The organism is Boudabousia marimammalium, from assembly GCF_001936115.1.
GTDB classification, from domain to species: domain Bacteria; phylum Actinomycetota; class Actinomycetes; order Actinomycetales; family Actinomycetaceae; genus Boudabousia; species Boudabousia marimammalium.
The window spans coordinates 1-57671 of sequence record NZ_MPDM01000007.1 but is presented as its reverse complement, the minus strand read 5'-3'; the positions used below and the strand labels follow the sequence as shown (position 1 = coordinate 57671).

Below are 57671 nucleotides of genomic sequence, written 5' to 3'. Positions count from 1 at the left end.
CGCTTTTGAAGGAGGCTATCAAACCGAACCTAGTGCAGTCCTTGGAGCATACTCCGGCGATTGTCCACGGCGGTCCTTTCGCCAATATTGCGCACGGGTGCAATTCTATTTTGGCGACGAAACTTTCCCGCAGCCTGAGTGAATACACGGTGACGGAAGCTGGTTTTGGGGCAGATTTGGGAGCCGAAAAATTCCTTGACATCATGTGCCGCATCACCGGGACCAGACCAAACTGTTCCGTGGTTGTCGGCACTGTGCGGGCGCTGAAAATGCATGGCGGGGTAGCCAAAACTGACCTGGATCAGGAAAACGTGGATGCGGTTAAGGCGGGCTTACCGAATCTGCTTAAGCATGTGGAAAATATGGTTGAGGTTTACCAGTTGCCGACCGTTGTTGCGCTCAACCTTTTCCCCACTGACACTGAAGCCGAGATTGCGCTGGTCATTGAGGAGTGCGCCCGTCGCGGCGTGCAATGTGTCCGCTCTGAGGTTTGGGCACGCGGTGGCGCTGGGGGAGTAGACTTGGCGCGCGAAGTGATTCGGTTATGTGAGTCGCCGGCAGAGGTCTCCTTTGCCTACCAGGATGATGATTCTGTGGAAGAGAAAATCAATCAGCTGGTGCAGCGCGTGTACGGCGGAAGTGCCGTGGAAATCGCGCCGAAAGCTCAGCGTGTTATCGCGATGATTGAAAAAATGGGCCTGTCGCATTTACCGATCTGTATGGCCAAAACACAGTACAGTTTTAGCGATGATCCGCGACTGTTGGGGAGTCCGCGCGACTTTACCTTGCATGTCAAGAATGTGAAGGTTAATGCCGGGGCGGGTTTCATTGTTGTCTATACTGGCGACATTTTGACGATGCCAGGTTTGCCGAGGGTGCCTGCGGCGGCCCGAATCGACGTTGATGAGCGTGGGACTATCAGCGGATTGTTCTAATCCGCTGATAGATCCGTAAGAAAGCTCAGTATGCGTCTGCGCTCATTCTGAGCGCAGACGCATACTCGCTATTTCTTCTTATGTTTTTTCTGCTTCTTATGTTTTTTCTGTGACTTCTGAGGCTTCTTCGATTCTTGCTGAGGATTCTCTGGAATCTCTTCTTCTGCGGGTTCTGAGACGTCCTCGGCGCCCTCGTCCATCTCGGTTATCTCAGTTTCCTCGGTTGCCTCTTCTTCTGTGGGGGCTGAGTTTTCCACAGACTCGTCGAGAACCTCCTCTTCTGCGAGTTCTGAGACATCCTCGGCGCCCTCGTCCATCTCGGTTGAACTGGTATCCGCGGCGGCTAGAGGCGACTCCTCCGGAACCAGAGCGGCCTCTGGCTGGTCAAGGTCGGTCATGGATGCGGCAAATGTGGCATTCTGGGTCTCTTCTTTCTTCCCCCTCTGCCTGTAGAGAAGGAAACTAGCAAGCGCGGCCAGTACAAGTACCAGTAGGCCAATACCAACTCCGAGAGGCCAGCGAGATGAGGTTTTCGGTTTACCATCCCAGGATGGATCTTGCAAAGTAATCTTGCCGGCGGTTTCGGACTTAAATACCTTCATAGCGTTCGCAAGGGCAGAGCTCCAGTCTCCATCAGAGAATCCTGCTCCTAATGGTTCTTGTACTGCATTCAACAACTTCTGCTCATCAATGCCGTCGGTCTTAATATTGGGGCCGACCTCCAGGCTCCAGTGCCCGTCGGTGGCAAGAACTAAGAGAATGTCGTTGCCACTGAAGGAATCTCGGTCCCAGAATTTCTTGGTGTCCTCAGATAGGTCGGTGGAAGTGGCTTTCGATACGACCACCACATAGCAGTTGTACTCTTCAGTGGAGCAGTCTTGGGTGGCTTGCTTAACCACTTCAATGTTCTTGAGGAGGTTTTCCTCATCGAATACTGCTCCGCCGCCGACCTCTGCGTGGGCGGTGGGGGACAGTGTTAGGGCAAATCCCACCGTAATGAAAAATAACAGGAGTGAAGTGAGAATAGATTTTCGTTTCTGAGTCTGCATCGTAGGTTTCTCGTTTCTGTTGCAACTTGCTTTCGGAAGTCTTACTTAACGGTAAAGCTCAATAATCGTTAATCAGGATTTCCGCTAATTTCGTACAGAGTATCACTCCATCAGAACAGGCGGGTGCAGTTACTGCTTGATATCTAGTTAACGCCCTACCTAGGCGGGAATGTGAGTGGGTTAGACAGTGTTGAACCCGCTAGACGATACAATCTGCTCTCAGCCTTGTATCATGTTGCATAGTATTCATTTATTTAAGGAGAAGCTCATGCCTGTAGGAAAAGTGAAATGGTTTGAGCCGACAAAAGGTTTCGGCTACATTACTGGTGAAGATCGCCAGGACGTGTTCGTGCACGCTTCGGTTCTCCCTGAGGGTGTAAAGACGTTGCGACCGGGCACTAAAGTCGATTACAGCTTTGCTGAAGGCCGACGTGGCCCGCAAGTACTTTCCTTAACTATTCTTTCTGAGCCGGCAGAGCACAAGTCCGCGCGCCGCAAGCCGGAAGAGATGGTGCCTCTGGTTGAGGACTTGATTAAGCTACTGGACGCTTCATCGGACCCGCTCCGTCGGGGCCGCTACCCGGAGAATGGGCGCAAGATCGCTAAACTGTTGCGTGCTTTGGCTCGCGAGTTTGACGCCTAAAACGCACTATATCTGAAGCAAGGTAAATAACTATGGCAGAAAAAGTAGAATCGGCTGAGGAACAGCCTAAGCGCAAGCCTGCGCGGAAGGTTACCGCCAAGGCTGAAACTAAGGCTGCCAAGACCAAGACAACGGCCGTTAAGACCAAGAAGTCAGCTTCGAAGCAGACGTCTCGTCAGCAGTCGCCCTCGGCAAAGAAAACTACGCAACCGAAGGTGACCCGCGGGAAGAAGCCGGCCCGGAAGTTAAAGCCGGATGCGGTGTTGGCGCGCGCGGTGGAGGCGGCCCTGAAGGGGCTGAAGGAAGTTGTCCGCCACGACTATATCGGCCAACACCTAGGTATGATCGGGGAAGCTGAACGTCTCTTGACGCACTATTTCGCTTGCCTGCACCCAGGCTATGCCGGTTGGGCGTGGGCGGTCACTATGACGCGGGTGCCGCGCTCGAAGACTCCCACGATCTGTGAGATTGAGCTACTGCCGCATGAGGGTGCTTTGCTGGCACCGAGGTGGTTGCCTTGGGAACAGCGGATGAATCCGGAAGACGGCTCGAATGATGATGACGATGATTATGAGGCCGCTGAGGATGTGCGTTTGACACCGGGGCGTCGTCGCGGCGACCATGATGATAAGTACTATTTGGATGTTGGCTCTGATCGGGGTGAATCACCCTGGGAGGTTGATGACCTCAGAGTCAACGATTTAACGCTAGAGGTATGGGATCCGGCTTTCTTGTGGGCTCCTGAACCTGACGCCGAGGATGAGGCGGAGTAGTTTCCTCTCACCCCCGCATATCAGCGGGCGACTGTCCGGCTGATTCTTTGCTAGATTTTCAGCTATTTGCGCAGAAGGGGCCGGCATGTCAAGAACATTTGCGTCGTTAAAGTACCCAAATTATCGTCTCTGGTTCGCCAGTACCGCGATTAACTCCACTGCGGTGTGGATGCAGCGCGTAGCCCAAGACTGGGTGGTGCTCACTGAGCTGACTGCCAATAATGCGACCGCTATCGGTATTGTGACTGCTTTGCAGTTTGCGCCCCAGCTGTTGTTCTCCGCCTACACTGGTGTTTTAGCTGACCGGGTGAATCAGCAGCGCCTGATTCAGCTGGCGCAGGTGCTGATGACTGTTTTGTCGATCTTCACTGCCATTCTTTTGTTTAGTGATTCGGCGCAGCTTTGGCATTTCTATTTGCTGGCTTTCGCTGGCGGTTGCGTGCAGACTTTGGATAATCCGGCCCGGCAAGTCTTCGTGAATCAGCTGGTGCCGGCCAAGTCGGTTCCTAATGCCGTGGCTTTGAACTCTGCGGCTTTTAATCTGGCGCGTTTGTTGGGTCCGGCGGTCGCGGGCTTCACCTTGGCCGCTTGGGGTTCTTGGATTGTTTTCGCCATCAATGCGGTTTTGTTGCTGGTGCCGGTGCTGCTTTTGGCGGTGATTAATCCAGATACCTTGATGGAGCGGACTGTGCAGCCGAAGCAGCGCGGCCAGTTCATAGAGGGGTTGCGCTACATTTCGGGCCGTCAGGACATCATTATTATCACCATCGTTTCTTCCGCGGTGGCGGGGCTGGGGATGAACTTCCAGCTCACTAGCGCGGTGATGGCGCACTCTGAGTTTGGTCGCGGCGCGGGAGAGTTCGGTTTGCTGGGCACTTTCATGGCGGTTGGTTCCGTAACGGGAGCGATTGTCGCGGCGGGACGTACTTTGCCGCGGGTACGCACCGTGGTGGGTGCCGCGATTGCTTTTGGCGTTGTCGAGGGTGTTTTGGCGTTATCCCCGTCGTATTATGCTTTCGCTTTTATCTCTATCCCGCTTGGTTTCGCTACTTTGACGGTGATCACTTCAGCTAATGCTGCTATCCAGATTTCTACTGCCCCGCATCTGCGTGGCCGGGTCATGTCTATCTACATTATGGTGTTCTTGGGTTCCACTCCGATTGGTGCGCCGCTGGTTGGCTGGATTACTAACCATTGGGGTGCTCGGTGGGGGATTGGTTTCGGTGCCATTAGCGTGCTGCTGGTTTCTTTCGGGGCGCTGATATGGATATGGCGGCATTGGGATATTCAGGTGGCATGGCATCGGCGGGTGCCTTTCGTTGAGGTGATCGGCCCGCAGGACCGGCCTAAGCCGGATACTTCCAGTGATGCGCAATAGTGGAACAAATTTCAGCTCCTTGCGTTTACCATAGATATAGGTGTAATCCTTAACGTAGGATAGTTTTTCCTAACTAAACCAATTGGAGGGCCTCATGGGCGGCGATCTCATCGATACCACGGAAATGTATCTGAAAACTATCTACGAGCTTGAAGAAGATAACGTAGAGCCAATGCGTGCTCGTATTGTGGAGCGCCTGGGTCACTCCGGCCCTACTGTTTCTCAGACGATCGCCCGGATGGAGCGTGACGGCCTAGTTGAGGTTGCCGATAACCGCCGTCTGGTGCTCAGCCCTGAAGGCTGGAAGCGGGCAACTGAAGTTATCCGCAAACATCGCCTAGCTGAATTGTTGCTGTTGCACGTGATTCGTATGCCTTTGCCGCTGATCCATTCGGAGGCTTGCCGCTGGGAACACGTCATGAGTGACACAGTCGACAAGTATTTATTTGATTTACTGGACTCAGTGGAGAAGGATCCTTTTGGGAATCTGATTCCGGAGGCTGGACAGGAGTCCATGAAGAACCTAGATCAGCCTGGCATCCAGTTTGAAGAGTTTGTAGCGACCGACCATCCTAAGGTTGGCAGGATTGCCAGAATCGGTGAGCCTTTGCAGGCTAATGCTGATGTTTTGCAGATTCTTCTGGATGCTAATATTCTGCCTGACGTGGAGGTTGAGATTTCTGGGGATGTCGGCACCTACGTGTTGCACAGTGACAAAGGGAGCTTGCCGGTCTCTGAGTTCTTGGCCCGCCATATCTTCATGTATGAGAACTAGAAGTCCTTTTTGCGGCTTAGCCTCTTGTCTTGTGTGTCTTCTCATAAGCCTTCCGTGTAATCAAAACGTGACAAAATGGAAATCATGTGGTTATGATTGTTCTCGTACTTAAGTAGGAGAGCGTGAAGCGGGTTCACGAATTTCGTTTCCGTATCTACTACTTGCGAAGGAGTTGGCGACTTAGTCGTTATCTCTGGAACCTATCGAGGAGACTCATTTAATGCAGAGGACAACGCATACCGCACGTCGTGCGACGCGTCGCCCAGCGACCCCACAACGTAATCGTCCGTTAGCTGCCACCTCGTTGGGTGTGGCTCTGGGTGTGGCTGTAGCAGCCCCCATGGTTACCCCAGCTGAAGCAGCCCCCACTGATGGTTCCGGCCCTGTTGTTGATGTTTCATCATTAGCTGACCAGGCTCGCACCGCGCTTTCGGTAAATGTTCCGATTGTGGTTCCAGTGGAAGCCGACTGGGGTAGCCCCAGTGTGGAGATTGAGGTTAAGAAGTTCGATGCCCGTGCGGCCCGCCGTGCGAAGGCTGAGGAAGAAGCCGCTAAGCGTCGTGAGGAAGCTCAGCGCCGTGCCGCAGAGCGTGCAGAGCGTCGGGCAGCTTCCCGTGACTCTTCCCGTGAGGCTGTAGATTCTGGTCCGATTGCTGCGCCGAATGGTTCTGTTGCCGCTATTGCTCAGCAGTACATCGGTGTTCCTTACCGTTGGGGTGGCACCACTCCTGGCGGCGGTTTCGACTGCTCTGGTTTTACTGCCTACGTGTACCGTCAGGTGGGTATTAACCTACCTCACCAGTCCACTGCGCAGATGCGTATGGGGCGTCGTGTTTCCGCTGCGGAGGCCCGTCCTGGTGATCTGATTTGGCATCCTGGTCACGTCGGCATTTACTTGGGCAATGGCCAGATGATTCACGCTCCGCGCCCGGGCAAGTCCGTCACCATTATTCCGGTTAGCTATAACGGTCGTAACCAGTACTACCGGATGGGCTGATTCTGGTTAACTGCTGTAGCTGGCCTTAACTGGTTTCGGCAGTTTCCTTAAGCTTTTACTCTCGCTCACACTTTTGTGTGGGCGAGAGTTTTTTGTTTTCTCTTAGCGGCAGGGGACCTTATAACTAAGCAGGGAGCATCTGTACCGCATATACTTGGTGTATCGAGACAAAGGAGACTCCGATGAGTGCAGATGATGTAATCGTTGTTGGTACGGATGGTTCTGATGGTTCAGGCTGTGTGGTTAACTGGGCGATTGGTCAAGCCGCCCGCATGGGGGCGCATCTTCGTGTTCTAGTGGCCTATGAGATTCCTTCCTACTCTGCTACTAATGTTGATGGCTCTTACGTGAATATTGATGACGGTTCTTTGCGTGAGCGTGCAATGGAGATTGCTCAAGGTGTTTGCGATAAGGCCTCTAAGCAGGGTGTCTCAGTTGATTCTCATGTTTCGCCCGGTGATCCTGCGTCTTTGCTTTTGGAGGCTTCTAAGACTGCTGCCATGCTGGTGATTGGCACTGCGGGTTCGCAGGGTTTCGCTGATCGTTTACTGGGTGCTGTTTCTGCTGTGGTGCCTTCCCGTTCGCACTGTCCGGTTGTGGTGGTTCCTCGCCATCAGGAGGGTTCTCCTTTCATGCCGGTTGAGCGCATTGTTGTTGGGGTTGATGGTTCCGATAACGCGTTGACTGCTTTGCGTCGTTCTATTGATGTGGCAGCCATGTGGGGTGCGCGTGTTTCCGCGGTTTCCACTGTGCCTTTCGCGACTGGCAACACGCTGTTGGCGTGGATGCCGCCGATTATTGATCGTGAGCGCGTCACCCAGGATATTCGGGTGGGTTTGAATGTGGCAGTTGAGCAGGCGCTGGATGGGCGTGAAGTTAAGGTTGCCCGTCATGTGCTGGATGGTAACCCGGCCGAGTTGTTGGCTGAGTTCTCCACCGCGGTGGATTTGATTGTGGTTGGTAACCGGGGCCGAGGGGGCTTCGCGGGCCTGCTGTTGGGTTCGACTTCTCGTGAGCTTTTGGCCCGCTCCACCTGCCCGGTCATGGTGGTGCCCAGTCATAAGCGGGATAAGAATAGTGACCCGGCTAAGGCATCTCCGGCGCGGACTCCGTGGGAGCGTGCCTGATCTCATCATTGAGCTGAGGCTATCGGCGTGAGTTAAGGCCCGGCAGATGGTAAACTGTTCGCCGATTGCCCCCGTAGCTCAGGGGATAGAGCACCGCTCTCCTAAAGCGGGTGTCGGACGTTCGAATCGTCTCGGGGGCACCAATCGTTCATGCGCCTATTTTGGTGTGTCTGTGGCGGGTTTTATTTCCGTGACTCCTGAGAGCGAACTCTGGTGACAAGCTGTCGTCCTGCCTTTAGACTCTAAGCCTGATATTACGTAGTTTGAAGATGGGGTAGCGATGAGCTGGGATGATGTTTTTAAAAGTCTGATTGCGGCCGGGCAGATGCGTTTTGGTCCGCACCCGTCAGAGTCCGTGCTGAACGCAGTTAAGACCCTATCTGAGTATGATCCTGCTGTTTTGAATGCTGGCCTGCATGCCGTGGATGTGGGTGCGGGTGAAGGCCGTCATTCCAAGTTGTTAGCGGATCTTGGTTTCAAGGTGACGGCTTTGGAGCTGAGTCAGGCCGCTGCAGAGCATTACAGTGAGGTTCATCGTCAGGAAGGCTACGACCAGATTGAATGGGTGAACTCCCCATATCAGGAGTGGACTCCGGATGAGCCACTGGATGTCCTATTGGCCGCATTCTTCCACCACACCGACGGTGGCATTAAGGTTGCCCTGTCGCGTTTCGATTCTTGGCTCCGCCCCGGCGGTTACATTCTGATGGCTGGGCATTCGCGCGCCCAGTCCGGCCCGAATGCGCGCGGCCCGAGGCGGTCCGACATGCTTTGGGACTACCAGGAGATTTCCTCCACCTTGCAGGAGATGGGCTATGAGGTTATCAAGGCCGAGGATGTGCCGCGTGACCTGCCGACCGCATCCGGCGCAGCCAACCATTTCCCGCCGGCCCTAGACACTATCGTGGTGGCCCGCAAGCCAGTGGCGTAGCGCAGCCTGTTAAACGGTGATTTCGATGCGGTTGCCGTCAGGGTCCAAGATGACACTCTCATAGTAGCCGTCGCCAGTCCAGCGGGGCTCTGAGTCAACCGTGACGCCGGCCTGCCGCAGTTGTTCGGTGAGCTGGCGAACCTCACCCTCGGACCCCACACTCATAGCAAAATGATGATACCCGAGGACGCCCTCGGGAAGCGGCGTGATGTGCGTGGCTTGACTCATGATTTCCAGCCGGGCACCATCATGGAACTTCAGAAAATAGGAAGAGAATCCCGTGTTAGGGTTCGTGTATTTTTCGCCGGTGGTGGCGTTGAAGAACCTAGTATAAAAGTTTTTTAGCGCCTCTAGGTCTGTTGTGTATAGTGCAATGTGCTCGACTCTCATAGTGTCCCCTTAAAGCTTGGTTTAGATAAGTGCCACCTGTTTACAATCTCCCGCTTTCCCTGCGGGGGTGAGCTGAACTAGAAGTCTAGCAGCATACGTCGCTTGGATACTGCCCGACTGGCACATCAAGGTGATAGTGGGGCAAAAGACGCTTACGCTTCTTCCTTAGTGGCACATGCAGACCATCTTCGCGCCAGATCTTCCGGAGATTTTCCCGGCACATGTTGAACTCCTTCGCCTTACGTATTTATCCAAGCATGCTGGTGTCCCTGCCGGCGGTGATCTTCGGCAAAGGGCTTAGTTGAGGTGATGGCCCCGTTGGCTGCAATGCTGCGAGAAGAAGTTATTGAATCCGTGAAAGCTGATCGCCGGTACGCTAAACAGCATGGGGTGGATGAGCGTACTCGTCCTTTTATTGCTTTGAAAAATGACTGGAGGGCTAGCCTATATCCAAGAGCTACTGACAGTCAGTTTGCAGATGGTTTTGCGCAGACTGTGATGTTTTCACTGATTATTGCACTCTCTGAGGGTATGGATCTAGACGGTAAGCGGGTACCAGAGATTGCGGAAGCCCTAGAAACTAAACATACAGTGTTGGGTCGTTCCTTGGCTTTACTCACTGAGCATTTGGAAGATTTCAATGTTGGAATTACCATTCAAACCATTGTGCGAGCCTTATCTGGGGCAGATTGGCAAAAGATTTCCGCAGGTAAGCAGGACGTGTATTTACATCTATATGAGAAGTTTCTTTCTGCTTATAATCCGGAGTTGCGGAAGAAATCTGGTTCCTGCTACACGCCGGTAGAAGTAGTAGATGCTATGACTCGGATAACTGATGAGGCGCTGAAACAGTATTTAAGGGTTCCTAAGGGCCTGTCCTCAGAGGAGATTGCTGTTATAGATCCGGCCATGGGCACGGGTACTTACCCTCTTTCGGTGCTTCGGAACGTTGCGGAAAGTGCGAGACCGTATGGTAAAGGGGCGGTAGCTGACGCGGTGACTGCAGCTGCGCAGCGTCTGTATGGTATTGAGATTCAATCTGGACCATTTTCGGTAGCGGAACTACGTCTTTCTCAAGCAATCCGTGAACTAGGCGGCACTGTGCCCGAAGGTGGATTGAACCTCTTCGTGGCAGACACTCTGGAGGACTCAGACTCTAGCTCTAGTGTGCAGCTTTCGTACAGTTTACAAAGGATTGCGGAACAAAGGCAGAGAGCGAATAAGCTGAAGAAAGAGACGCCTATTCGAGTTTGCATCGGGAATCCTCCCTATAAGGATAAGGCGCAGGGCATGGGAGGCTGGGTTGAGAGCGGTTCCAGTGTGAGCGGTTTAGTGCCTTTGGATGCTTTTAGAGAAGAAGGTAATGGGCGCCTGGAATACGTTCTGAAGAACCTGTACGTGTATTTCTGGCGCTGGGCTATGTGGAAGGTCTTTGAGAGCACAGAGAAATCCAAACCGGGCGTAGTTTGCTTTATTACTGCTACTGGATATTTGAATGGCCCTGGTTTTGCGGGCATGCGTAGGTGGATTAGAGAGAATACCTCCCGAGGCTGGATTATTAATCTCACTCCGGAGGGAAAGCAACCACCGGTTAAAACTGCAATTTTTGATATTGAGACCGAGGTTGCCATCGGTGTGTTCATTCGCAATGGTGAGAATGATATTTCGGTGCCTGCCCCAGTTTCTTATATTGAGCTGGAAGGTACCCGGGAAGAGAAGTTTGAGCAGCTTGCGGCGCTTTCTCTTGACGATGAGCGTTTCACTTTAGCGTCCTCTGAGTGGACGGCCGGTTTCGTTCCGGCTGCCTCAAAGGCTTGGGCTCAGATACCTGCCCTGGCTGATTTGTTCCCTTGGGTTGCTCCGGGTGTGAAGCCGAATAAGGCCTGGGTGTATGCTCCCACCGCGCCTTTGCTTGAACGGCGTTGGGATAGTCTTATTACTGAAGAAAATGAGCAGGAAAAGCGGAATATGTTTAAAGAAACAAGTAGCACAAAGTTTGAGCTTCCGCATAAGCCTTTAGCAGGTCGAGATGTCGAGCAGGAAACAAGTATTCCGTTTATGGAAGTAAAATGGCCTAAAAGACCAGCCATTGTGCGAGTTGGCTATAGGTCGTTTGACCGCCAATACCTGATTGCCGATAGTCGATTGTTGCATAGACCGAGCCCAGCCTTGTGGGCTGCGCGTATACCTGAACAGCTATTCGTAATTGAGCAACATGCGCACTTCCCTAAAGCCGGTCCAGGGTTGATGTTTTCGGCTCTTATCCCAGACATGCATTGTTTTAATAATCGGGGCGGTCGCTCGCTCCCTATCTATCATCCTGATGGTTCTCCCAATGTGTCGCCAAACCTGCTGGAGGCACTAGCTGGCATCCTTCACCGTAGCGTGAGTGTAGAAGAACTAGCCGCATATATTGCAGGAGTTTCTGCGCACCCGCACTATGTTGAGTTATTCAAACGTGAGCTGAAGAACTATCCCAATCATGTGCCGTTAACTACAGATCCAGGATTGTGGCAAACAGCCGTTGAACTGGGGGGAAGTAGTTATCTGGTTGCACACCTATGGGGAACGGGGACGGCCTATGGAGGGATTGTCTTCGGTGCTGGACGCAAAAGACATGAGGAGCATGCCGCAATATGACATTCCAGTTGGGGTCGAAATTCCTGAAACCGTCGAATATGACGAAACAACCCGGATAATCAAATTAGGTAAAGGGCAGTGGTCCAATGTTTCACCTGCGGTATGGGATTATACCGTCGGCGGGAGAAACGTTATTGACTCATGGGTGGGGTACCGACGAGCAAAGCCGAAGGGGCGGAAATCATCACCCTTGGATCAGATTAATGAAGTCAGTTGGACTCCAGAGTTATCGCAAGAGTTCAGCGAACTACTGGCGGTGTTAACGCATCTGGTCTCTATGGAGCCGCAGCAAGCTGAGCTCTTGGAGCAGATTATGCGTACGGAACTGATTACGAACGCAGATTTGCAGGCTCAGGGGGTAAGCTTCTCGGTCACGAATGCTGATCGAAAGCCCCGACTACAGGAAGAGGCTAAGACTATCTTCTGAGCGAGGGCAAGATTTGTTGGCAGAATCAACACTGTATGCTTTGGATTCGATTTGGAGGTGGAGGCAGTGTCTGACGGAACTGAAAGTGGGCTGGCGCGGATTCAAATTTTACATGAAGAATACTCGCAACTTCGTATAGAAGAAGCCGGTCGGATTCAATCACTAGAAGACAAAGCGAAGTCTCTGGTGACGATCGTATCAATCGCTCTATCCGCAGATTTCGCAATCATCGTGGCTAAGAACGAAATGCTAGATGCCAACGTGACGCGAACGCTCATTGCACTACATTTAGGATTAGCGATGGCAAGCTTGGTAGTCGCGATTGCGGTTCTCTTTCCGGTTAAGTCAGCCCATCTGGATGCGCTCAATATTGACAATGCCTACAAGGAATTAGATGAGTCAGCTGAACAGATGCAGATTCAGCTAAACCAATGGAAAGTGATGGAGATAAAGGCCTTGCGATCCTTTGGTAAGCGCAAGGGTAAACTGTTGCAAGCAGGGTACGCGTTGCTTGGCTTTGCCACAGTATTTATGTTTGCGACACTGGGAAGTATAGTCTGTAGGTAGAGGATATGACTGATAAGAATACTGAGAATGACAACTCTGAGAAGCAAGAGGGTAGTAAAGCAAAACCAAAACCGAAGCATCAGCCTGCGATTAGCTACACATTCAGCAAAGATAGTCGGTTGTCAAAACGCTAACCTTTTAACAGGTTCAGTTCTGTCGTGTAAAAAATTTGGCGAATTTTTACACGTTTTCGTGACGTGTAAAAATTCTTTACATATCTTTTCGCCCGTAGAATCCTAAGGGTAGTTGCGTGGTTTCCTCCGACCCTGATTTCAAGACCCAGCGTGAGTTAATCCACAGAAGTGCTGAAGACTAGCTGCAACAGGGATTGATTCAGGTAGATCGTATTTCGTCCCATTTTTTCCGAGGTTAGCACCCCGGCCGTAGCTAGAGACTTTAGCCGTTTCGTTGCGGTCGGGCGTGAAACACCGCAATAATCCATGACCGTACTGGCTCTTAGATAGGGTTGCGTGAAGGCCAGCTTGGTTAAGTCTGCGGCTGGTAGGCTACTATCATATTCACGGATCTTTTGCTCAAAGTTCTCCTGAAGCTCTAGTAGCTCTTCAATCAACTGCAAAGTCCATTTCGCCGTCTGCTCTACTGCTTTAAACATGTAAACGAGCCACTCTTCCCACTTCTGTTCAGCCGTTACCGCAGATAGCAGACGATAGTAGTCGTTCTTGTGTCGCACCAAATAGCCTGACAAATAAAGTACCGGCATGTCTAGGAGGGAAAGCTCCTTCAGCGCCAAGAGGTTGAGGATGCGTCCAGTGCGTCCATTTCCATCAGAGAACGGGTGGATTGCCTCAAACTGGTAGTGTGCTAGAGCCATCACAATCAACGGGTCAAGCTCTTCTGATTGATGAATAAACTTTTCCCAGTCAGAGAGCTTGCTCTCCAACACTCCTTTACCCTCCGGGGGAGTGTATATCCTCTTCTGCGTTCTGGCGTTGCCAATATAAGTACCTGTTCCCGACCGTACCTGCACCTCACGCCCAAGAATCTCAGAACAAACGTGCGCCGCTGTTCGTGCGGTTAAGGGACGATCAAGAATTGACTCAAACCCGGCGCGAAGGGCCGCTCTGTAGCGTAGAGCCTCACGAGCCGCTGGGGAGATCTGAGAGAGTTCTTCTAGGTTTGCGGCCCGGAACAACTCGTCGCGAGTCGTCACAATATTCTCAATCTCACTGGAAGACTGTGCCTCCAATAATGGGATCAGGTTAATCAGTAAAGCAGGATTTGGAAGCTGCTTACAGGCCTGGTTTAAAGCGGCTAAAGCGGCCCTAGGTTCAATCAGTGCCGAAAGTATGCGCGGGGTAGCTAAGTCCACGGCTGGAGGTAATCCGGGGAGCTCTTGATACGGAGATTCTGGTCCATTCCACATACATCAACTATAGGCGGTAAATCTGCATATGTAAAAAAATCGGCAAATTTTTTACACGTTTTCTTGACATGTAAAAATTCTTTACATATCCACCAGACCTGTAAAAATCCCGCCAGAATTGTTATAATAGATATTGATAGATCCCCGGTCAGGCCTCTGCTTCTAGGAGTTAAGCACAAATGGCCGGGGACTTTAATCTTTACGGTGAAAGACAAAGACGTGAAACAACAAGACAGCCAGGACATTTACCGGCGGCAGGCGCAGCAGCTGGACGCCCTCGGCTTGCATGTTGAAAACCTAGACGAATGCGCAAAGTTTCTCAGCCAGGTCAGCTACTATCGGCTCTCCGCCTACTACCGGTACTGGCTGAAGGATCCTGCCGACCAAAACAGTGGCTTCATGGCTGGCTCGACCTTTACTGAAATCAAAGACCTCTACCAGGCGGAAGAGCAACTCAAACACGTCTGCACGCAGGCTCTACGCCCCCTCGAAATCACGCTCCGAGCCCGCTTCGCGAACTCCTACGCGCAACTGGTCGGCCCGCGTGACACCTTCCTCCACGGTGAAGGCCTCACCCCGCCACCGGATGCTACCGGGCAACCCCAGTTCGCGGCCCTCAGAAACCTCAACCGGAGCAAAGAAGCCGCCATCCAGCACTTCCAAGACGGCGAAAAAGAAAACGGGGAATACCCCGCCGAAGCCTACGCTGAACTACCCATCTGGGTGGCCGTGGAGGCTTTCTCCTTCGGGACGCTCTCCAAACATATTGCCGCCTCCAAAGCCTCCGGCGTGCTAGACGACGTGGCGGGCAGCCTAAACACCAGCCCCCGCGCACTGCCCAGCCAGATCAAATCATTCGTCTACCTGCGTAACCGTATCTCCCACTGCGCCCGCATCTGGAACCATCCGGTCGCGGACATGCCGCGCATCTCCCGCAGTACCGCCCGCCGGGCTAGCCGCCAATTCCGGCCCTTCAGCGACCATTCCATTTACCGGATCCTCGTCGCCCTCGACGCCATCACCTACCATGCTGGGATTACAGAGAACTGGCTGGAAAAACAGGTTGAACCCATCCTGGAGCGCCAACCCATCCTCGCCGCTGGAATCAGCCAACCACAACGGGCCGGAGTGGGGAACCCTCGGCACCTCCTCGACTCTTGAACCAGGCGGGCAAGCCGGTTGCCGCGGTGTGGCACGCGTGCAAAATACGGCGAAATCGTTAGGATAAAGGGGTGAGTCCGATAAACTTTTTCACCGGCCGAGGCGAACGCAAAGGCGAGCCCCAACCCGAACAGCTCCCCCCGTGGGACACTGTCGGGTCAGAAAATGTCCCCGCAACCGGGGAAGAGGGTACCTCACCGGAACCGGACCACCAGGAGCTCTTGGATGCCGAGGGCGCCTTGAAGAACGCTGATGAAGGCGACGAAAACGCTCCCGAAAACGAAGCAGAATCCGCTCCCGCTGAGACTAAAATGGCGCCGGAACCATACAGTTTCAGTCGCAGCCTAGATGCCTGGGTGAAACAGCTGGACCTTGCTGAAATGCCGGCCCGCGGCACCATCGTGGAACTTACCCATTCGCATCCCGGTGGTCTAGTGCGCCTCTACTCCGGGGCGTCTGTCACCCTCTCCCATATGGTGCGTGAGCCTTCCGCTTTCCATCAGGGCATGAAGCAGGCTCGGGCGCTGCTACGCGCATCTGATCTGCAGGTGCAAGATTACGGCGTCTCCAGCGTGTACCTAGCGGTCGGTACTGCCCGCTGGCTGCACACCCCGAAGGATAAAGACCGCATCTTGACTGATGCTCAGGGGCTACCGGATACATCCTCGAAACGCCCTGAACCGTCCATGCTGAATCTGCCTATTTTCTTGCGCCCGGTGACGCTGGTGCCGCAGGGGGAGGACTACCTGATTCAGCAGGAAGGCTCCATGATGATTTCGCCGGTGCTGTTGCAGGCGCTACGTGAAGAGGGTGTCCGAGTTAATCCCACTGAGCTTTACAATGAGAGCATTGGCCGGCACGGTTTCACGCCCGGCCCGGCTCTGGACCTGCTGCGTGCAATGGTGGCGGACAAACTGGACCGCTTCAGCGTGCATGAAGACCTGTCCCTAGACCTTGCGATGCACCCCATGTATATGGCGTCCCGGGAGCTGGCTGACGGCGCGAAGTTGCAGCAGTCCCCGCTGGTGCGGGCGCTAGCTGGCGACCCGGAAGCGCAAAAGATTTTCCGTGAGCCGCTCCTGCCGGGCTCCCCGAAGGACCGTGACCCGGACTCAGAGCACGGCGTGGGTGACCTTGATCCGCTGGGCTCGCACGTGGTTGAGACTACCAGGCTGGGCCGCAGCTTCGTGGTTGATGCCGGGCCGGGCACTGACGCGAAAACCTTGGCGACCGCGATTTTGGTGGATGTGGCGCTCTCTGGCCGCAACGTGGTTTACGCCAGTGGCGACACCTCCACGGCCTACGCGATTAGCGATATGCTCCGCAGCTACGGGCTGCGCCATTTTACGGTGGACCTGACTGATGCGCAGCATTGGCGTCGGCATTTGCGTTCCGATATTCGCTCCGCCCTCAGCCACTTGAAAGATCCGCTGCCGGCTCCCAAACAGTACACCACTGAGGAGCATGCTTTCGGCTCCGATATGCACATTACGGGCCGGATTGAAGACCTTAACTACATGGCGGAAGATGAGACAGGTGAGGAAGCCGCGCGCGTTTCCAGCATTGAGGACGAGGGCGAGGGCGTTGCCGTTCAGCCCGTCACCGATGCCCTCCGATACGACACTCAGGGTTTAAGAGCTGAGCTGCGCAGTGTGCGTGACACCATGGAGCATTATGTTTCACAGCTTCATGAGCCGCGCAAACCGTGGAATATTTCCCCCTACCAGACGTTGCAGGTGCTGGCCGACCTGATTGGGATGCATCCGGCTCCGCGCACCAAGGTCCGTTTCAACGAGGCCGTCTGTCAAGGCATTTTTAACGACGGGGGAGCGCAAGCTCGCGCCGCCCTAGATGAGGCCGCTGCGGTTGGTTTCTTCGCCCCGGAGAACTCTGAGCAGGCCTGGTATAACGCCAAGATTTATGACTCCGAAACTGCGCATCAAGTAATTGACGCAATCCGTGCGGTGCAGGGTGAAGCTCTGGACACGGTTCGTTTCGCAATGTCCCGGACGGCCTCCGAGACGGGTCTGCGGAGTGCTTCTAGCCTCGCTGAATGGTCTGAGCAGCTGGACATGCTAGATGGCGTGCGTGAAGTGCTAGATATTTTCTTGCCGCACGTCTTTGAACGTTCCGCCTCCGACATGATTGCGGCTACTGCCTCCTCACAGTGGCGACGCGATAATGACCGGCCCATGAAACGCTCCATTCGGCGTCGCCTCACCAAGCAGGCCAAAGACATGGTACGTCCCGGCACGGCGGTCCCTGACCTGCATGCGGCTTTGAAATCCGTGCAGGCTAAACGCCAAGCCTGGAATAAGTACTCTGAGGCGGGCGGCTGGCCGACCCTACCCAGCGACCTAGATGGGATGCGTCAATCCACTGCTACGGTCACAGGGAAATTAGAAGTTATCCAGTCGGTCCTCCCGGAAGCTGACCTGCTGCACATGCCGGTAGGGGAGTTGGATGAGCTGATTGGCCGCCTCGAAGCGACCGCGGCGACCGCCTACGGTTTACCTGCCCTGCATGACGCGAAAGCCACCTTAGAGCAGCTGGGTTTGACTGAGTTCGCTGAGGATCTGCTCCGCCGTAAAGTCTCCCCAGAGCTCATTGTCCCAGAGCTGGATTTAGCTTGGTGGGCTTCCATTCTCAGCCACATTATGAAGCAGAATCAGGGTTTCGAAGCGCTAGATGGTCCCACTTTGGACTCCCTCACTGCGCAGCTACGGCAACTGGACCGTGCACACATCGACTCCCTCGAAGATGCCGCTTGGCGGCTACTGCGCCACCGCGCCCGGAAGGTAGCCCGCGCTCATGCGGGAGCTATCACCGGTCTGATTGAGCAGTTTAACTCCGGTGCCGCCATTGACATGGCTGACCTTATTCACCGTGAACCCTGGCTGTGGGACCTAGTCCCGATTCGGATTATTCCGGCCGTCCTAGCGCCCAGCGTGGTCGGTGCCAGCACTGACGTAGTCGTGGTTGACCGGATGGAAGACACCCAGATGGGCCATCTGATTCCGCTGATTTCGCGGACCAAGCAGCTGATCGCCCTCGGCGACAAGCAGCGTGAAGGTGAAGGCGCCTGGCAGACCATCGCTTCGCTCCTGCCACATCTGCCCGCCCCGGCCAGCCGCACCCCCTACCATCAGGCGGTAGCCAGTTTGCTGTCCCGCCACGGCTACCAGCAGTCCGTTGCGCCGCTACCCACGCCCCGCACCATGCACACTGTGAACCTAGTCAAGGTGGATGGGCGCGGCATGCCCGCAATCGGTGCAACCACGGTTGAATCCAGCACCGCGGAAGTCAACAAGGTTGTCGAAATGGTGCTTGATCATGCGATCGGGCGCGCCGACGAATCCCTCGCGGTTGCGGCATTGAACGCCCGCCATGCCGGCTATTTGCAAGAAGCTATCATTTCGGCGCTGGCATCGAACCAGAACCCGGCCATTGATGATTTCTTCCGCACCGACAAGGCGGAGCCTTTCGTGGTGGTGTCCATGGATGACGCCAACGGCATTGAACGCGACCGCGTAATTGTGTCTGTCGGCTACGCCAAAACCCCGCACGGCCGCATGATGCATGACCTTGGTGAAATCTCGCAAAGTGATGGCCTAGTGAAGCTGGCTGAAGTACTGAACATGGTTCGCGCCGACTTGACGTTGCTGATTGGTTTCACCCCCGAAGATGTTGACGAGAAACGCCTGACCGCTCCCGGTGAACGCCTCCTGCTGGACCTGTACCGGGTCGCGGAAGGCGGCGGAATCCAAGACTCTGCCGGCTGGGAGACTGTTGGGGAAGCCCCCGACCGTCTGCTAGTTGACCTGGCGGAGCGCCTCTACCGGATGGGTGTTGACGTGGTCCCCAACGTGGGGGTTGAAGGCGGATACCGGATCCCGCTGGCACTGGGTCACCCGGATGTGCCGGATGAGCTGCTGGTCGCAGTCCTCACCGATGACGCGAACTATGTGAAACAGCCCAGCTTACGGGTGCGTGACCGGCACGAAGTGGAGCGCCTAGAGGCAAACGGCTGGCTGGTGAAACGCATCTTCTCCACCGCTGCTTTCGCTGACCCGCAAGGTGAAGCTGAAGCCCTAGTTGAGCTAGTTTTGGATGCCGTGGATGAGCGGCTGGGACGTAACCGTGGAGAAACCCTGGCGCCTGGGATTGTTGAGGACGAGGACGAGGGCGCGCCGGAAGCTACCCCCGCACCGGACGCAGAGCAGACTGTCACCCATCACGATAGCGGTGCCAGCGAAGCAGAATACTTGGCTGAACAGATAGCTGCCCCGCAGTCGGAAGGTGAAGGCAACGCCGGCGACTGGGCGGGAGAGCCTGAACTCCCAGTCGATGAGCTGGAAGACACGTGCAGTATCCACCCGGATGTGGAAACCACCGGTGAGCAAATGTTTGAAACCGGCTTGGACCACGGCGTGGAAATCCAAACCCCGATTACGGTTGCTACTCCCATTGTTCGGGACCGCGGGCCACGCCCCGGCGTCGCTACCGGCCTGCCTTTGGCCGCCTACAGTGATGAGCAGCTAGACCAGATGATCCGCTGGATTTCCGGTGACGAAGTGCCGCGCACGCATAAACAGTTCGTTAAGGAACTGCATCGCGCCCTCGGCCTGACCCGCACCGGACGTCAAGTTGACGCGGTGCTGGGCTACGCGATTCGCCGCAACTATGAGATCTTGAACCTGCTGAATGATCCCAGCAGTGAAGGTAACAAGAATGAGTGAGTCAACTGCCCGGCCGGCCCGGCCGCGTCCCAGACGGCGGGCGGTCTACATTTCGGAAGCCGACCAGGCCCGAATCGATCAGGGGCTGAAACCCTCCTGGGAGGACGGCCCCGGCGACGGACTCAGCACCGACACTGGCTCCGGCACAGAGAATGACGCCCGTATCGTGGAGAATATTCCGCCGCACGCCCAGCCGAAGCTATAAATGTCAGCGGGCGCTATACGTAAGAGAAAAGCCGCAAGCCCAGAAATGGGAACTTGCGGCTTTAACTCTGCGCGTGTTAGCTAACGCATTTTAGCTGGTGGAATCAGTGCTTCTGCAAAGAGTCACGGATTTCGCGTAGCAGCAGGACTTCCTCTGAAGGTACTACTTCCTCTGCCTCGGCCGCAGGCTCAGCTTTGGCGCGGCGTGCCTCAGCCTTCTGCATTGGCATGACGACCATGAAGTACACGGCTGCTGCCACCAGCAGGAAGTTAGCGATTGCGGTCAGGATGGTGCCCGGCTGGATGACGGCACCGTTCACCGTGAACTGTCCAACTGCGTCGAATGAGGGAGCGCCGAAAATAGCGCCAATCAGATTCAGAATAAAGTCGGTGACTGCTTTAACAATCGGGGCGAAAGCGCCGGCAATGATAACGGCGACGGCTAGCTCGACAATATTGCCGCGCATTACGAATTCTTTAAAACCTTTAAGCATGAAGCCTCCTGTAGATTGTTGCAACATAGTTTGTTACTCAACTGAACAATAACGCATGTGGTGCGGCGCGGGCTGAAAATCATGGGTCCGTCGGTTATGGGATGTATCTCAACCACTCGCCGGAGGCCTCAACCATTCGGCTGTCTACGCGCGGTAATCTATAGGCAGTACACGTGAAAGGACTCTAATGAAATCCGTCGCCAAGCATGTGAAAGACTGTATAGCGGCAGTGGGGGAGCTTCCGGAGCTGGAAGTCACCTTGCTGGAAGCGGTTGGCTGTATCCTCACTGAGAATGTTGTCGCCCCCTGGGATTTGCCGGTCTCTGATTCGGCTGCCTGCGACGGTTACGCGGTCCGCACCAAGGATGTGCGTGACGCCCATCCGGAAAGCCCCGTGACCTTGAGTGTGGTTGAGGATATTCGTGCCGGTGACATTAATCCGGTAGCTTTGCTGGCCGGTAACGCCGCCCGGATTTCGTCAGGTGCGCCACTGCCGCAGGGCGCTGACGCGGTCCTCGCCCTCGACTATACGGATGGCGGGATTGCGAAAGTCCAGATCAAGTCCTCGCCGCGCGTGGGTGAGAATATTCGCCGTCAGGCCGAGGATGTGGCGAAGGGTGAGCCGCTGGTGCGTGCGGGAACCCGCATTGGTTCCCGTCAGGTGGCTTTGCTGGCCGGCGCTGGCAGGGAAAGAGTGCTGGTGCGTCCTCGCCCCCGCGTTGTCGTGATTTCGATCGGTGATGAGCTGGTGGAGCCGGGCCGCTCCCCGAAGCCCGGCCAAGTATTTGACGCAAACGGTCACGCTTTAGCTACTGCGGCCTCTGATTTGGGCGCCGACGTGTTCAGGGTTTCCGCGGTTTCTGATCAGCGCGGTGAACTACGAGCCATGGTGGAAAACCAGCTGGTGCGCGCCGACCTGATTATTACGACCGGAGGCCTGTCCCGCTCCGAATCCGACACGGTGCAAGAGGTCTTGGCGCCGCTCGGTGAAGTGGAGTTCGACCAGGTGGCGATGTGGCCGGGCCGTGTCCTTGGGGTTGGCCATGTGGGGGACGGGATCCCGATTTTCTGTCTGCCCGGTGACCCGGTAGCGGCGCAGGTTTCCTTCGCTGTCTTCGTGCATCCTGCTTTGCGAGCGATGGCTGGCTGGTCCGCGAAATATCGGCCCACCCTGCGGGCTCGCGTGGACCGCTCCTGGTATTCGCCGCGAGGCCGGCGGGAGTTCGTCCGGGTCCGCCTGGAAGGTAGCCCGAGCGCCGGCTATGTGGCCCGCGTGCAAGGCGGCCCGCATCAGCTACTGCTGTCCGCGCTGGGCCGGTCGAATGCGCTGGCGGTCGTGCCGGAGAACGTCACTAACGTGAATGAGGAGGATGAGCTGGTCTGCATCCTCCTAGATGACTAGTCGTCCCGCTATGACCGTTCCGATTGGTAGTGGATGGATCTCTCGATTCCGCGCTTTAAGCTGGTGGCGACGCATCATCCTCGTCCCCGATCCGCGGATTGTCGCGCAGGTGACTCATCCCGCGGGGGATGGCACTTTGCCGCCAACCCAGCTTGAGATGGTGCCGCTAACGGGGTGTGACTTAGCGGATCTGCTGCGGCTACGGCAGGCGGAGGACGGCTGGCTCAGCCCCACGAACGCCACCAGCCCGCCCGGTTACGTGACGGGTGCCCCCAGTTTTGGCACCTACGTGAAAGCCGCCCAACGTGACCTAGCGGAGGGCCGCCACGTCACTTTCGGAATCTGGGCTGACGGGGAGCTGGCCGGAGAAATTTCGGTTGGCGGGATTAGCCGGCAAGCGTTGTGCTCCGGAATGGCAGGCTACTGGCTGCGTCGCTCCCGGGTTGGGCAGGGGATTATGCCGCTGGCTTTAGCTTCCGTCATCGAGTTCATGCTGACCGAGGGCAACCTGCACCGGGTTGAGGTCAACATTATGCCCCGCAACCAGGCTTCCATACGGGTCGTAGAGAAGCTGGGGTTGCGGGCCGAGGGCGTGCGGCGCAGTTACCTGCACGTCGCCGGCAGCTGGGAAGATCATGTTTCCTATGCCGTCACGGCGGAGGAACTAGCCGGCGGCGGCCTGGTGTCCCGGCTCCTAGCTGACCACTAAATTTTGCTGATATTGCAACAATCGGCGTGGCATTACGTCACTTTGTGAGTGTTTCGCGTACTTTTGAATGGTGAGTATTGCTGGAGTTGTTCTTGCCGGCGCCGGCCTTTTAGTGATGGGCTACATGGCGCCTGGCATGTCGTACCGTCGCACGCTTGATGCGCAGTGCCATGCGGACGACCGCTTCTCTGACCGGATGCATTTGGTGCCCATCACGGTGGAAAAATCCGGTGTCCCGCGGGAGTATGGCTCCAGTTCGATTCCTTTACATCCTGCGGTTTCTTCGGCGCGTTTCCAACGTGAGGGCGCGCCAGCCGGTAGGCTTGGAAATGGTAGTTCATCTGCTCTTCGGAAAAGAGCAGTCATCGGTAAGGAGGTCGGCATGGCCGCCCGCACACAAAAGAAACAGGCTTCTGTGACGGAGTTAGCGTCCGCGCTGTCACAGCGCGCTGAAGTGCATGGGCGTTTGACTGCGCAGGCGAAACGTCGCGTGACCGTGCTGGCTTTGACTTTGGCAATGATTTTGCCGATCGTAATCATTTTGGCTTTGACGGAAACTGTTTCCTGGTGGTGGCTGACGTTGCCGGTCGCTATGGTGGCAGTGGTTTTGGTGCAGGGGCGTTTCGCTGCTGCGGCTGGCCGTCGTGAGCTTTCCGAGTTGAACGCTAAGATCGCGCAGATTCGTGCCCGGGTGGGTTCTGGTCGTCGTGAGCAGACCCCCACGGAGAAGCGGGCTTCACGCCAGGTTTCTGGGGCCGAGGATGAGGCTGTCGCCGCTGTTGCCCCGGTCATCGCTCCGCGGAAGAAGAGTGTCGCCGCCCAGCCTGTTGCTCAGCCGGCCGCGCATATCTCCACGGAGGTGGAGACTCCGGTAGCTGCAGAGTCTGAAACTGAGACGGTGGCAGCTGAATCTGCTGGCTGGGAGCCGCGTCCTCTGCCGAAACCGCTGTACACGATGCGTGCCACGCAGCCGCGCCGTGAAGTAATGGATCTGCAGCTTGAACAGCCCGGTACTGTCGGCCGGGTTCCGGTTCGCCCGGTTCGTGCCCGCCGCCCAGCGACCGGTGCTTTGAGTTCCGCTGAGGTTGCTGCGGGCGCCGCCCTAGAGTTCGATGTGGACTCTGTAATCGAGCAGCGTCGAGCGGCCGCCAGCTAGTTCCACTACTGGTGTCGAGGGGGAATCCCCCTCGACCATAATGACACGCTTTAGAATTCGCACACCATAATGTTTTGGTGCTAAAATCCTATGTGTCCTAGGGGCTATAGCGCAGTTGGTAGCGCGTCTCGTTCGCAATGAGAAGGTCGGGGGTTCGATTCCCCCTAGCTCCACCATCGTGATTTCTCCCGACATATGTCCGCATACATCGGGGGATTTTCGTTTTTTTAGGTTTATGTTTCGCGTCATTTGTCCGTTTGTTGAGGTTGTTTTTTTGGTAGGTGCGGGTGGGGTCTATGGTGTGTTCTGCGATTATTTCGCCTGTGGTTTTAGCGATGATGATTGTGTTGGGTCCGTTGATTAGGGCGATGATGGGTTGGTGTTTGTGGGCTCTGCCGATTCCTAGGTGTTTGAGTTTTCCTAGGTAGCGTAGGGTGATGGTTCCGGTTTCGTCTATGGTGTCGATGCGTACTCGCCAGTGTTGGTTGTTGTGTTTGATGGTGGGTTGGGCTTTGGGGAGTGCGTTGTAGGCTGTTTGGGGTGCGTTGTAGGCTATTTGGGGTGTGTTTCGGTTTAGTGCGCGGTGGGGGCGTTGGGTGTTGTAGATGTGTTGGAAATCGGCTAGTAGTTTGTTGAGGTCGGTGATGGTTTGGGCTGCCGGTTGTGCGCGTAGCCATCTTTTTAGGGTTTGGTGGTAGCGTTCTATTTTTCCTTGGGTGGTGGGGTGGTTTGGTCTTCCGTTTTTTTGGGTGATTGATAGTTGTGCGAGGAGTTGTTCGAATCCGTTTGGCTGGTTGTTTCTTTTGTTGTTTCCTTGCGCGAGTCTGGTGGTGTAGACCATGCCGTTGTCTGTCAGGGTTGAGGCGGGAAGGCCGTGGGTGGTAGCGGTTTGGGTGAAGGTATCGATGACGATTTGTCCGCTGATGCGTGGGTGAGCGCTGAGGTGGAGGAGGTATCTGGAGTGGTCATCTAGCCAGGTGATGATTTCGGTGTCTGTGCCATCAGCGAGGGGCCAGTGGGTGAAGTCTGATTGCCAGGTTTCATTTGGTAGGTCTGCTTCGAAGCGGTGGTATGAGTTTTTGGGTCGTTTGTGTGGTTGGGCTGTGATGAGGTTAGCGCGTTTAAGGATGCGCCAGATGGTAGCGGGGCTGGGGCGGTTTGCTGGTTCTAACCTGTCCCAGATTGACCATGGTCCTGCGTCTAGGTCTTCGCGTATGAGTTGTTTGCGTATTTCGATGATTTTGATAGTGATAGTCTCATTGGTCGCGTTGGGATTCGAGTGGGGTTTGCGGGATTTAGGCTCGATCCCGGCTAAACCTAGCTCGCGGTATTGTGCGCATAAACGCCTAACGTGGCGTGGGGAGATGTTGAAGTGTTTAGCTGCTTGAGTAGTTGTCATTGCGCCTTCGCTTACTGCGAGGACGATTGCTCTGTTTCTTGAATAAGACATGATTGATGTTATCTAACCAAACGGACATATCTCGTGAAACATCAACTCATAACCACAGCCTCAAAGCGGACATATGTCATGAAATACCCCAGCGCCAAAGAAGCGGACATATGTCATGAAATCACACACCCCTAGCTCCACCATTATCCCCGGAATGTGGGACTTTGTTTATAGCTTTTATCTCAAGCTTGATTTACGTATTTGGATTGCAGCGTGTAGCACTTTGAATTGCTCGACCGTTATTGAAGCGGAGAACTGTATCTCGCAGATTGGCCGCCTCTAAACCAGCGCACTTCGCGAGTATGTTTTTATAGGCTGTATTGGCCGTTATCAATTCGTCCGAGTGGAGTGTTCAGGCAGTCCCGCATCTTGAAGTAGCCGAACTGGTACAGGCAGGCAAACCACAGAACTGCATGCGCATGATTAGATGCTAGTTTTAGATAAGGGTGCTCATGACGTAACAGTGCAATCACTTCGGCGTTGTTCGGGTCGAATCTCATGAAGAACAATTTCTCGACTTCCCAGGAATCTTGGGCACTACCCAGACCTGCCTGTAGCTGATCTCGATCCACATCAAGGTGAGCGATATATGCGAAACACGGCTGATATCTGAGTTGATCAAAGAAGAAGCCGGTAGCAGCCGTCTCCTTCACTTCGCCTATGGCATCTTTGCCGCTTGAAATGCCGAGTTCTTCCTCAAGCGCACGAGAGGAAGTTTTTTGCGGGTCGATAGTGCCTCCAACGCCACGGTCTTCAGGAATCATTCCTTCCGCGACAATGTGGACTGCCTTCCTTATCTCGTCATACTCAAACTGGCCAGCGATTGCTGTGCGACCACGAACTCCAAGGACAAGGAAACCATCAGAGGTGATTGCTACTGTTCCTACTCCGACTTTCGTCATGAATGGAAGTTCTCGCACTGATTCAATGTCGGTCGGAGGGTGTGCGACGTTCTCTCGCAGAGTCGTTTCTTGGCCATCCACTATGAGCTTTCTATCTAGGTTTGCTGTGGAGCAAAGGAAATTGTAGTAGCTCTCTATAGCAGGGGTAATAGTGTATTTAGGAATTCTGCGACCTGATTTGTTGTGCACATAGGAAATAGTGATGTCTACCATGTCCACGCATGCGTCGTCGCTAAGGGCAATCCCTTTGTTCTTACAATCCCTTTCAATGTCGCCGAGCCACTGCTCCCTAGCAGTATCCACCAGTTTGTGGCTGGAGAAGTTGTCTCGCTTACCCACCGGGAGCGTTGGTTGCCATTCCATAACTGCTAGGTCAGTCCAAGGAGTTTTCTCTCGTCCTGACTTGACGACAACAATGTCGTCAATAACCATTCCGCCAACCGTGAGGTGGCGCTTATTCCATGACTCTTCATCCATGTGCTGGATCTTGCGGTTCTCTCGTTGTGCGCGTATCTGCTGTGGAAAAGTAACGATAGCAACGCCAATCGCGCCGATAATAGTAATTAATGAACCGATGGCCGCGACAACAACTTCTCGCGCATAGGTTCCTTCCTTCGTAATAGGGTAGAAATAAATAGTTAATGTTGTGATGGCAAGAAAAACTAACAGGAGAATGATAGGGCGAATCAGAGCGTAGCTACGTAGCCACGCGATGGTGCGTTGAATCGGATTGCGCTTGAGTGGGGGAGTTGGACTTTCAACAGACATAGTGATTATTTTAGGAACCCAGTGAGAGATGTCGCCTAAGGTTTCTCGTTCGAGTGAGGCATGTCATAGATGTGGCGAATTTTGGCTACGGTCTTAAAAGGCTTGTAGTTTGCTAGGTATGTTATCGTAATCTGGGTATTCTCATCGCAGAGAGGAGAAATCTATGGCATTCTTTGGTTGGCGTAGGCAGAGCCTTGAATGTCGTGCCCGGGAAGAAGAAAATGCCAGCCTGCTTGCCTCACTGCCACCCCTCGTTAGGGTTTCAATGGATTTCTTCAACCTAGGGGCAGAGCAGGCTGCTGAAGCTTGGCTGGCTGGTGATTTCCCGACGGTAGATAGTATCTACAACAGCCTTTAAGGCTTCGATCGGACCCGGTTTGTTCTAGATTTTCAGCCTCTGATTAGTGCAGTTCCAGAAGCACACCTAGAAGCGGCGCAGAGGTACGGTTCAGTTGCGTCTTTGCTGGGAGCTATTGAGGCGGCAGTGAAAATCTCTGGCGAGTATCGCGGGTATGGGACCATCGATACGGTCACTAAAGAAGGGGATGAAGGGTACGAGCGTTTTGCCAGGTTGGCTATGCAACTTGCATTGCAGGCACAAGAGGTTGACCCTACGGACCCTCATCCGTTGGTGCTAGGCCAGGGGCCGACCCGCATTTTCGATCGTGAGAAAGCTCTTGAATGGGCTGAACTATGGCAGGACATTGACCTTTGGAACTATGGCGGCTGGTACATGCTGATTACACTGCTTGATTCGCGATGGCTCGGTACTGAAAATGATTTAAAGAACCTAGCTCATCATCTCGCAGTTGGGGCCCTTGAAGGTAGTCCCGCACTGGCACTGTCCATGGTTGCGTTGGGGCAACCTCCGTCACTTACCGGAGGTTTGGAAAACTATCACATCAGCAGATAGACGAAATCGTGTGGCTTTCTCCGCAAGGCCAAAATACCGTGAAAGCAGCTTTTGAGCGGCTGGTCCCGCATGTTGACGCAAACGATCCACTCAACTTTTTGATGTTGAACTGGCTGGCCTACAGAACCACGCGGGCTCGCATGCCTGAACTCTCAGTCAAACTTTGGGAAATGCTGGATGGGAAAGTCGGTGTTAGCCTGTGGGGTTTGCAAGGAGAGGACCCCCTCCTCGCGGCGGGCAAAGCACGCGAGAATGGTTACCGAGAGGCCTACCGGCGTCTGCATCCATTGCCCGAAGATAACCGTTAAGCGGTAATGCTGGCGGGGCAGGACAAGCTATTCCACGTCAGATTAAGGAAGGCTCTGTCTCAAGCTCTTCACGCCTGAAGGGCCAGCTTATTCTATGACTGGGCTGGGACTGTTGTCATTGGTTGGGTTGGGCTTAGAGCGGGGTTTGCGGGATTTGGGCTCGGTCCCGGCTAAGCCTAGCTTGCGGTATTGTGTGCATAAACACCTAACGTGGTGTGGGGAGGTGTTGAAGTGTCAAACTCTTGACCGAGAGTAAGCACTGCCTCCGCTTTTCTTACCTACACATACTCCCCGTGGGTTAACTCTTGGTTTCGTCGTAGAACCATGAAACGATGGAGTTGGCCTCGCGCTCGCCCTAGGCATTGCGCGAGTAAGAGTGGGATTTTATCCCGTTGGGAAGGCGTCGATGTGCAGCTGGGTGATGCGCCAAGTCGCTGGCTGATCAATGGCACGTAGTATCTGTTCACGCGGAGTTCGACACAGACCGCCGAAAATCTCTGACCTGCGTAAATGTCATATTTGTTCCTTGGCTGGGCATAAGTTGGGTATACGGGTGCGGGTTAGTTCGGTGTTTCAGGCAAATCTTCCCCGGCTAAACACCGTCCATAGTGGTTTGTTTGCGCTTGCGGACGGCTACTGTGTTCGGGTCTCTACGGCGTTCGGCTGTGGAAAACTTGGGGGATATTTTGCTATCACTCAAGGAGATTTACACTGCACCTGTTTTCTTGCCCTGATAGGGGTCTCACTGTGGTCTTGGTACTCTCGTTGTTTACTAGTATGGTCATAGGGGTGAAAAGTAACATGGAATTGAAACGGGAGCACGTCGAGTGGCTGAGAATCGTTAGATGCCATTCTGATCTTGGAAAGAACCAAGCGAAGGAGCTGGAACCACTCAACGCGGTAAGCATCTAGACCATCCACGATGCAGTCGGGTTGATACTGAGCCTTATTGCGGAGGACCATCAGGCGGCCACTCCGAGCAAGGACTTTGCGAAGCTGTTCGGCACCTTTAGCGATTGTATGAAAACCCAGGGTGGTGCCCTGTCCGGGCATCGTAGTGCCATGATTACTCTGAACAGCGCCCGTGTCGGTTTTAAACACCACGGTAATCAAAGCGCCAAGCAGACAATCTACAGATGCATCGCGAACAGTATCAACTTCCTCGCTGACGTAGCCGAGCAAGATGCGCTAGTAGATGCACCGGGCGGATCACTGCAGCTTTGACGCACTCGAAGATCGCATACTTTTTCAGTACTTGCGCCTCTGCTTCGAGGCAATGGTGCAGGGGTGTAAGCAAAGTAAGAGATACTATCCGGGACGGCTCCTCATCATGACGAAGCTGAGTCTTCTTCCTTCAGTTTTCGATATCCGAGATTATAACGGGAGGGTCGGAGAGAAGGCATTCGGGTGGTCGGAGAACTTGGATGGTTGGGTTAGAATCCTTGTTTTGGGGATTGACCTCCAAGAGTACATGTTTTTCTTGGCATATACACCTGGGTCATGATGCCGATGGGTGCGCAGGTCCATTTCCTCTGGTGTCCCAGCTCCGACCTTTCCGATGACGTCTTCCTCCGTTGTCGCCAGTTCGTGGTGGAGTCAGCGATTCGACTGGGACGCAGAAACTCAGCCTACGACGCTTGGAACGAGCGCCAGTCTTTTGTCGGAGGAGCCGCGAAACACCATGGGGATGAGGCGTGTTATGGCCCCGATGAGAACGGGATATTGGCCCCTCATGAAGACCATGATATCGCGAGCTCCGCAGAAGAGAGTCTGTAATCCCAATCCAATAGGTTTTCCGACTGATGATGTTAAGCGGCAACAGTTGCTAGGGGTGACCGGGGTGCCCGCCTTGACCTCTTCGATTTTGTATTCGGCGGCGAACGCACCAATTAGGTACCCGTCGCCTTACATAGTCAGTGAAGGAGTGGAGCGCAGAATCAGTTGTGAGTAGAACAAGACAAATTCGACACGTGCCTCCTGGGCTCTACCAAGTTAGTTGGTGACTTTTCGTAAATGATACTGCTGTATTAGAAGTGCCACTTGCTATATCTGCTCTATGACTATTTGATTCACATTTGATGGCGATCTTGTTAAACTACCGGTATGCCGAATAGGACTATCGACGATGTAATCGCTTATCTAGAAAAGCGTGAGGTTGAGCATTTAGTACATTTTACGCGTGTAAGTAATCTCCCAAGGATTATACAGGAAGGAATTGTCCCGAGGGGGAAGCTTGAGTCTGAGCGCTCTGAGGTACGGTATTTTGATGAGTTAAGGTTGGATCAGCATAGGGAGCGGTCTTGCTTTTCTGTTTCTTTCCCAAATCTCCTTATGATGTACAAATATAGTAAGGAGATTGAAGAAAGCAAGGAGGATGACGGTATATGTATCCTTTTTATCCCTGTTGGGGACCTCAAAAAAATTGCAAAGCTTGGCAGGATTTACTTCTATCACACTAATGCTGCCAATGCGATATTCAAGAAAAGTAGTGAAAGCGTTTCGGTGGATGGCGAAGACATTGAAGACTTGTTTCGTGATGAGATGAGTACCAAACAAGGACGGACCGTGAATCGTACTGATGACGGCATTCCTTGTTTTCTCACTACAGATCCTCAAGCTGAGGTGCAAATTGATGCGACTGTCCCTTTTGATTTAGTCAAGTTTGTGTCGGTCAAGGACATAGAACTAAAGCTAAAGGTAGAGGAGTTACTACATAGGCAGGCAAAGAGATGTTACGTATATCAAGCCTGGAAAGTAAAAGGGGAGCGGGCTTACAATGTCTTTGGATACCCGAAATGCTGGCATAATTGGTATGGACAGGACAAAAATGGCGAATAGACCAGTATTCCGTGCTGAAACAACAATTCCATTCTTTTCTAGCGATGACGTAGAGTTTAAGTTCTTCTCTGGTTTCTCGGTATCGCAGAAGCAGAAATCAATTGCAAGTTTGCACGAGGCATACTTGGCGCAGCATTCCACGACACGGATTATTGATATTTCAAGTAAAAGCCCGGATGATCTTGGAGTTCAGCTGAGTGCATTCAACTTGATGATTACCCATAGTCGTGGTCAATATTCAGTAGAATCTGCTTTCCAAGCGTCGAAGTGTTTTGAGCATGGAGGCCCGTATGAGGATTTACTGATGGCGACCTCTCGCGAAGCAAAAAGAGACTCACGGTTACACCAAAGTGGAAGTCTAACCGGGTTTAGGTTCTATAAGTACACGTTCCCGCTTGAGCCAAAGACTTATTTCTATGACTGGTTGTATGCAAAGGCCTTACAGGGGCGCCATGAGCTCTTGGAAAAGATAGTAGAGTACGACGCGATGACTGATATAGAGTTTAACCCAGCTAAATCAATTAATTGCCAAGCAAGGTCTGTGGCTAAAGTCGTGGGATTATTCCGGAAAGGTCTACTAGAATCAGCGCTGGAGAGTCCGGCTAGATTTCTTGAAATCGGCTATCGAACTGATAGCCTCCCCAAACAGAAAGATTCGGCATCGCAGGTAGAGGGGGAGCAAACAGTACTGTTTTGAGATTTGAGTCGTGGGTACGTTAGCTTTACGGAACTGGGGCATCGCTAACGTATGATTGCTCTGGAGCCTTGCATAGGTAAATGGCTAGGTACAACTTCAGTCTCTGCTGTTTGGTGTTATACTTTGTGGATGATTAACCCTCTAGCGAATATGGGTAACCTCTCAATGTGTAGTGCTTTGCGTGTGCGCTACCACCCGATGTGAATATTTGTGCAGTCGACTTGGTAGATTTCTTTGATGTATAGGCGTATTCCGTTTTAAAATCTGGACTGTTTGACGCATTTAATCGCTTTCGAGAGCTTGACTCGGGATTTACTGAAAGTATCCTAGTATATTTGTTCAACCTCTAGCTGATTTAAAGAGAAACTAGTGGAGAATAACTTGGTCTTAGAGGCGGTATTGCCAGAAAGAACGTAGTGTTTACGAGACAGCAATGCTGAACTTGACTTTTATGTGGGACGATTTTAGCTATTCCAGAATAGTCGAGACATTCAACAGAATGCAATAGAAGCAGAGCAAAGCAAGCTTCAAACAAACGTTGTATTAGTGAGGTTATCTCATGAAAGCATATTCTTTGTTTAAACGAATCTGTAGGGGAGCGCGATTCGTTTGCATGTGTCTAGTACTTATAGCGGTCACGCTTATACTGATCGTAGCATGTGTGAAATCCCAGACACTTAAGCAACTTTGTACCATACTGTTTCTTGCAGGATTTTTGTGCTGTTTCTTGTATTGGGCTCTCAAGCATAGGATGAGTGTACTTGAAGTGAAGAGCGTTATGAGTCTCGTTCGATTCGAGATGGCACGTTTTGGGTCAATCATTACTGCTGCTTGCAATTCGTGGTTGCAACTAGTAAAAGCGCAGGACTGGGATGAAATCAAACTCTTTCCGGATGGATATGAGAGGAAAAAGACGGCTGCGGTAGGGTGGTTTCTGCTTCTCATACTGGTATCGGTATTAGGCATATCCGTAATTGTTATAGTATCCATTTTGTTGGATTCAAAGGATATCTCGGAAAACGCTTTCAGGAGTGCTGCTAGCTTTAATATTCTGTATATATCAACTATCTGCACAGTTGCGGTGCTATGTGTTGTGGCGTTTGGTCTATTGGCACAGTGGAAGGGAATAGTTCGTTTTCGTCTCGATATGCGTAGCGCTGGCATGAATTTAGCAAACACCGTGGGCTTCTTCGCAGCGGCAGGGGCTGCGTCGGCTGCAGTTTCTCCATTGCTTATCGATGAGTTTTCACCCGGTAGGTCTACTGTTGGTCCGGTAATCCTTGTAGAATTTCCCGCACTATTTGCAGTAATGGGATACATTGTTGGAGTAATTTATGTGCCATTTAGTTTTTGCAAGCAGTCCAACAATTTGTTTTATAGATGGTGGATACCTGGGATTGCAGATATTGTCGGATTTACGTTTGTTGTTTATGGCTTTCAGCTTGATCCCCGTCATTTATTTGCCCCAAGTCTGCAGGCTTCAGGTGTAACTAAAGAGCTTTGCTCCGCACCAGTAATATCCCCCGAAGTGGCTGCCCATGTAGACGACCCAGTTTGGTTGACGGCAATGTTAGATCTCTGTGGAGGAGGTGCATTTGTGTCTGAAAATCAAATTACTATTGGGGTTCTGCTTTACGTGGTGACCATTACGTTAGCTGGAACTTTACATAGCTATTTGAGAGTTTTCTGGTCTGAGCCTGCGAATCAAGGATAAGGTGGGGGACTTAGAATTACCTATTACTGTGCTTCCGAGAGGTGCCGCTTCGGACGAAACTAGCCTTCGTGTCTTTTGGGAAAGGGGTTTTGTAACTATATTTAACTGGATGCTTCGTAAGTGCGTGAATCTGCGTAGGTTGTGTATGAAACAGGTATATGATGGCGATTAGTGGGTGCAGAGTTAGATTGTGGAATCTGATTCGGGCAGGATGCTGGCGCGGCTTTGTTTTCATTGTCGCGCATGTTGTCGCGGGGCTGAGATAGTCTGGCGAGTAATGCGGGTGGAAGTTAATGTAGCGCTGTGCCCATTGGTTCATGGGCAGTCGTGCGTGGGCGATGAATTCTGGGCCGTTTCCCGTTCCGATTACTCGTGGCCCACCACCATGCTCGAGTGATGCTAAGTCAAGTAGCTAGATGGCCGAAGCCACATCAAACCTGTCATCGGTAGTGAAAGCAACATGTACTTGAGTGTATTCACCGATGACGTTGCATATTTTGCTCATCTTGACATGCAAGGTTGAATCGAACCAGAAATTCAGTGCCCATACATCTTTTGGGTATTGACTAGGGGTAACCTCACGGTAATCTTTACCTGTACACGCTTACGCTTCTCCCTGGGAAGTACACGCAGACCTTCCTCGCGCCAGATTCTGCGGAAAGCTCCCCTACGATGGTTCCTTCCGCTACTTTTTCTAGCTTGGCTTTACCGAGCAGATGCTTCAAGCGCGAGTTCTCATAACGTAGCCCGCGCAGTTCTTTAGCCTCACTCTAGGTCTCCTTCGTATGGGTAGCCTGTCCTCAGTCCAGTGTCTCTTAACTAATATCCGACCAAGTCAGAATCTAAGAGGTGACAGATCCGCGCTCTCTCTTTGTTTTCCCGAGGTTTTCCCAATATGAGAACAATCTGTTCTGGAGTGTGTTTCGTAAATCTCTTTACAGTCATCTTTTTTTCCTCCCCAGGGAGGAGGCCGATAGACAACAATCAAACCGCCAGAACCCAAAAACCGAGAACATTCCACGGAGACTTTCGGCTTTTGTCGGATGACCTAGCAAGCTTCAAGGGTAGAGTAAGCATTCTATCTCTAAATCCGCAGTTAATCCCAACAGGAATGAAAGCGAACCGTTCTAGCCTTCATTTCTTAGATACCCTTCTGCAATAAGCCGTGCCGCACACCTAGTATGGTCCTCTGTCTTAATCTCTCGAATCGAGAACCGGGGGTTAGAATTTGGAGAATGCTTGGTAGCTACTTCGGGGAACTGGTGTTTCATCTCAGTCAGAATGTCAAGGCCGGCCTTATCGGTCAAATAGTTGCCAAACATTAGGCTAATCCCATACCGTCGAGGGTATAGTTCTATGAATCGTTTACCTATGACAGCTGATGGCAAACGACTTTCAGCGCTTGCTTGATAGCTCCAGTATGCCGGCGTTACTCCAGCCTGGATATCCCCAAGAACTTCTTTAAGTACATTCTCAAAAATAATGGCCAAATCGGCTGCATGGGAGTTGGTTTTACGGAGCGCTGACTGGCGGTCCTCTAGGCTCTCGATAGCAGAAGACCGGAAGGCGGTCTGAGTTGTGGCTCCCGCTGTTTCTGTGGTGCCTACAGCGGTCACAGCCGACTTAACTAGAGCATCGTTGAATAGTTCGGGATTGAACTCTTTTCCTTCTTTTGTGGCAAACAGTTGGTTAACCGTTTCGATAAATGTCCTGAATGCGTCTTCCTTGTACTCGCTAATCCCGAATTTCCCCCGCCAAGTGCGTGATTCCTCTGAGTCTTGTGTTGCGGCTTCTATTATCTCGTTCCATTTTTCTGAACGACCTTCGAGTGATTGAGGACGCGTTAGCTCGGAAAAAACATCTGGGTAGGCAGTTTGGAGACACAGAATTGCAAAAATATGAATATCGTTAGCCAAATCATTATTGGAACTCTGTTTATCTGTACTGAGAACAGCTTTGCCAATAGTTTTGATGAGACCAAAAGTGTTGATCAAACGCTTAATTGAACGAGGGTTACGCCCAGCTGAAGACTGTGCCAAAATATCGAAATTTTCAAGTTCGTCCTCTGAAACATCCAGCCCGATTGATTCCAAACCTGTTTTCAAAAGTTCAGCGACATTGTATGCGCCTACTGGCAGGTTAAAAGGTACCTGGATGATTTTGTCGAAAAATGCTCTCGCTTTATCTTCACTAAAGTCAGGACCATATTTCTCCCGGACACCACGAAGAACTACAGCAAAATCAATAGCCAAGACGAATACGCAATCTGGAACATCTAAGAACACTTTGATTGCTTCCATGATTGCAACCGCTCGTTCTGGTTCAAGCCTGTCCAAGTCATCAATGTATATGATTATTCGGTTTGGCCCTCTAAAACCATGCATGCTCGGATCTGCTTGTACAATATCCTGGACGATTTGTTGTAAGCTGCTGCGCAAATCAGTAATCAGTTGGATAGAAGCATCCATTTCTGCAAGACCACCTGCTGATGTTTCGCTATCGATGTCTTCTGCTCGGGTCTTTTGGGCTTCGTCAAGTCCTGCAACTATTGCTTCACCGTAAGGCACCATTGATTTAATTGCGGTACGAGCCGCAGCTAATAGGCCTAGTTTTACAGCTCTTTCTGTCTTTTTGATGTTCTTTTTGAGGTTAGTAGCGAATTCGTTCTCTTCGGATTTCGGTGTTGGAATGCGTGCATTCAGCTCACTAAGTATCGTGCCTATCAACGAAAACACTAGTTGATCGCCAAGGTCAAACTGAGCGTACTGCCAAGTGTTGAAATCCACTTGCCAATAGTCGTTGCTGCTAAGGTTGTGCTTTAACACGCGCATAGCACTGGTTTTACCTGTGCCCCAATCACCTTGGATTGCGATGGTCATCGGTGTTTGGCAAATGGTCATAAAATAAGATAACCCAGTAAGGTAACTCTCAACTTGCACTAAATCGTCATCCGCTGGTACATCATTGAATCCGAACGTGGAAGAAGTCATTACTGCGCTCCTGAATATAGACATGTAGGTGTATGTGGACATGCCTACAGTTAACCTTGTGCCAGTCTAGCAGATTTGGTTATTGTCTAACAGATATTTTTCTTCGGCCTTCCCATTTACTAGTCCGAGGAAGTGCGTTTGGACCTGAGAGTTAAGGCATTTGAGTGAAGCAATAGGCTTCCGTAATTCCTACCGGTATTTGCTGCAAAGTTCTGGGTAGAAGACAAGGTGGCAGACCTTGTAGGGTCTGCCACCTTGTCTATTTGACTAGGGAGTTAGCCTTGGGCTTTCCGGGAACGAAGCACGGCAGCGCCTGCTGCCAGCATCGTCAAGCTCAGTAGAGCAAGAGTCATTGCATCGACGCCTGTCTTCGCAAGTGATTCACTACCAGACTTACCAGCAGCACCAGTCTCAACCAGCGAACCCTTACCAGCCTTACCGGTCTTACCGGGGACACCATTAGCACCAGCACCAGCACCAGCACCATCAGGAGTAGGCTTAACAGTCACGCTAGGAGCAGACTCAGCCTTCTTCACACTCCAAGCCAGCTTAATCAACTGCGGGCTAGCAGCCCCAAGCTGACGGAACTGCAAGCTATGCTCACCCGGAACAAACTTAGCGGCAGTCTCAGCACTAACAGCCAACATAGCGCGACCATCCTTAACCGTGACAGTACCCAAAGACACCGGATTAGAATGAAGCACAACCTCCCACATTGATCCTTCAGGCGCCTTAGTGAAGACCAGTTCTAGGGAGATGGCCTCACCCTTGGTGAAGGAGTTAATCTCCACGCCATCAGCCATCACCATCACAGAAGGCTCCACAGTCGGTTCCACAGTAGGTTCAACCGAAGGCTCAGTGGAAGGTTCGACCGTGGGTTCCATGGTCGGCTCAACAGTGGGTTCGGTGGTGGGCTCAACCGTGGGTTCCACGGTCGGCTCCACAGTCGGCTCCACAGTCGGTTCCACAGTCGGTTCCACAGTCGGCTCAACCGTGGGTTCCACAGTCGGCTCAGCCTGCTTCAAGCTTAGATCCACACGCTGGTCCAGGGTGCGGTCGACAATGGAAAGTGCATGTGCCGCCATGGTGCCAACAAAGTACTGTTTGCCTGGTTCAAACATGTTGGCTGGCACGGTGAGTGAGGTGCTGAAAGCGCCGTTCCTGATTTCGAGTTCAGATACAGGCACTACGGCCTTGTATTCTCTGATGCGGTTCACGTCAGGTGTGGTGCCTGGAGTCCAAACCGAGGTGTCAGCGATAACGACGTAGACGCCTCGCGCCGCACCATCGCCAAGGTATCCGGTGCCAGAGACCTCAAAAGTGTTAGCCTTCGCGGGATCGATTTCCTTGGTTGGGGTCACCACCAGTTTCGGGTCGGCAATCTCAGTGGGGTTGCCAATCTTGAAAGGTGCGGAAGTAACTACTTTAGAAAACTTATTTCCATTGATCAGTTTGATTTGTGCTTGGAAGACACCTGCAGGGAGCCTCTCAAGTTTCCAATTGGTCAAATGACCGTGTGCTTCGAATTGTTCGAAGTGGCTCTTGAAAGTTGCGCCGCATGCCTTCACGCAAACAATGCGAACCAGATAAATCGAGTGCTCTGGTTCGTCTCCAGTTGGTGACCAGCTCACAGTTGCGACATGGCCATTCTGGTGTACGAAAGCACCGAAACCATCCTCGTCAATCCTCATCTTGTAGGCGTCTTGGTCGGCAGGAACTATGACGGCATCGGACAGGGCAGTCCACTCGCCCCAGCCACCAGCGTTCTGTGCGCGAACCTGAACCTGGTAGCTGACGCCGGGGTTCAGGCCGGTAAACTTCCAGTATTCGGGAAGGCCCGCAGTCATGTCGGCATTGGCTACTACAGTGCTGTCGTCAGAGCCAACTAGCTTGACTTCGTAGCCGGTGATTGGGGCTCCCTCTGTAGGCTCAAACCAGAAAGCCTCGATAGCGGTAGTGTCTCCCGTGACGAGGCGTGCGCTCAACCTATTCGGAACGCTGGGAGCCTCCACGATCGGGGTGGTGCCAGGATTATTTTCCTCAGGAGTAGTATTGCCGCCCGGGGCATCAGGCGTCGCCGGGGCATCGTCCTCAATCACAAAGTTATCTGAGAGGACTCCTGAACCCGGGACGGGATCAATGTTCCAGTCATCCAGAGCATGGATAGCAATGTAATAGGTGTGTCCAGCTTCTAAACGATCAGGACCGAACTCAGCGGTGGTGGCGCGGCCATTCCTAGCAATCAGGATGCGGTTACCCTCCATCAGGGCAACCCGGTATTCGCCGCGGAAGGTTGCCGCGCGTTCCCAGCTGACGCTAATGTGTTTACCCTCGACCTTAACAGTAACGTTCTGAGCGGCCAGCGAATGACTGCTGGGCGGCACTGGCACAACAGCAGTGGTGCCAAACTTGGGGCTGGTGGTAGTCGCATAAGCGGGTGCGATATTAGCGCTAAACAGCAAAGCACCGGCTGTGGCAACTGCCAAGCCGGTACGCAGCAAAGTTTGGCTAGTCTTGCGTAGCCGTACTGACATAAATCTCTCCTTGGAAATAAAATCCCTAAAATAGCTGAGGTTAGGCTATCCTCAGGGAACATGATATGAAGTTGCTTCTAGGTCTGCAAGGATTATTGCCATTTTGTGACAATGTGTGACATTATGGTCAGCTAAATGCTTGGGTGGTATATGTGTTTAATCTCTGTTCATCGATAGATTATTGCATATAGTACAGTAGGTGCTGTACAATCAGTGGGTGATGAATAATAATCAAGTTGATGTAATGAACCGTCTGGGCAGGGCCATGGCCGATTCTTCCCGGTCTCGTATCCTGCTGGCGCTGATGGAACAGCCCTGCTATCCCGCCCAGCTATCCTCTGAACTGGGGTTAAGTCGTACCAATGTGTCCAATCATCTGGCCTGCCTGAGGGGCTGTGGTTTGGTGAGAACAGAGGTGCAGGGGAGAAGAACCATGTACAGTCTGGTGGATCCGCATCTAGCGGCCGCACTCGGGCAGCTACTCCAAGCCACCATTTCTGTTGACGAAGCCAAAACCTGTGAGAATCCGGACTGCACCGTACTAGGTTGCTGTAATGAAGGAGCGAAACTATGAGCACGGTGACGGTTTCTCCCTCCCGTAAGAGCGTCTTAGAACGCCGGATCAGACTAATAGTTTCAGTCACTATTGGTTGGAACATTATTGAGGCCATTGTGGCGATTACCGCCGGTGGCATTGCCTCTTCCTCGGCCCTAATCGCTTTCGGTTTAGACTCACTCATTGAAGTCATGTCAGCATTCGCGGTGGGCTGGCAGTTCTCCTCGGCTAATCCTGAAGCTAGGGAACGAATCGCCTTGAAGGTCATTGCGATTTCCTTCTTCGGCCTCGCCGCGTATGTGGGGGCCAGCTCGGTTCTGTCCCTTGCCGGATACGCCAGCCCTGAACACTCTCTAGTTGGCATCATCCTGGCCTCGCTGAGCCTGATAGTGATGCCCCTGCTTAGTGCTTTTGAGCGCAAGACCGGCAGGGAGCTGGGGTCCGCTACGGCTGTCGCAGATTCTCAACAAACGCTGATTTGCGCGTACCTGTCGGCAGCGGTCCTAGTTGGTTTGCTGCTCAACAGCGTGATGGGATGGACTTGGGCTGATCCTCTGGCCGCGCTGGTAATCTCGATTGTTGCCCTGCGTGAAGGGGTGGAGGCTTGGCGGGGCGAGGTCTGCTGCAAAACTCCCGGCGGGTGCGCGGCTTAACCCCTCTGGCCTAGATATGAGGGTGTATCCGCCGCTAAACATTTGTGCTTGCATAGCCGCTAGTTAGGTGTAATGTGAAAGCTAGCGGTATGGAAGATGGGAGACTAGCATGCGGTTGTTATCTGATTCTTTGATCAAAAAATCTAAAGTACTTGCAAGCATTGGGATTGTGGTCGCCTTATGTGCGGCGGGCAGTGTTCCGGTTCAAGCGGCGGAGCGTCCCTTCCCGAAATATGATCTCTCATTCCAGTGGATTCACGGTGAAGCGGATCCTCAATGGAAGCCGGGTGACCCCGGTGACGGCTGCTTGAGGTCAGAGAATCCGACAGTCACCCATCTTTCTACATTCGGTTTCCGCACGGTGCTGAACCCTTGCGATGGCGTGCGCACCACCATGCGCTGGTACTATGACGATACCCAGACTGGCGCTAGCGCAGCCCCAACTAATATGTTCCGCCTAGGAGTTACCTGGCAGCACACCCGCCGGGATTCAAATGACCCTTACGTGTGGAAGCCGGTTGAAAACATGACCATGGACGGGCAGAAGATTGACCCGAATCTTTACGACCCGGCCAACCAAGAATCAGTCGTAGTGAAGAAAGCTAACGGGGACTGGAGCCATATTCCGGACCGTCCCACTGGTTTCTTCGAACCCAAACACGTGGTCTTTGATGATTTCTTCGAATTCAATGAAGAACATACTTTTGTTTGGGATAGCTACCTGCCGGTTTTTGCTGACGGTGGCGGCATGTCGATTGGTACTGGCTCCACTGGTGACACTCAGGGCGGATCGATTGGTGCGAAAGCTAACGGCCTTTATGTTTCCATTCCCGCATACGCTGATTTTAGGTATGTGTTGGATACAGAGTACCGGCAGGCTATGAGCGTGCCGGGTACAGATGCTACTGGAGTCGCACCGAAACTGCCGCACCGGCCATTGGCTAAATGGTCCGGCCCGGTAGAAGGGTCAACCTACACGACCATTCAGTGCTTGGAGTCTGCAGATCAGTTCCTAGCTCCAGTGGTTACTGGTAAGAAGACTGCGGATGTTTATCCGGAACTAGCTAAGAAGTATCCGAGTGTTGCCAACAGTGCGGGCAGCGTCCAGATTGCTGACGGCTCCGGAAGCTATGGGCTGGCAAGGTGGCCGTATGAGTTCTCTTTGAAGCAACCTGGCACCTGGGCTTCTGCTGCAGGGTTACGACCTTTCAACTACGACAGCGCGGCCGAGAAGTTCCTGGACTACGGGGATAAGAACCTACCGTACAAGCCGACCTTTGAGTCGGTGAAGAAAGAGATCCCCGGCTACACCTATGTGGATAATGATCTGCCAATCGACGAGAGCGGCGCATTCGACAAAATGGGTTCGGGAGGAATCCCGACTTTCAAAGCCGCACCCAATATTAGGCTTTCCTACCATAAGACAGTTGGCTATGAGACTCAGCATCTTTACTTCACCTACAAAAAGACGCCGGGCACATTCAAACTGAAGAAGACCTCCCCAGATGGTAAGCCGATTCAGGGAGCGAAGTTCGCGCTCTATCAAGTGGTTAACGACAAGGTCAGCCCTTGCGGTGTAAAACCAGATATGACGGGTGTTGAGTCCCTCAAGGTTTGTGAGCTGCGGACTCCGCAATCAACTGCGGAAGCCATTCAAATGCTTGAGTCTGAGCCGACAGGCTGTGAGCAGGTTCAAGCGCGGCAGGTCAAGCTACCCGAATTCGATTCAGCTGACGGAACTTTTGTCACAGACGCTACCGGCGGCTATACGCCCTCGGGTGCGCCTGCATTGGAGCCTGGCCAATACTTGCTTAAAGAGATTTCTGCCCCTGAGCCATACCGGATTCTGAATCAGTTCACTGACTTTGAAATTCCACTGCAGGCTGGAACTAACGATAAGGGCGTCCTCGTTCCCATGCAGATTCCTGGCGTAGCGAACGTACTCAACTATCCTGACATGGTTATCATCCCTGTCTCAAAGACTTGGAACGACAAGGACGACGCGGCTCAAGTGCGCCCCGACTCTGTCGAGATTGAACTGCTGGCCGATGGCGCACCCACCGGCAAAATCTTACGTTTGACCGCTAAGAACGGATGGTCGGGCACCTTCGAGGCATTGAAGAAGGCCGAGGACGGGCACGTGATTGAATATTCGGTGAAAGAGAAGACTATCCCCGCCTATGAGTCCCAAATCAGCGGCACCACGAAGTACGGCTTCCTCGTCACCAATACATACAAACCCACGCCTCCGCCTACCCCGACAACGGTTCCTACGCCCGTCCCCACTCCTTCCTCTGTCGAGCCTCCTGTACCAGGTGGGGGACTGTCTCAAACTGGCCTCGATCTTTTCCCGGGAATGGTTGCTGTATTAGCATTGCTGACTGGCGGGCTATTACTGGTTGGTGGCCGCCAAAAGCAACAGTAGGAGCCTCCTCGTAAAACTAGCTTCAGCTCCTGAGCTATTTAGTGGAGGCAACGTACTGTGTTACAGCGTTATTTAGCTGGGCGGTAGCAACCAGAATCTCTTCTGCTTTCGCCTCAATGGCACGTTGCTTCTCCGCTAGAGCGCTAGCTTCCGTGTGAGAACTACAGTCTGCTTTGGCCTCAGGCACAGGATTCTCATCCACCAAGGCTTGTAGCTTGGCTAGTAGTTTTTCACCGGAAACGCCCTCGGCCTCAGCTGTTGCGAAACCCTCAACAGCAGGATTGGCAGCCGTGTCAGTGGCAGCTTTAATCTCAGCTACAGCATCATTTCGCCGATTAATGAGCTCTGAAACAGCTCCCGTGTAGCTTGCGGTGGCGCTCTGGCAGGCTTGGACCGTGTTCTGATAGTAGATGAAGACTCCTCCACCAGCCACAACGATGGCCACCACTACGGCAAGCACTAGAGCAATAGCTTTCGAGTCGCTGCCAGATTTAGAAAAATCAGTGCGGGCGTTCATGCTGGGTTCCTTCCTGTCAGATGCAGAAATATGATTGGCTCTATTGTAGCTGTCCCAGTTCTGAAAAATACGGGATTTCGCTGATTGCCCATTGTTTTTAGAGAAAGTTCTTGCGGAGCTCTGGTAACTAGGGCGTCGGGTCGATAAACTCTTCTCATGGATAACTCACCCTTTTCAAGCCCGGCGCTGCAAACAGTTGAAGAACGGCCGAGGATTCGGTTTATTCTCAGTAAGGGTGCGGGGAAGGGAAACGCGCATAAGCTGGCCAAGGAAATCCTGGCGCAGTATCCGTCCGCTAAACATACTGAGCTGGGACAGGCCGGCATCTATCCTAGTGACGTTGAGATCTCTTTGACCAGAGGCCCCGATCATGTCAGCCAACTAGCCACCGAATGGGCGCAGATGTGGGGAAGTCAGGGCGTCTGCTATGTGGCAGGTGGTGACGGCTCCGTTAATGAGGTAGCGAACGCGCTGGCCGGCACGGACTGTGCTTTCGGGGTTATTCCCGCGGGCACGGGCAATGATTTTGCCCGCAATCTTTACGGTGAAGATACCGGTTATCGTGGCTCTATAGAATTGGTGGCAGCAACTAAGCATGCCCAGTTCGGGCCCATAGATCTGCTGCAGGTCAATGACGAGTACTGCGTGAACGTGTTCTCGTTGGGCTACGACACGGAGGTGTTACGGAAAGCTATGGCCTTGCAGAGGCGTTTCCGGTCGCTTGGCTCATCCGCGTACAAGGCTGCCGTGTTGCGCACCATTTTCTACCAGAAAGCGATTGACCTGGACTTCGAATATCAAGAACCTGATTCGCCTGCACGTAGTATGGAGCATACCTGCACTGTTTTTGTGGTCGGGAATGGGCGCATGTACGGTGGCGGCTATCGTCCGCTGCCCGCCGCGATGCTAGATGATGGGCAGGCCGATTTGCTATATTCGGATGATTTGAATCTTTTGGGGATTGGCCGGCTATTGGCCAGTTACCGCCGAGGCACGCACCAGTCCAGTCCCAAAGTTCACATGACGAGGGTGGGCTCAGTGAGTGTTCGTCGGTCAGATGGGCAGCCGTTGCTGTGGAATATTGACGGGATCGTATTTGAAAGCGATACTGTGCAGATTAAGAATATCCCGCGAGCAGTCAATCTGGCCCGGTTAAGCCTTGTCTCCGAATAATGGCTTGCGCCTCTGTGCTGTAGCAGCGGTGATCACTTGGGGTTGGGTATGACTTTTGGCCAAAATTTTGTCGGAATTGGCTTTTTTATGGCGTAAAGTCATACCGAAGTTGGTGTTTGGGTGGGATTTTTGCGGTTGGGTATGACTTTTCGCCAGAATTGCCCGGGTGGTGGTAAAAGATTAATCCCCCTCGCCTTTAGAGCAACGCGACCATTCGCTTCAGCGCTATCTACTCCGTTATTGGCAGTAGCATCTGGGGTCAAGATGCCCGCCGGCTTATTTGGTCTGAAACCCAACTAAGCAGTCCCAAGAGGCACTGGTCGATAGTGCCTTTGAAAAGAAAATAGGAATCGCTTGGCTTTGCGTTGAGCTACTTTGAGCTGCGCAACAGTAGTCCAACACCCGAACCCATAGTTCCAGCTATGGCAACAAATAGGCAGTAAATCAGTGCGCTTTCGTTGTAGAAAATGAAAACAGAAGGCAAAAGCAGAAGTGGGGGAGCTATGACCCACCACCAGCCGAAGCCTTTCACTATTCCGTCCCATAGGGAGATAGCAAAAGTGAAAGCCGGATGCCCCAGTAACAGAATCATAATCGTCCACGATGAGACGAGGTAGATATCTTGGGTGAAGTAATCAATCAGGGAAGGCAAAAGCGGGGCAAGCAGGTAAAAGGAGAAAACCAGAACTAGACGAACCACGCTGTCCCTAGTTGGAGTCTTCATTTGGATATCCTTCCGTGAGTTTTCCAATTACCTCTGATTCTAGCAAAATCCGGTTTCCGTTTGTCCTTTTTCGCACTAAAATGCGACCGTATCGGGCAAGCTTTAGTTGGAGTGATTCTGGGTAGTGTCAGAAACTTTTGCCATAGCTACCTATGGGCTTTGCAAAGGTTTCTAAAGCTGGCGCAAAAACCGTCAAGATGTCTGACAAAACCGCATAATAACAATATGAAAACGTTTGCGTAAAAGCTGGTCAGAACGGATTTGGGGTGATAGGCTGAACCCTAACGAAAACGTTTTCGTAAACGTTTTGACTCATCGTAGTGTCAAATCGTTAGCCACAACTAAACTCATCGTTTTGTTAGCTGAAAAGCAGCTTGCAGAACTGAGAATAGTCCAAGGGAGGACAAATATGTCAATGAAGAAGTTCATGGCGGTAACCGCGATTGCCGCTCTGTCTGTCGCCGGCCTAAGTGCCTGCTCTAGCTCTGATTCCGGTTCCGGTAATGAAAAAGGCTCAGTCTACTTCCTGAACTGGAAGCCCGAAGCGGAGACAGCCTATCAAGCTATCGCTAAGGAATACAAAGAAAAGACAGGTATTGAAGTTAAGGTTGCAACCGCTGCTTCCGGTAACTATGAGCAGACCCTGAAGACTGAAATCACGAAGTCTGACGCTCCCACCATGTTCCAGGTGAACGGCCCGGTCGGCCTAGAATCTTGGCACAAGTACACTCTTGACATTACTGACTCTGAGATTGCTAAGAACCTGAAGGATGACGGTCTAGCTCTGAAGGGTGAAGATGGCAAGATTTACGGCGTTCCCGTTGCCATTGAAGGCTACGGCATCATTTACAACGAAGAAATCATGGATAAATACTTCGCCATGCCGGGTGCCAAGGCTAAGTCCATGGATGAAATCAAGGACTTCGCTAAGCTGAAAGAAGTTGTTGAGGACATGCAGGCTCACAAGGCTGACCTTGGCATTGACGGTGTCTTCGCAGCCACCTCACTGGCGTCCGGTGAGGATTGGCGCTGGCAGACTCACTTGGCTAACATCCCCATGTACTACGAGTACATGGCTGACGGTGTGACCGACACCAAGGAAGCTAAGTTCACTTTCGCTAACGAGTTCAAGAACATCTTCGACCTGTACTTGGATAACTCCACTGTTGACAAGGCTGTTACCCCGTCCAAGACTGTGTCTGACTCTATGGCTGAGTTTGCGCTGGGCAAGGCCGCCATGGTTCAGAACGGTAACTGGGCATGGGGTCAGATCAACGAACAAGCTGGCAACACTGTTAAGGAAGACAAGATTAAGTTCCTTCCCATTTACACCGGTCACCAGGGTGAAGAGAAGCAGGGTCTAGCAGTTGGCACCGAAGCTTTCCTAGCTGTGAACGCTAAGGCTTCCGAAGCTGACCAGAAGGCCACCATGGATTTCATCAACTGGCTGTTCACCTCTGATGAGGGCAAGAAGCATGTCGTTGACGACCTCGGCTTCAACGCTCCTTTCAAGTCCTTCAGCGAGGCTGAGGTTCCTAACGATCCTTTGGCTAAAGAAATCGCTAAGTACACCTCTAACACTGAGTTGAAGGCTGTGCCGTGGGTATTCACCACCTTCCCGTCACAGAAGTTTAAGGAAGATTTCGGTCAGTCCCTGGCTCAGTACGCATCCGGCAACAGCGCTTGGGAAGATTCTGTAAAGATCTTCGTTGAGGGCTGGAAAGCTGAAAAGAAGTAGTTAGACGTCTTCTGTGGGAGGGGCCATGATTAAGGCTCCTCCCACAGTGTCTCTCTAGGGCATAACATGAAATCACTGAAACATTACTTTCCGATTTTTGCGCTTCCGACACTGATCGCGTTCGCAATTGCGTTCTTCGTGCCATTCATTCTGGGTTTCGGTTTGTCTTTCACGGACTTCACCACTTTGACTGACTTCGAGTTCGTGGGCCTCCAGAACTATGTGGATGTCTTCGCTGAGCGCTCTGGCTTCACGGCAGCTTTCGGTTTTACCGTGCTGGTAGCTATTGTCTCGATTATTACTGTCAACGTTTTTGCTTTTGGGATTGCCTGGTTGCTGACCCGTAAGTTGAAGGGCACGAACTTTTTTAGGACCGTTTTCTTCATGCCGAACCTGATTGGCGGCATCGTGCTGGGCTACACCTGGCAGGTCCTGATTAACTCTATTTTGACGAAATATAATACGACCATTATTTCTGACTGGAAGTACGGCTATTGGGGTTTGATTATTGTTCTGAACTGGCAGCTGATTGGCTACATGATGATCATTTACATTGCTGGCCTGCAGAACGTACCGAAGGAACTAATCGAGTCCGCTGAACTTGATGGTGCTGGCCGCTGGGGCGTGCTCCGCAATGTCACTATCCCGATGGTGATGCCCGCTATCACTATCTGCCTGTTCTTGACTTTGGCCAATACTTTCAAGATGTTTGACCAGAACTTGGCGTTGACTAATGGTGCCCCGCAAGATCAAACCGAGATGGTGGCTCTTAACATTGTGAACTCTATGTTTGCCAGTGTGGGTGACGAGGGCGTGGCTCAGGCTAAAGCCGTTATCTTCGTAGTGGTGGTCGTGGTGTTGGCTATGGCTCAGCTGCGGGAAACCCGTAAGCGGGAGGTGGAAGCATAATGCACAGCAAGATTGGTAAGGTCCTTAGCTACATTGTGCTGGTCTTTTTGACTCTAGTGTTCATTGGGCCGCTTCTGTTCATTCTCTCTAACTCTTTTAAAGCTAAGTTTGAGATTTCCGGTGACCCGTTCTCCGTTCCGATGGGTGATTCTTTTGTCGGCTTGGAAAACTATGTTTCCGGTTTGGCTTTGTCCGGCTCATTTTCAGCTATTTTCTGGTCATTCGTGATCACGATCTGTTCGGTTGCGGGGATTGTTTTCTTTTCCTCTATGACCGCCTACTATCTGGCCCGGGTGAAGACCTGGTGGACTTCAGCACTGTACTTTATTTTTGTTTTCTCTATGGTGATTCCGTTCCAGATGGTCATGTTCCCGACGGTTAAGATTGCGGACTCCCTCGGCCTCGCGAATCCTGCCGGCATGGTTGTGCTGTACTTGGGTTTCGGTTCTGGCCTGTCTGTCTTCATGTTCGTTGGTTTCATTAAGGCGATCCCGTTGGAGATTGAGGAAGCCGCTTCGATTGATGGCTGCAACCCTTTGCAGACGTATTTCAGGATTGTGCTTCCAATGCTGAAGCCGACGGTGATTACGGTCGCGATTTTGAACTCCATGTGGGTTTGGAATGACTACCTGTTGCCTTATCTGGTGCTGGGGCCGTCCAGCAAGTACCGCACGATCCCAATTGTGGTGCAGTTCTTGGTTGGTTCGAACGGTAACCGAGATATGGGCGCACTGATGGCTATGCTGGTGCTAGCTATTGTGCCGATCGTGATTTTCTACATTGCAGCCCAGAAGTACATTATTGAAGGTGTAGCTGCTGGCGCTGTGAAGGGCTAATCCTTTATCATTGGGTGCGGGGCTGGATATTCTGTCTAGTCCCGTACCGTGTCTTTAGATAGGTTTTATCATGGCGGCTACGATTCGCGACATTGCGAGCGCATGCAACGTGAGTCTTTCTACGGTTTCGCGTGCTTTAAATGAGCAAGCTGGGGTGTCTGAGGAGACTCGCGTACTGGTGCAGGAGACCGCCGCGAGGCTAGGGTATTTGCCGAATGTTGCGGCGCAGCGTTTGCGCCGGAGGGGTTCGGATCTGATTGGGATTTTTATTAAGGGCCCAATGAACCCGTTTTTCCAGGAGCTGTTGGAGCGTTTTGAGCATCGTTTGCGGGCGGAAGGTTTCGTTGTTTCGATTGTCCGTATCTGGCATAACGAGGATGAGGTCGCTATCACGCAGGCGACTTTAGCTTCGACTCGTTACGCGGGCGCCATCATGCTGGGCGGCTGGTTCAATGTGGGTGCCGAGGGTTTGGCGCAGGTTAGTGTGCCAACGGTTTTCTGTACTACTTATAGTGTCGCCGGGGCGGATCTTGATAAGTATTCGACTGTGGTGATTGATGACCGGCAGGCGATGCGGGATTTGGTGACTCATTTGCGTGGTCTGGGGCATGAGCGGATCGCTTATCTGGGCTGCGATGATGATGATTTGTCGGTTGGTTCTTTCCGTGAGTCTGCTTTCCAGGAGGCTTTGCAGGCTTCTGGCGTCCCGTTGGTGCAGGATTTGTGTGCGGGGGAGCGTTTTGAGGAGGACCCGTATTCTTTCTCTTATGGTTACCGTTTCGCGCAGAAGCTGGCTTCACATGCGCCGACCGCGGTGGTCGCAGTTTCTGACGTGGTGGCTTTGGGCGCGGTGCGGGGGCTCACTGATTTGGGTTTGCGGGTTCCCGAGGATGTTTCGGTCGCCGGTATTGATGGTATTTTGGTGACTGAGTTTACGGTCCCGCGTCTTACGACGGTGGTGCAGCCGGCTGAGGAGCTGGTGTCGGAAACCTGGGATCTGTTGCGTTCTTTGATGAGCGGCGGGGAGCATCGGCATGTGATTGTGCCGGGTGTTTTGAGTGCGCGTGAGTCGACTGGGCCGGTGGCTAGCTGATGCGTTTTGGCCCTGATTCTAAGTTTTTTCAGGCTTTCGATGCGGCCGCCGATTTGGTGATTGTGAATGTGCTGCTGATTGTTTCTTCTTTGCCGTTGGTGACTGTTGGGGCTGCTGGCCGGGCCGCGCATTTGGCTTTGCGTGCTTTGGCGCAGGCCCGCGGTGACGCGCCTGTGTGGCGGATTTTCTTCCGTGAGGGCCGGCGCGGCTGGCGGATGTCTGCGGCTTGGGGTGTCCTGACGGTGCTGGTAGCCGGGGTTGCTTTGGTGGAGTGGCTGTGGCTGGCGGTTTTGCCTGCGGGCACGCTGGTGACAGTGTTGCGGGCCGGTATTGTGGCGGGCTGCTTTGTGTTTGTGGTTTTGTCGTTGTGGTTTATGTCTTTGCAGGCTGACGGTGGTCGGGGTTTTACGGCTTCGGTGTCTGGGGCGGCCTGGTTGTCGATGCGTTTTGGCTGGCAGTCGCTGGTGTGTGGTTTTGTTGCTTTGGCGCCGTTTTTACTGTTGGCTTTGGTGCCGTCGCAGTGGGTGGCGGTGCTGTTCTATTACGGTTTGGTGGGTTTTGCTTTGCCGATTTATTTGCTTGAGGTGTTCCGGCCGGCCCAGTTGGAGGGCTAGTTGTTTTTGGGGTTAGCTGAGGTTTTGCTGTCTTGGTTTTCCACAGGATTCGGGTTTTGCTTGTTTTTGCCGTTTTCTTTTAGGTAGGGTTAGGGCAGTTGCTCTCCTATTGTTTGGCGGTGTTTGTTTTGGCTCGGTTGCGGTTAGTTGCGTTTGTGGCTTTGGCTGGCCTGGTTTTGGCTGGTTGTTCTCATGTTGGTGTCGAGGGTGTGGGGTCGCCTGAGCCTTCGGGTGAGCCGACGGTCGAGATGAAGATTGTGGATGCTGATGGGGATGGGTATTTGGATTGGCCTGATGGGGTGATTGGCCGTGGCTATGTGATTCCTTCGCAGCCGGTGGGTGCTCCGCCGTTGCCGCAGTGGGTGAAGGATTTCAACCCTGAGATGCCGGCCCTGGCGCGAGAGCCCAGTGAGGAAGGAGCTAAAGCCTTCGCAGAATACGTATTCGCCTCCGACTTCTACGAATTCAACACCGGCACCACTTTGATCGCTCGTAGCCTAGTGGATAAAACTTATGAAGATAGGCTTAAACAGCTTGACGAGACTGATGGGCTTATAGGCAATGGTAAATGGGGTCGCATTGATGAGCTGAAGATGATCGGCACATCAGTGGAACTGGAAGGAGACCAGAAATATTTTATTCGGGTGAAGTACGCTATCTCGCCTCCCTACCCGAACTCAAAAGACCTCTCATCATTGGGTCTAATTGAGCATGAAGGTGGAGTGATGCTGGTATTCGATCGCGACCACGGGTGGAAAGTACACGAGCTTGCCTACGCGAATGGCACTTTTAACCAGTACCTCGAGGACAAATGATGTTTTTGAGATTGCTCAATCGTCCTCGCGCCCAACTAGTGCCGAACCGAATAAGTCTGTCTATTGTTGCGTTAGTTTTATCCTTGTGCCTTGCTCCCTGTAGCATTTCGCATGCAGATGATGAAAATAGGGAAACACGACACTCTCGTTTTAGTTCAGTTGTGACTAACGATGTGGCTGTAGTTTCTGCGGAGAAGTATTTTGATGCAGGTAATGCTGAGACAGCTTCAGAGCGGAAGAAAAGTAATACTCGCAGGCCCAAATCTAGGTCGAAGCGAGTTAGTTCCCCGGTTGTACGTTTTACAAAGTTTGAGTTGTGTATTAACAAGGTGATGGCTGGTCGCGGTTACGATTATTTGGATCGGATTTCTGCGGGGCTTAAACGTAATCGGTTTGGTGTTCCTTCTGTGTCTGCTCAGTTAAGTACTTTGTCGGCTTCGGAGAGGGCTGCTTACGATGATTGTTTGAAGGGCTATGAGAAGCCTCTAAAAGCGAATAAAGCCAACAAAGCTAAAGCTATACCTTCTGTGGTGGCGATGTTGAAAGAGAGTAAAGAGTTTGTCGTCCCGAAAGCTGGGATGCGGATTCAGCCGGAGGGGCGACATATTCCTTCTAAGCCGGCGATTATCTCTACGGATAAAGACAGGCAAGAGTTTGACTTTGTGTTGGGCGGGCAAAATGTTCATTTGCGGTTTGTGGCTCAACGGTATGAGGCTGATCTCGGTGATGGTGGCCCTGTTCTTTCTCAAGCGGGCAAGCCGGTCCCATATCCGGAAGCGCTAAAGGGCAGCTTCTACCGTAACTTTGTTAAGGAGGGTTCTTTTGTTGTCACGTTGCGGACTTATTGGCAGGTGGAGTGGTTTAACCCTGCCACTGGGCAGTGGGTGGTAGAGGCTGAGCTGATGGTTAGTGAGGAGAAGAGCCAGCCGCAACTGGTGAAGCCTTATAACTATGTGCTCACTGATGATGCTGAGCAAGAGCACGGCCGATAAGAGCTCAATTTTGGGTTGACATTCTGAATCGAGATTCATAAACTGGTCGTGTACTAAAACTCAGTAAGAGCCAGCTCGTTACTGGCTTTCGAATGCTCCAGGCTACGGCCTCTTTAAAACCGGCATCTTCGGATGTCGGTTTTTATTTTGCGGATTTTCCACAACTAGTTTCGTTCAACCACTCTAAATTGTCCCGCGGGTGTCGTAAAATGAGCACAACTATTTGTTTTCTTCAAAGGTGTGGTTAACGTGACACGATATGTAGTCGGTATTGATGTGGGTTCCTACTCTGTAGGCATGGCTGCTGTTGAGCTTGACGATAATGGATACCCGATTGAGATTCTGAATGCGGTTTCGCATATTCATGACTCTGGTGTTGATCCGAATCATCAAAAACGTGCGGAGACACGGCTCGCAGTTTCTGGTGTGGCCAGACGAACCAGACGAATGTTTAGGCGTCGCCGTGCACGCTTGCAGAAACTCGACAAGTTCATCGCTCGACAGGGTTGGCCACTTAACAGCTTCGAAGAATTCCCTAATCCTCAATATCCTTGGTTGGTGCGTGCAGAGCTCGCCAGCAAGAAGATCACTGATGAAGCTGAACTGGCGGAGAAGCTGTCCGTCGCTCTACGCCACATTGCCCGCCATCGCGGCTGGAGAAATCCCTACATTAAGGCAGAGTCATTAACCCAGTTGGTTGGTGACAGTGACGCTTTCGTAGCTGTGAGGGAGAGCGTGAAGGAGGCTACCGGGTTACCTATTCCCGAGGGCGCAACCGTTGGGCAGGTTATCGCGTTAGCCAGCAATGGTAAACACCGCCTGCGGGGTGAGTCCGGACTGATTAGCGCTCGGCTCCAACAAACCGATCACGCACGGGAGCTCAAAGTAATTTTCGAAACCCAAGGTCTGAGTGATGAGCTGTTCCGTGAGGTAATTAAAGTCGTGTTCGATGCGGAATCTCCCAAGGGTTCTGCCGCGGGCAAGGTTGGGCATGACGCTTTGCCGGGGCAGACTAAACTCCCTCGTGCTGCCAAGGCCAGCGATGCTTTCCAGCGCTACCGGATTGTTTCTGTTATCGGCAACCTGCGATTGCTAGAGGCTGGTAAGCGTCGGCCATTAGCTACTGAGGAAAGAACAAAGGTATTCGAATACCTCGTATCTGTGCCTTCTAAGGATAAAGCCTCTTGGGATGAGGTCGCTGAACTTCTCGGTGTTGATCGCGGTGAACTACAGGGGACTGCCGCGGTAACCGATGATGGTGAGCGGGTGAGTGCTCGCCCTCCGATCCATGAAACAAACGCGACTATGCGTTCGGTCAAGCTCAAGTCTTTGGCTAAGTTCTGGAAGGAATCCGACGAGGGTGTGCGGGCTGCTATTCTCCGCGCATTATCCAACAGTGAGGCAGTCGATTCCACCTCGGACTATGACGCTCAGGTGGATGAGTTCTTGATGACTCTTTCGGATGAGGACCAGGCACTGTTGGATACCGTGCATCTTCCTGCTGGCAGGGCAGCATACTCGGAAGATTCCTTGCGTAGACTGACCAAGGTCATGCTTGAACAAGGTGTTGATTTGTCTGAGGCCCGTGAGATTGAGTTCGGTGTGCCAGGTGACTGGAAGCCGCCAGCCCCGCGGGTCGGAGAGCCTGTTGGCAATCCTGCCGTTGATCGGGTGCTGAAAACCGTAGCCCGCTGGTTAGATGGTGTGACTGCCCGTTGGGGTGAACCTGAAAGAGTCACTATTGAGCATGTGCGTGATGCTTTTACCAGCAAGTCGAAGTCTATGGAGATTGATCGCAATATTAATCGACGGGCACAGCGTAATGAGTCTCTGCGTGAGGATATTCGAGCTGCCAGAGGGCTTGACGGGCCTGTTAGCAGGGCGGATATGTGGCGTTTCCAGTCTGTCACACGGCAAAATGGTCAGTGCGCCTATTGTGGTACGGGTATCACGATGGCGAACTCTGAGATGGATCATATCGTGCCACGTGCAGGTCAAGGGTCAACCAATACTCGTGACAACCTACTTGCAGTCTGTCACGCTTGTAACTCCGAAAAAGGTAAGATCCCGTTCGCGGTGTGGGCTGAGAAGACTTCCCGTCCGGGCGTGAGCGTCGAGGAAGCGAAGATGCGCCTGAAGTTCTGGGAGCGCGACCTTGGCATGTCAGCCAAGGATTTCGGTTCTTTCAAGCTGTCGGTAATGAGGCGTCTCCAGCGGGCAACTTTCGATGAGGAGATGGATGCCCGCTCCATCGAGTCTGTCGCATGGATGGCTAACGAGCTACGGGCTCGCATTGCTCACAAGTATGCGCTTCAGGCGGAGGGGGACTCTGCTCATAAGGTGCAGGTATTTGCGGGTGCTGTGACTGCGGAGGCGCGGAAGGCTTCCGGCATTGAAAAGCAGCTGGAGTTCATCGGTGGAACTGGCAAGACACGTTTAGACCGGCGCCATCATGCGGTTGACGCGGCGGTTGTTTCGCTCATGTCTTCATTTGTGGCGCAGACTTTGGGGGAGCGGATGAACATTCGTTTCGCTCAGCAGCTCTCCGGGGAGGAGCCCACGTGGAAACAGTACCAGGGTGCGGATTATGCTCACCAGGAGCAATGGCGGCTGTGGATTCAGAAGATGCAGGAGCTTGTTCCTTTGCTGCAGGAGGTTTTGGATGCTGACCAGGTTCCGGTGACTCGTAATCTACGTCTGCGTCTTGGTAATAGCCGAGTGCATGAGGACTCGATCCGTCCGCTAGTGAAATACCGAGTGGGGGAGGAGCTCTCCTCTGAAATGATTGATCGGGCATCCTCAGAGGCCTTGTGGTGCGCTTTGACGAGGGATCCTGATTATGACTTTAAGAAGGGGCTACCGGCAAACCCTGAGCGGACTATTCGGGTTAATGGAACTATTTTCGGGCCTGAGGATGAGGTTTCTTTCTTCCCCGTGAATGCGGCTTGCGTGGCAGTCCGAGGGGGTTGCGCCGAGCTAGGCTCTTCCTTCCATCATGCTCGTATTTATCGTGTGCCAAGCGGTAAGAAAGTCGCATATGTAATGCTTAGGGTTTACGCTCTAGATCTACAGAGGCATCGTGATAAGGACTTGTTCAATGTAGAGTTACCGCCGCAAACCATGTCGGTGCGTAAAGCAGACCCGAAGCTCCGCAAAGCATTAGCCGAAGGGACAGCCGAATACCTCGGCTGGATCGTCGTAGACGACGAGTTGCTGGTGGATACTTCTAAACATGGGAGTGCGGACATGTCCGTACTGACTGAAGAATACGGGAAAGTTAGCAGATGGACTATTGAGGGCTTTTTTGATTCTGGCAGATTGCGCCTTCGCCCGGCTCAGCTCAGCTCTGAAGGATTATCAGAGAACTCTCCTAATTCAATCTGGAAGTTACTTGATCGGCCCGGATGGTTGGCATCTGTAAACAAACTTTTTGAGAACTCAGACACTCGTCTTATTAGGAGAGATTCTCTGGGAAATGAACGTGTTGAAACGCTTTCTGGTCTTCCTGTGAGCTGGTCATTGGAGTAGTTATGAAATCGGGGTGGCGCATCATAGATTTGCTCTCCATGGAGGGCTCCATCGGGTATAAGTATGGGAATCTTGTGGTGCGCCCCTCGGATAAACCAGAGGTTATGGTGCCTCTAGCAGATGTGGCCGTGGTCCTATTGGGGGTCCGGGTAACTATTTCTGGTGCAGCTCTAATGAAGCTCAGTGATCATGATGCCAGTGTTTTGGTTTGTGACTGGCGTGGTATTCCCTGCGCAGGGGCTTATCCTTGGTCGGATCATTCGCGGATTGCCGCTCGTCATAATGCGCAAGCTTCTTTATCTCAACCACGCAGAAAGCAAGCGTGGGCTGCGATTGTTAAGGCGAAAATTCTTGGGCAAGCGCACACTGTTTCTTTGTGTTCAGAACTCGCTTCGAAACGTTTAGTGGAAATCGCTAAATCTGTGCGCAGCGGGGATCCTGAGAATTGTGAGGCTCAGGCAGCTCGTTTATATTGGGGTGCTATCTCTCCATTTGACGGGTTCAGGAGAGAACCTGGATCTGGCGGTGACGATTTTAACAAGTGCCTCGACTACGCCTATACAGTTCTGAGAGGTCATGGGATTCGCTCTGTGGTCGGTGCGGGCTTATGCGGCCCTATTGGCTTATTTCATCATAGTCGTTCCAATCCCTTTGCTTTAGTCGATGACGTGATTGAACCTTTCAGACCGGCTATCGACTATGCGTTGTTGACCACTCTTGAATCCTATGATGTGTCACAGCCTGAAGTTAAACAGCAGCTGGTAGCTGCCTCTACGCAGACTTTCAACAAAGAAGGGCAGTCTTTGACTAATTGCCTAGACAGTTTCTGTCAATCTCTGGGGTTGTTCGTTGAGGATGATCTTGACTCTCTTCCGGTTCCTGTTTGGAAGTGACTTTCTATGCCAAGAAAGGGGACTGACGCCGTGTGGGTTTTAGTGATGTTCGATCTTCCGGTTAAGACGGCCTTGCAAAGGCGCAATGCAACTGGATTTCGCAAGTTCTTGGTGGAGTTGGGCTTTCATATGGCTCAATTAAGCGTGTATGTCAAGTATCTTCCTTCCTCTGGACGGCTATTGTCTTTGGGAAGGTCAATTAAGAAGATGGTCCCACCTGGCGGTTTAGTGCAGATAGTAACTATTACTGACCGGCAGTGGTCAAATTCGGTTAGATATGTAAATCAAAACCCAGTAGAAACAGAACCAAAGCCTGAACAGTTAACAATTTTTTAAACACCAGAATATAAGTTTCCCTTTGATATACCTGAGGAATCTTAACTTACTCAAGTATATCAAAGGGAAAATGTACTAAAACCCAGCCCGTCCAGCTGGTTCAACCATTCACGGACAAGTATATCAAAGGGAAAATGTACTAAAACCCAGCGCATTGACCTTTCTGAAAAGGAAGGCGACAAGTATATCAAAGGGAAAATGTACTAAAACCCAGCGCATTGACCTTTCTGAAAAGGAAGGCGACAAGTATATCAAAGGGAAAATGTACTAAAACCCAGCTGCCATTTTTGTCATCTCTCCTAGAGGTCAAGTATATCAAAGGGAAAATGTACTAAAACCCAGCTGGGGGATGCGCTCACCGAATCACGGATCAAGTATATCAAAGGGAAAATGTACTAAAACCCAGCTTTGTAGCACATCATCCTGTCAGCGATTCAAGTATATCAAAGGGAAAATGTACTAAAACCCAGCGCAGCGGTAGTCGCCGTGCAGACCGGTGCAAGTATATCAAAGGGAAAATGTACTAAAACCCAGCGGCGGAACCGCGGGCGTGAACACCATGGCAAGTATATCAAAGGGAAAATGTACTAAAACCCAGCCCGCAAAGGCCGTTAATCCGAATCTCGCCAAGTATATCAAAGGGAAAATGTACTAAAACCCAGCGCGACCACCACAGCAGCAGTTCACACCCCAAGTATATCAAAGGGAAAATGTACTAAAACCCAGCGTCGTCGCCGTGGACAACCGCTACCTCACAAGTATATCAAAGGGAAAATGTACTAAAACCCAGCTTGCTAATAGCCTATGGTGCTTTAGATACAAGTATATCAAAGGGAAAATGTACTAAAACCCAGCGTGCGTGTGTGTAGATGGG

The 57671-nt window shown here is 52.5% G+C and carries 47 protein-coding genes, 2 tRNA genes, 2 pseudogenes and 1 CRISPR repeat array (1 of these 52 running past the window's edge); of the genes and pseudogenes, 41 read left to right on the top strand and 10 right to left on the bottom strand.

What is annotated here, in order from left to right; genetic code table 11:
- Nucleotides 1-935, top strand: the 3' portion of a protein-coding gene (locus tag BM477_RS06970; RefSeq protein ID WP_075361949.1) for a formate--tetrahydrofolate ligase. It extends 739 nt beyond the left edge of the window; 935 of the gene's 1674 nt are visible here — the last part of the coding sequence; its start codon lies beyond the left edge, outside the window; its stop codon occupies nt 933-935.
- 68 nt (nt 936-1003) lie between these two features.
- On the opposite strand, the gene BM477_RS06965 is transcribed toward BM477_RS06970, so the two are convergent.
- On the bottom strand, nt 1004-1984 hold the full coding sequence (locus BM477_RS06965; RefSeq protein WP_075361948.1) for a hypothetical protein: 981 nt from the start codon (nt 1982-1984) through the stop codon (nt 1004-1006).
- A 268-nt stretch (nt 1985-2252) separates the two neighbouring features.
- Between BM477_RS06965 and BM477_RS06960 the strand changes: the two genes are divergently transcribed.
- From BM477_RS06960 to BM477_RS06925, 8 genes are all read left to right on the top strand, one after another.
- Entirely contained in the window at nt 2253-2627 is a 375-nt protein-coding gene (locus BM477_RS06960; protein ID WP_075361947.1) for a cold-shock protein, read from the top strand.
- Between the two features lie 32 nt (nt 2628-2659).
- Nucleotides 2660-3400 carry a DUF3027 domain-containing protein gene (locus BM477_RS08545; protein ID WP_075361946.1) on the top strand — a complete coding sequence of 247 codons (741 nt, stop codon included), beginning with the start codon at nt 2660-2662 and terminating at the stop codon, nt 3398-3400.
- An 85-nt stretch (nt 3401-3485) separates the two neighbouring features.
- A complete protein-coding gene (locus BM477_RS06950; RefSeq protein ID WP_075361945.1) occupies nt 3486-4778 on the top strand; it encodes an MFS transporter in 1293 nt (430 codons plus the stop codon).
- Between the two features lie 94 nt (nt 4779-4872).
- Nucleotides 4873-5553, top strand: coding sequence for a metal-dependent transcriptional regulator (locus BM477_RS06945; protein ID WP_075361944.1), 681 nt, complete (start codon nt 4873-4875; stop codon nt 5551-5553).
- Between the two features lie 220 nt (nt 5554-5773).
- On the top strand, nt 5774-6550 hold the full coding sequence (locus tag BM477_RS06940; protein ID WP_075361943.1) for a C40 family peptidase: 777 nt from the start codon (nt 5774-5776) through the stop codon (nt 6548-6550).
- 182 nt (nt 6551-6732) lie between these two features.
- Nucleotides 6733-7677 carry a universal stress protein gene (locus tag BM477_RS06935; RefSeq protein ID WP_075361942.1) on the top strand — a complete coding sequence of 315 codons (945 nt, stop codon included), beginning with the start codon at nt 6733-6735 and terminating at the stop codon, nt 7675-7677.
- Nucleotides 7678-7744: 67 nt separating this feature from the next.
- Nucleotides 7745-7820, top strand: a tRNA-Arg gene (locus BM477_RS06930).
- Between the two features lie 137 nt (nt 7821-7957).
- Entirely contained in the window at nt 7958-8608 is a 651-nt protein-coding gene (locus tag BM477_RS06925; protein ID WP_075361941.1) for a class I SAM-dependent methyltransferase, read from the top strand.
- A 9-nt stretch (nt 8609-8617) separates the two neighbouring features.
- Here the strand turns inward: BM477_RS06925 and BM477_RS06920 are convergent, their stop codons facing one another.
- Nucleotides 8618-8998, bottom strand: a complete 381-nt coding sequence (locus tag BM477_RS06920; RefSeq protein ID WP_075361940.1) for a VOC family protein — start codon at nt 8996-8998, stop codon at nt 8618-8620.
- A gap of 309 nt (nt 8999-9307) precedes the next feature.
- Here BM477_RS06920 and BM477_RS06915 point away from each other — a divergent pair, with 309 nt between their 5' ends.
- From BM477_RS06915 to BM477_RS06905, 3 genes are all read left to right on the top strand, one after another.
- Nucleotides 9308-11638, top strand: coding sequence for a type ISP restriction/modification enzyme (locus BM477_RS06915; protein WP_075361939.1), 2331 nt, complete (start codon nt 9308-9310; stop codon nt 11636-11638).
- On the top strand, nt 11580-12065 hold the full coding sequence (locus BM477_RS08485) for a type ISP restriction/modification enzyme (protein WP_245792889.1): 486 nt from the start codon (nt 11580-11582) through the stop codon (nt 12063-12065). The genes BM477_RS06915 and BM477_RS08485 overlap by 59 nt, the downstream gene beginning before the upstream one ends.
- A 66-nt stretch (nt 12066-12131) precedes the next feature.
- Nucleotides 12132-12632 (top strand): Pycsar system effector family protein, encoded by a 501-nt coding sequence (locus BM477_RS06905; protein ID WP_075361937.1) that lies wholly within the window; start codon nt 12132-12134, stop codon nt 12630-12632.
- Between the two features lie 289 nt (nt 12633-12921).
- Here the strand turns inward: BM477_RS06905 and BM477_RS06900 are convergent, their stop codons facing one another.
- On the bottom strand, nt 12922-14016 hold the full coding sequence (locus BM477_RS06900; protein ID WP_075361936.1) for a Fic family protein: 1095 nt from the start codon (nt 14014-14016) through the stop codon (nt 12922-12924).
- A 219-nt stretch (nt 14017-14235) separates the two neighbouring features.
- Here BM477_RS06900 and BM477_RS06895 point away from each other — a divergent pair, with 219 nt between their 5' ends.
- The 3 genes from BM477_RS06895 to BM477_RS06885 all read left to right on the top strand — a co-directional run bounded on the left by BM477_RS06895 (nt 14236) and on the right by BM477_RS06885 (nt 20121).
- Entirely contained in the window at nt 14236-15177 is a 942-nt protein-coding gene (locus BM477_RS06895; RefSeq protein ID WP_084543788.1) for an Abi family protein, read from the top strand.
- 71 nt (nt 15178-15248) lie between these two features.
- Nucleotides 15249-19916 (top strand): hypothetical protein, encoded by a 4668-nt coding sequence (locus BM477_RS06890; RefSeq protein WP_075361935.1) that lies wholly within the window; start codon nt 15249-15251, stop codon nt 19914-19916.
- Nucleotides 19909-20121, top strand: coding sequence for a hypothetical protein (locus tag BM477_RS06885; RefSeq protein ID WP_075361934.1), 213 nt, complete (start codon nt 19909-19911; stop codon nt 20119-20121). Before BM477_RS06890 ends, BM477_RS06885 begins: the two co-directional genes overlap by 8 nt.
- Before the next feature lie 103 nt (nt 20122-20224).
- On the opposite strand, the gene mscL is transcribed toward BM477_RS06885, so the two are convergent.
- Nucleotides 20225-20614 (bottom strand): large conductance mechanosensitive channel protein MscL, encoded by a 390-nt coding sequence (gene mscL, locus BM477_RS06880; protein ID WP_075361933.1) that lies wholly within the window; start codon nt 20612-20614, stop codon nt 20225-20227.
- A 187-nt stretch (nt 20615-20801) separates the two neighbouring features.
- On the opposite strand from mscL, the gene BM477_RS06875 reads away from it, so the two are divergent.
- The 4 genes from BM477_RS06875 (at nt 20802) to BM477_RS06860 (ending at nt 24057) form a co-directional block, all read left to right on the top strand.
- Complete coding sequence (locus BM477_RS06875) at nt 20802-22016, top strand: molybdopterin molybdotransferase MoeA (RefSeq protein ID WP_075361932.1); 1215 nt, start codon at nt 20802-20804, stop codon at nt 22014-22016.
- Nucleotides 22017-22026: 10 nt separating this feature from the next.
- Nucleotides 22027-22725, top strand: coding sequence for a GNAT family N-acetyltransferase (locus tag BM477_RS06870; RefSeq protein ID WP_158024399.1), 699 nt, complete (start codon nt 22027-22029; stop codon nt 22723-22725).
- 67 nt (nt 22726-22792) lie between these two features.
- Nucleotides 22793-23881, top strand: a complete 1089-nt coding sequence (locus BM477_RS06865) for a hypothetical protein (RefSeq protein WP_075361931.1) — start codon at nt 22793-22795, stop codon at nt 23879-23881.
- Nucleotides 23882-23981: 100 nt separating this feature from the next.
- Nucleotides 23982-24057: transfer RNA gene (locus tag BM477_RS06860), tRNA-Ala, on the top strand.
- Between the two features lie 395 nt (nt 24058-24452).
- On the opposite strand, the pseudogene BM477_RS08655 reads toward BM477_RS06860, so the two are convergent.
- Nucleotides 24453-25331, bottom strand: a pseudogene (locus BM477_RS08655) (integrase core domain-containing protein); the annotation flags it as partial.
- Between the two features lie 308 nt (nt 25332-25639).
- On the bottom strand, nt 25640-27001 hold the full coding sequence (locus BM477_RS06845; protein WP_075361930.1) for a hypothetical protein: 1362 nt from the start codon (nt 26999-27001) through the stop codon (nt 25640-25642).
- Nucleotides 27002-27164: 163 nt separating this feature from the next.
- Between BM477_RS06845 and BM477_RS06840 the strand changes: the two genes are divergently transcribed.
- From BM477_RS06840 to BM477_RS06800, 7 genes are all read left to right on the top strand, one after another.
- Entirely contained in the window at nt 27165-27359 is a 195-nt protein-coding gene (locus BM477_RS06840; protein WP_075361929.1) for a hypothetical protein, read from the top strand.
- A 102-nt stretch (nt 27360-27461) separates the two neighbouring features.
- Nucleotides 27462-27914 (top strand): hypothetical protein, encoded by a 453-nt coding sequence (locus BM477_RS06835; RefSeq protein ID WP_143230239.1) that lies wholly within the window; start codon nt 27462-27464, stop codon nt 27912-27914.
- A gap of 38 nt (nt 27915-27952) precedes the next feature.
- On the top strand, nt 27953-28222 hold the full coding sequence (locus BM477_RS06830; protein ID WP_143230238.1) for a hypothetical protein: 270 nt from the start codon (nt 27953-27955) through the stop codon (nt 28220-28222).
- A gap of 1509 nt (nt 28223-29731) precedes the next feature.
- Nucleotides 29732-29998: a hypothetical protein gene (locus BM477_RS06815; protein WP_158024397.1), complete on the top strand. Its 267-nt coding sequence runs from the start codon at nt 29732-29734 to the stop codon at nt 29996-29998.
- 327 nt (nt 29999-30325) lie between these two features.
- Nucleotides 30326-31060 (top strand): DarT ssDNA thymidine ADP-ribosyltransferase family protein, encoded by a 735-nt coding sequence (locus tag BM477_RS06810; protein ID WP_075361923.1) that lies wholly within the window; start codon nt 30326-30328, stop codon nt 31058-31060.
- Nucleotides 30999-31757, top strand: coding sequence for a DarT1-associated NADAR antitoxin family protein (locus tag BM477_RS06805; RefSeq protein WP_222842289.1), 759 nt, complete (start codon nt 30999-31001; stop codon nt 31755-31757). Before BM477_RS06810 ends, BM477_RS06805 begins: the two co-directional genes overlap by 62 nt.
- A gap of 778 nt (nt 31758-32535) precedes the next feature.
- Complete coding sequence (locus BM477_RS06800; RefSeq protein ID WP_158024395.1) at nt 32536-33471, top strand: hypothetical protein; 936 nt, start codon at nt 32536-32538, stop codon at nt 33469-33471.
- Nucleotides 33472-34598: 1127 nt separating this feature from the next.
- On the opposite strand, the gene BM477_RS06795 is transcribed toward BM477_RS06800, so the two are convergent.
- Complete coding sequence (locus BM477_RS06795; RefSeq protein ID WP_075361920.1) at nt 34599-36461, bottom strand: KAP family P-loop NTPase fold protein; 1863 nt, start codon at nt 36459-36461, stop codon at nt 34599-34601.
- Between the two features lie 756 nt (nt 36462-37217).
- On the opposite strand from BM477_RS06795, the gene BM477_RS08650 reads away from it, so the two are divergent.
- Nucleotides 37218-37730, top strand: a complete 513-nt coding sequence (locus tag BM477_RS08650) for a glycine zipper domain-containing protein (RefSeq protein WP_425425754.1) — start codon at nt 37218-37220, stop codon at nt 37728-37730.
- Nucleotides 37731-38209: 479 nt separating this feature from the next.
- Here BM477_RS08650 and BM477_RS08645 read toward each other — a convergent pair.
- A pseudogene (locus BM477_RS08645) lies at nt 38210-38725 on the bottom strand (fibronectin type III domain-containing protein); the annotation flags it as partial.
- 490 nt (nt 38726-39215) lie between these two features.
- Between BM477_RS08645 and BM477_RS06785 the strand changes: the two are divergent.
- From BM477_RS06785 to BM477_RS06775, 3 genes are all read left to right on the top strand, one after another.
- A complete protein-coding gene (locus BM477_RS06785; protein WP_075361918.1) occupies nt 39216-39569 on the top strand; it encodes an ArsR/SmtB family transcription factor in 354 nt (117 codons plus the stop codon).
- On the top strand, nt 39566-40204 hold the full coding sequence (locus BM477_RS06780) for a cation diffusion facilitator family transporter (protein WP_075361917.1): 639 nt from the start codon (nt 39566-39568) through the stop codon (nt 40202-40204). Before BM477_RS06785 ends, BM477_RS06780 begins: the two co-directional genes overlap by 4 nt.
- A gap of 109 nt (nt 40205-40313) precedes the next feature.
- Complete coding sequence (locus BM477_RS06775) at nt 40314-42629, top strand: Cna B-type domain-containing protein (RefSeq protein ID WP_075361916.1); 2316 nt, start codon at nt 40314-40316, stop codon at nt 42627-42629.
- 34 nt (nt 42630-42663) lie between these two features.
- Here the strand turns inward: BM477_RS06775 and BM477_RS06770 are convergent, their stop codons facing one another.
- Nucleotides 42664-43146, bottom strand: coding sequence for a hypothetical protein (locus BM477_RS06770; RefSeq protein ID WP_075361915.1), 483 nt, complete (start codon nt 43144-43146; stop codon nt 42664-42666).
- Nucleotides 43147-43302: 156 nt separating this feature from the next.
- On the opposite strand from BM477_RS06770, the gene BM477_RS06765 reads away from it, so the two are divergent.
- Nucleotides 43303-44319 (top strand): diacylglycerol/lipid kinase family protein, encoded by a 1017-nt coding sequence (locus BM477_RS06765; protein WP_075361914.1) that lies wholly within the window; start codon nt 43303-43305, stop codon nt 44317-44319.
- Nucleotides 44320-44689: 370 nt separating this feature from the next.
- On the opposite strand, the gene BM477_RS06760 is transcribed toward BM477_RS06765, so the two are convergent.
- Nucleotides 44690-45043, bottom strand: a complete 354-nt coding sequence (locus BM477_RS06760; RefSeq protein ID WP_075361913.1) for a hypothetical protein — start codon at nt 45041-45043, stop codon at nt 44690-44692.
- A gap of 409 nt (nt 45044-45452) precedes the next feature.
- Here BM477_RS06760 and BM477_RS06755 point away from each other — a divergent pair, with 409 nt between their 5' ends.
- The 10 genes from BM477_RS06755 (at nt 45453) to cas2 (ending at nt 56797) form a co-directional block, all read left to right on the top strand.
- Complete coding sequence (locus BM477_RS06755) at nt 45453-46781, top strand: ABC transporter substrate-binding protein (RefSeq protein ID WP_425425752.1); 1329 nt, start codon at nt 45453-45455, stop codon at nt 46779-46781.
- Between the two features lie 66 nt (nt 46782-46847).
- Nucleotides 46848-47690 (top strand): carbohydrate ABC transporter permease, encoded by an 843-nt coding sequence (locus tag BM477_RS06750; RefSeq protein WP_075361912.1) that lies wholly within the window; start codon nt 46848-46850, stop codon nt 47688-47690.
- Nucleotides 47690-48526 carry a carbohydrate ABC transporter permease gene (locus tag BM477_RS06745; RefSeq protein WP_075361911.1) on the top strand — a complete coding sequence of 279 codons (837 nt, stop codon included), beginning with the start codon at nt 47690-47692 and terminating at the stop codon, nt 48524-48526. The genes BM477_RS06750 and BM477_RS06745 overlap by 1 nt, the downstream gene beginning before the upstream one ends.
- A gap of 70 nt (nt 48527-48596) precedes the next feature.
- Nucleotides 48597-49619 carry a LacI family DNA-binding transcriptional regulator gene (locus BM477_RS06740; protein WP_075361910.1) on the top strand — a complete coding sequence of 341 codons (1023 nt, stop codon included), beginning with the start codon at nt 48597-48599 and terminating at the stop codon, nt 49617-49619.
- On the top strand, nt 49619-50233 hold the full coding sequence (locus tag BM477_RS06735) for a MusI family membrane protein (protein ID WP_075361909.1): 615 nt from the start codon (nt 49619-49621) through the stop codon (nt 50231-50233). The genes BM477_RS06740 and BM477_RS06735 overlap by 1 nt, the downstream gene beginning before the upstream one ends.
- A gap of 155 nt (nt 50234-50388) precedes the next feature.
- Nucleotides 50389-51048, top strand: coding sequence for a DUF6318 family protein (locus BM477_RS06730; RefSeq protein ID WP_158024393.1), 660 nt, complete (start codon nt 50389-50391; stop codon nt 51046-51048).
- A 161-nt stretch (nt 51049-51209) separates the two neighbouring features.
- Nucleotides 51210-52040 (top strand): hypothetical protein, encoded by an 831-nt coding sequence (locus tag BM477_RS06725; RefSeq protein WP_143230236.1) that lies wholly within the window; start codon nt 51210-51212, stop codon nt 52038-52040.
- A gap of 249 nt (nt 52041-52289) precedes the next feature.
- Nucleotides 52290-55568, top strand: a complete 3279-nt coding sequence (gene cas9, locus BM477_RS06720; RefSeq protein WP_222842288.1) for a type II CRISPR RNA-guided endonuclease Cas9 — start codon at nt 52290-52292, stop codon at nt 55566-55568.
- 2 nt (nt 55569-55570) lie between these two features.
- On the top strand, nt 55571-56461 hold the full coding sequence (gene cas1, locus BM477_RS06715; protein WP_075361906.1) for a type II CRISPR-associated endonuclease Cas1: 891 nt from the start codon (nt 55571-55573) through the stop codon (nt 56459-56461).
- A gap of 6 nt (nt 56462-56467) precedes the next feature.
- Nucleotides 56468-56797: a CRISPR-associated endonuclease Cas2 gene (gene cas2 / locus BM477_RS06710; protein WP_075361905.1), complete on the top strand. Its 330-nt coding sequence runs from the start codon at nt 56468-56470 to the stop codon at nt 56795-56797.
- A 51-nt stretch (nt 56798-56848) separates the two neighbouring features.
- Nucleotides 56849-57652: a CRISPR direct-repeat array (repeat unit 36 nt; unit sequence CAAGTATATCAAAGGGAAAATGTACTAAAACCCAGC).
- Between the last annotated feature and the right edge of the window lie 19 nt (nt 57653-57671).

Bases quoted from the DNA above. Each gene is read 5' to 3' on its own strand.
- BM477_RS06965 (WP_075361948.1), bottom strand. From the start codon at position 1,984: ATGCAGACTCAGAAACGAAAATCTATTCTCACTTCACTCCTGTTATTT.
- BM477_RS06960 (WP_075361947.1), top strand. From the start codon at position 2,253: ATGCCTGTAGGAAAAGTGAAATGGTTTGAGCCGACAAAAGGTTTCGGC.
- BM477_RS08545 (WP_075361946.1), top strand. From the start codon at position 2,660: ATGGCAGAAAAAGTAGAATCGGCTGAGGAACAGCCTAAGCGCAAGCCT.
- BM477_RS06950 (WP_075361945.1), top strand. From the start codon at position 3,486: ATGTCAAGAACATTTGCGTCGTTAAAGTACCCAAATTATCGTCTCTGG.
- BM477_RS06945 (WP_075361944.1), top strand. From the start codon at position 4,873: ATGGGCGGCGATCTCATCGATACCACGGAAATGTATCTGAAAACTATC.
- BM477_RS06940 (WP_075361943.1), top strand. From the start codon at position 5,774: ATGCAGAGGACAACGCATACCGCACGTCGTGCGACGCGTCGCCCAGCG.
- BM477_RS06935 (WP_075361942.1), top strand. From the start codon at position 6,733: ATGAGTGCAGATGATGTAATCGTTGTTGGTACGGATGGTTCTGATGGT.
- BM477_RS06925 (WP_075361941.1), top strand. From the start codon at position 7,958: ATGAGCTGGGATGATGTTTTTAAAAGTCTGATTGCGGCCGGGCAGATG.
- BM477_RS06920 (WP_075361940.1), bottom strand. From the start codon at position 8,998: ATGAGAGTCGAGCACATTGCACTATACACAACAGACCTAGAGGCGCTA.
- BM477_RS06915 (WP_075361939.1), top strand. From the start codon at position 9,308: ATGGCCCCGTTGGCTGCAATGCTGCGAGAAGAAGTTATTGAATCCGTG.
- BM477_RS08485 (WP_245792889.1), top strand. From the start codon at position 11,580: ATGGAGGGATTGTCTTCGGTGCTGGACGCAAAAGACATGAGGAGCATG.
- BM477_RS06900 (WP_075361936.1), bottom strand. From the start codon at position 14,016: ATGTGGAATGGACCAGAATCTCCGTATCAAGAGCTCCCCGGATTACCT.
- BM477_RS06885 (WP_075361934.1), top strand. From the start codon at position 19,909: ATGAGTGAGTCAACTGCCCGGCCGGCCCGGCCGCGTCCCAGACGGCGG.
- mscL (WP_075361933.1), bottom strand. From the start codon at position 20,614: ATGCTTAAAGGTTTTAAAGAATTCGTAATGCGCGGCAATATTGTCGAG.
- BM477_RS06875 (WP_075361932.1), top strand. From the start codon at position 20,802: ATGAAATCCGTCGCCAAGCATGTGAAAGACTGTATAGCGGCAGTGGGG.
- BM477_RS06870 (WP_158024399.1), top strand. From the start codon at position 22,027: ATGACCGTTCCGATTGGTAGTGGATGGATCTCTCGATTCCGCGCTTTA.
- BM477_RS06865 (WP_075361931.1), top strand. From the start codon at position 22,793: ATGGTGAGTATTGCTGGAGTTGTTCTTGCCGGCGCCGGCCTTTTAGTG.
- BM477_RS06845 (WP_075361930.1), bottom strand. From the start codon at position 27,001: ATGTCTGTTGAAAGTCCAACTCCCCCACTCAAGCGCAATCCGATTCAA.
- BM477_RS06840 (WP_075361929.1), top strand. From the start codon at position 27,165: ATGGCATTCTTTGGTTGGCGTAGGCAGAGCCTTGAATGTCGTGCCCGG.
- BM477_RS06815 (WP_158024397.1), top strand. From the start codon at position 29,732: ATGGGTGCGCAGGTCCATTTCCTCTGGTGTCCCAGCTCCGACCTTTCC.
- BM477_RS06810 (WP_075361923.1), top strand. From the start codon at position 30,326: ATGCCGAATAGGACTATCGACGATGTAATCGCTTATCTAGAAAAGCGT.
- BM477_RS06805 (WP_222842289.1), top strand. From the start codon at position 30,999: ATGTCTTTGGATACCCGAAATGCTGGCATAATTGGTATGGACAGGACA.
- BM477_RS06800 (WP_158024395.1), top strand. From the start codon at position 32,536: ATGAGTCTCGTTCGATTCGAGATGGCACGTTTTGGGTCAATCATTACT.
- BM477_RS06795 (WP_075361920.1), bottom strand. From the start codon at position 36,461: ATGACTTCTTCCACGTTCGGATTCAATGATGTACCAGCGGATGACGAT.
- BM477_RS08650 (WP_425425754.1), top strand. From the start codon at position 37,218: ATGGCCTCACCCTTGGTGAAGGAGTTAATCTCCACGCCATCAGCCATC.
- BM477_RS06785 (WP_075361918.1), top strand. From the start codon at position 39,216: ATGAATAATAATCAAGTTGATGTAATGAACCGTCTGGGCAGGGCCATG.
- BM477_RS06780 (WP_075361917.1), top strand. From the start codon at position 39,566: ATGAGCACGGTGACGGTTTCTCCCTCCCGTAAGAGCGTCTTAGAACGC.
- BM477_RS06775 (WP_075361916.1), top strand. From the start codon at position 40,314: ATGCGGTTGTTATCTGATTCTTTGATCAAAAAATCTAAAGTACTTGCA.
- BM477_RS06770 (WP_075361915.1), bottom strand. From the start codon at position 43,146: ATGAACGCCCGCACTGATTTTTCTAAATCTGGCAGCGACTCGAAAGCT.
- BM477_RS06765 (WP_075361914.1), top strand. From the start codon at position 43,303: ATGGATAACTCACCCTTTTCAAGCCCGGCGCTGCAAACAGTTGAAGAA.
- BM477_RS06760 (WP_075361913.1), bottom strand. From the start codon at position 45,043: ATGAAGACTCCAACTAGGGACAGCGTGGTTCGTCTAGTTCTGGTTTTC.
- BM477_RS06755 (WP_425425752.1), top strand. From the start codon at position 45,453: ATGTCAATGAAGAAGTTCATGGCGGTAACCGCGATTGCCGCTCTGTCT.
- BM477_RS06750 (WP_075361912.1), top strand. From the start codon at position 46,848: ATGAAATCACTGAAACATTACTTTCCGATTTTTGCGCTTCCGACACTG.
- BM477_RS06745 (WP_075361911.1), top strand. From the start codon at position 47,690: ATGCACAGCAAGATTGGTAAGGTCCTTAGCTACATTGTGCTGGTCTTT.
- BM477_RS06740 (WP_075361910.1), top strand. From the start codon at position 48,597: ATGGCGGCTACGATTCGCGACATTGCGAGCGCATGCAACGTGAGTCTT.
- BM477_RS06735 (WP_075361909.1), top strand. From the start codon at position 49,619: ATGCGTTTTGGCCCTGATTCTAAGTTTTTTCAGGCTTTCGATGCGGCC.
- cas1 (WP_075361906.1), top strand. From the start codon at position 55,571: ATGAAATCGGGGTGGCGCATCATAGATTTGCTCTCCATGGAGGGCTCC.
- cas2 (WP_075361905.1), top strand. From the start codon at position 56,468: ATGCCAAGAAAGGGGACTGACGCCGTGTGGGTTTTAGTGATGTTCGAT.